At 72.3% G+C, this 54,577-nt stretch carries 16 protein-coding genes and 3 pseudogenes; 11 read left to right on the plus strand and 8 right to left on the minus strand.

Annotation, left to right across the window (positions count from 1 at the left end; translation table 11 throughout):
- Nucleotides 1–611: 611 nt before the first annotated feature.
- From ABT186_RS34985 to ABT186_RS35000, 4 genes are all read left to right on the plus strand, one after another.
- Entirely contained in the window at nt 612–1,685 is a 1,074-nt protein-coding gene (locus ABT186_RS34985; protein WP_351928477.1) for a sensor histidine kinase, read from the plus strand.
- Nucleotides 1,686–2,125: 440 nt separating this feature from the next.
- Entirely contained in the window at nt 2,126–5,155 is a 3,030-nt protein-coding gene (locus ABT186_RS34990; protein ID WP_351928479.1) for a LuxR C-terminal-related transcriptional regulator, read from the plus strand.
- Complete coding sequence (locus ABT186_RS34995; RefSeq protein ID WP_351928481.1) at nt 5,152–7,704, plus strand: AAA family ATPase; 2,553 nt, start codon at nt 5,152–5,154, stop codon at nt 7,702–7,704. Before ABT186_RS34990 ends, ABT186_RS34995 begins: the two co-directional genes overlap by 4 nt.
- Before the next feature lie 65 nt (nt 7,705–7,769).
- Nucleotides 7,770–10,649 (plus strand): ATP-binding protein, encoded by a 2,880-nt coding sequence (locus ABT186_RS35000; RefSeq protein ID WP_351928483.1) that lies wholly within the window; start codon nt 7,770–7,772, stop codon nt 10,647–10,649.
- 44 nt (nt 10,650–10,693) lie between these two features.
- Here ABT186_RS35000 and ABT186_RS35005 read toward each other — a convergent pair whose 3' ends face one another.
- Both ABT186_RS35005 and ABT186_RS35010 read right to left on the minus strand, forming a co-directional pair.
- Entirely contained in the window at nt 10,694–10,909 is a 216-nt protein-coding gene (locus ABT186_RS35005; protein ID WP_351232405.1) for an acyl-CoA carboxylase epsilon subunit, read from the minus strand.
- A 57-nt stretch (nt 10,910–10,966) separates the two neighbouring features.
- On the minus strand, nt 10,967–11,737 hold the full coding sequence (locus ABT186_RS35010; RefSeq protein WP_351232403.1) for a thioesterase II family protein: 771 nt from the start codon (nt 11,735–11,737) through the stop codon (nt 10,967–10,969).
- Nucleotides 11,738–12,028: 291 nt separating this feature from the next.
- Here ABT186_RS35010 and ABT186_RS35015 point away from each other — a divergent pair, with 291 nt between their 5' ends.
- The 7 genes from ABT186_RS35015 (at nt 12,029) to ABT186_RS35045 (ending at nt 18,680) form a co-directional block, all read left to right on the plus strand.
- Nucleotides 12,029–12,880 carry a metallophosphoesterase family protein gene (locus tag ABT186_RS35015; RefSeq protein ID WP_351928485.1) on the plus strand — a complete coding sequence of 284 codons (852 nt, stop codon included), beginning with the start codon at nt 12,029–12,031 and terminating at the stop codon, nt 12,878–12,880.
- Nucleotides 12,881–12,885: 5 nt separating this feature from the next.
- A complete protein-coding gene (locus tag ABT186_RS35020; RefSeq protein WP_502973420.1) occupies nt 12,886–13,668 on the plus strand; it encodes a 4'-phosphopantetheinyl transferase family protein in 783 nt (260 codons plus the stop codon).
- Nucleotides 13,669–13,724: 56 nt separating this feature from the next.
- On the plus strand, nt 13,725–15,209 hold the full coding sequence (locus ABT186_RS35025) for an NDP-hexose 2,3-dehydratase family protein (protein WP_351232397.1): 1,485 nt from the start codon (nt 13,725–13,727) through the stop codon (nt 15,207–15,209).
- On the plus strand, nt 15,193–15,975 hold the full coding sequence (locus tag ABT186_RS35030) for an NAD-dependent epimerase/dehydratase family protein (RefSeq protein ID WP_351232395.1): 783 nt from the start codon (nt 15,193–15,195) through the stop codon (nt 15,973–15,975). The genes ABT186_RS35025 and ABT186_RS35030 overlap by 17 nt, the downstream gene beginning before the upstream one ends.
- A gap of 81 nt (nt 15,976–16,056) precedes the next feature.
- The gene (locus ABT186_RS35035) at nt 16,057–17,025 is read left to right on the plus strand and encodes an ABC transporter ATP-binding protein (RefSeq protein WP_351232393.1); all 969 of its coding nucleotides are present in this window, start codon (nt 16,057–16,059) and stop codon (nt 17,023–17,025) included.
- Nucleotides 17,026–17,028: 3 nt separating this feature from the next.
- Nucleotides 17,029–17,796 (plus strand): ABC transporter permease, encoded by a 768-nt coding sequence (locus tag ABT186_RS35040; RefSeq protein WP_351232391.1) that lies wholly within the window; start codon nt 17,029–17,031, stop codon nt 17,794–17,796.
- Nucleotides 17,797–17,903: 107 nt separating this feature from the next.
- Nucleotides 17,904–18,680 carry an FkbM family methyltransferase gene (locus tag ABT186_RS35045; RefSeq protein WP_351232389.1) on the plus strand — a complete coding sequence of 259 codons (777 nt, stop codon included), beginning with the start codon at nt 17,904–17,906 and terminating at the stop codon, nt 18,678–18,680.
- A gap of 118 nt (nt 18,681–18,798) precedes the next feature.
- On the opposite strand, the gene ABT186_RS35050 is transcribed toward ABT186_RS35045, so the two are convergent.
- The 6 genes and pseudogenes from ABT186_RS35050 to ABT186_RS48110 all read right to left on the minus strand — a co-directional run.
- Complete coding sequence (locus ABT186_RS35050) at nt 18,799–19,857, minus strand: ketoacyl-ACP synthase III family protein (RefSeq protein WP_351232387.1); 1,059 nt, start codon at nt 19,855–19,857, stop codon at nt 18,799–18,801.
- A gap of 93 nt (nt 19,858–19,950) precedes the next feature.
- Nucleotides 19,951–30,303, minus strand: a pseudogene (locus ABT186_RS35055) (type I polyketide synthase); the annotation flags it as partial.
- A gap of 65 nt (nt 30,304–30,368) precedes the next feature.
- Nucleotides 30,369–46,931 carry a type I polyketide synthase gene (locus ABT186_RS35060; protein WP_351928490.1) on the minus strand — a complete coding sequence of 5,521 codons (16,563 nt, stop codon included), beginning with the start codon at nt 46,929–46,931 and terminating at the stop codon, nt 30,369–30,371.
- Nucleotides 46,932–47,008: 77 nt separating this feature from the next.
- A complete protein-coding gene (locus ABT186_RS48100) occupies nt 47,009–50,080 on the minus strand; it encodes an SDR family NAD(P)-dependent oxidoreductase (RefSeq protein WP_502973421.1) in 3,072 nt (1,023 codons plus the stop codon).
- A 75-nt stretch (nt 50,081–50,155) separates the two neighbouring features.
- Nucleotides 50,156–54,085: pseudogene (locus ABT186_RS48105) on the minus strand (type I polyketide synthase); the annotation flags it as partial.
- 321 nt (nt 54,086–54,406) lie between these two features.
- Nucleotides 54,407–54,577 (minus strand): annotated as a pseudogene (locus ABT186_RS48110) (ketoreductase domain-containing protein); the annotation flags it as partial.

Consider the following 54,577-nt stretch of genomic DNA (forward strand, 5'->3'; position numbering starts at 1 on the left):
ACCTCGGCCATCTCCCCAGGTGTCACACCACCACAACGACACCCGAGCCCAACAGACACGCCACTCACGAATGAAGCTGACCAAGCCCTACTAGTTCTCGGTGGACGGGCTCATCGGGCACAGTTCTCGGCGACGTAGCCCGCCGATGAGGCTCGGGCGAGGACAGATCTCGACGTCCAGGAGCGTTCAAGTCGCCGAAGGGTGGCCTTGATCAGCAGTTTCTCCCGAAGGTCGAGGTGCCGGCCAGGGCGGAGCGTGTGTCTGGGCCCGGACACCCAGGCACCGCGGCGCCATGTCCGCAATCTGGGCCCTCGGACCCTTGATTCCACAGCGAACCGAGCAGATACCGCGTTCCACCCCTTCTCACCTGTCCAAACGGAGCCGTCAACTCGGTCACAGTTCGAAACACATCGGTCACCCAGAACCCCCCTCACACAGGCGGACCTTGGGTATCGTGCCGCCAAGTAAGGCTGGTTCTCGTCGGTTTCACGGCACGACCTCGATCGGACGGTGAGGTGTACCACCGATGCACCCGTGGGCAGACCACCGTGTCGGTGTCCTGCCCCTTAGACGCAGCACGGTCCCCGCGCAGACGTGTGGTGTTCGGGGTTGTGTCCCTCGTGGTCGCGTTCTTCTTCCTGCCCGCCGCAGCGGTGCCGGGCGACGCCCTCGTCCAACTCCTGTCGTACCAGCGGTACTCCGGGAGACCGGTGACCGTGCGGTCGGCCGAGGCCGCCCCGCCGTCCGGAAACGCGCCGATGCCGAGCGGTTCGGCCATGGCGTATGCGACCGCCCTCCACACGGTCGTAACGGACCAGGGCGCCCACGGGGTGGCCGTGGTCAGCAGCGACCGCGACCTGGCCTTCATGACGCCGATGTCGGCCCTTGGAGCCCCAGGGCCGGCGATGACTCTCAAAGCTGCGCTGATCCTCCTGCCGCTGCTGACGGCTCTTGGGCTCGGTGCCCAGTTGCGACGGGAGCGCGGCAACCGCCGCAAGTCCGAGCAGCGACTGCTGGAGTTCCTCGCCACCGCGGGACATGAGTTGCGCACTCCGCTCACCGCCATCTCGGGCTATGTCCAGTTGGCCCGGCTGGGAGGTCTGGCAGAGCCGGAGAAGTTCGACCTGGCGATGTCCCGCATGACGGACGAGACCCGTCGTATGTCGGCGCTCATCGAGGAGTTGGTGCTGCTCGCCAGGCTCGACCTGGGACAGCCGATGCGCCGTGAACCGGTCAACCTGGCTCGGCTGTGCCGGGACGCGGTGGCCGACGCCCAGGCCTGTTCCCCGCATCATCCGATCCGGCTGACGATCCTGCCGGGCAACCACACGGTCACCGGTGACAGGGACCGCCTTTACCAGGTTGTGGCCAATCTGCTGGCCAATGTGCGGCATCACACGCCCGAGGGCACGCGCGCCGCACTGGGACTGGGCACCGAGGACGGTCATCGGGTCATCGAGGTGATGGACGACGGGCCTGGCATACCCGCCGAGTTGCGGGACTCGGCCTTCGAGCGGTTCGTCCACGGCGGGAAGGTGTCGGCCCCCGTTCCGGACGATGACGCCGGGGGTGGAAACGGCCTGGGGCTGAGCGTTGCCGCGGCGATCGTCACCGCGCACGGCGGCACGGTGACCCTCGAACCCGGCTCCCGCGGGGCGTGGTTCCGCATCCGGCTGCCGGCCTGAGGGCCCGCTCCGGACATAAAAACCCTGCGGGGCGATACCGGAGATCCACGGAAAATGCCGCGAGTTCACAAACAGTGACCCGCTCCGCCGGAAGGACCCGCCGAACCCGGTTCGGCGGGCCGATCCCGCCGGTCGGCCGGACCGACATCACCAGCGCCGGCCAAATTGACCGTCAGAATTGCCGGGCCGCAGTGATCCCAAACCGGTTCACCCTACAAGGGTCAACTAAAGATCTGAGGGATTCCCTAGTCTTCCCTTTTTCACACACGCTTCACACCCACCCGACGCAACCTCGACACCCTCCGACCGGGCCCCGAGCACCCCCCTACTCCGCAAAACCGGGATGAAATGCATGAACCGGGCGCATTGCGCACCGCAACGGCAGCGCCCACCCTTTCCCTGAGGCCATCGCAACGCCCACCCAGATCATTAACGCGACAATGCTTTTCACAGGACAGGCACAATTGACAAGGGGAACCGGCTACAATCCGGAGCGTTGTGTATGTACCAGCAGTGAACCGAGAACAAGGCGCCGACAGCCGCTTACAAAGCGCTGGGGCGTCGCGCCCTTCACCTACGGGCTTCCGCCGGTTCTCGCCTTCACAAGCCGCCGTGCACGACATGCGGCCGCTCATTCTCCCCATTCTCTCCCCGCACAGAGCCCATCAAGTGTCCGTCCCCACAGAACATTCGGTGGCACCGTGAACCTCGCCTTGGCCTTACCGTCCCCTTGTGCACCGGCCGCGGGTGTGGCCCCGGCCGAACCACTGGCGGGCAGAGACTCCCCGCTCTCCGCACTGATCGGCAGCATCCCCCGGGGCGAGTCCGGAACGCCCCCGGCCGTCATGCTGACGGGACCCATGGGCATAGGCCGCAGCGCACTGCTGCGGACCTTCTGCGACACCGTGGCGTCCTGGGCATCGGTACTGCGTGCCGGCCCGCTCGACGGAACCTGGTACGACGCGGTCGGTGCCGCACGGGCCGACGCAGCTCCCGTGCAAGCGCCGCTGGGCGACGGCCCCCTGACGCCCCATCGACTCCACGAGACGGTTGTGGAACTCTCCCGGCGAGGGCCCGTGGTCCTGGCCGTGGACGACGCACACCTGAGCCGCCCGAGCTCCCTGCGCGGAGTGGACTACGTGCTGCGCAGGTCCGCCGGGCTGCCCCTGCTGCCGGTGATCACCGTGCCGGCCATTCCCGCCGCCGCCGAGCCCCCCGCTCTGACCTCGCTGCTCGCCCACCATGCCTGGAACACACTGGAGTTGAAGCCGCTGACCGTCGGCGACATAGCCGAGATCCTCACCCAGCGGCTGGGACGCCGGCCCGACGCGGCCCTGCTCCACAGGTGCCTGGAGCACTCGGAGGGCATACCCGCCGCCGTCCACGCCTTCGCCGACCGGCATTCCGGCACAGATGTCGCGACCCGCCGGGCGACGGGAGCGGGCCGCACCGCACCAACGGGTCCTGGGCGGCTGCCCCGTACCGCCTCGGCGGTTCTGTCCGCGGTGGCCGTACTGGGCTGCGCCGACGCGGAGTTGGTGAGCGAACTGATCCGGATGCCGCTGTCCACCGTACGGCGCGCCATGGACCATCTCACCGAACGCCGGGCCCTGCCCCTCGACGGCCCGCCGGCCCGGTTCGCCGACGATGTACCGCAGGGCGTGTCGAGCGACGATCTGATTCCGCTGTACGCCCGCGCGGCCCGACTGCTGGAGGATGCGGGGCGCCCGCCGACCCAAGTGGCAGACGCCCTGCTGCGGATTCGGTACGGCGCCGCGCCCTGGATGCTGGAGGCGCTGTACAGCGCGGCGCTGGACGCCGACTCGCCCGGTGCCGCCCTGCGTTACCTCTCGCACGCGCTGGACATCGGTGCCGACCAGGACGCCCGCATGCTGCGCAGGATTCGCGCCCGGCTGGCCGATGTGCTCACCACCACCGCACCCGCCGTCGCCGTCCACCATCTGAGTACCTTGCTCACAACGAGCACCGACGGGCGCGAACTCGCCGACATCGCATTGCGGTACGCCGACACCCTTGTCGTACTCGGCCGTGCCGACGAGGCGGCCCGGCTCCTCGCCCACGTCCTGGACCGCGCGGCCGACTCCGGGGCGGTCACCGTTCCGGAGGAATCCCGGCCTGCCCTGGAATCCGCCCTGCTGCTCAGTGGATCACTGCAGCCGGGAACCGTTCGCTGGGTCAGAGAGCGCTCCCAGACGTTCGCCAGGGCCACCGACAACAGTCCCGGCAACCGTCGACTGCAGCTGGCCCGCGCCGCACTGTCCGTGCTCAGCGGCCGCCCCGCTCCCCTGCCCGACCGCGTCCCCATGGCCGTCGGCACCCCCGGCACCCCGCTGGACAACCTGTCGCTGATCGCCTCTGCCATCATCGCGCACCTCACCGACCACAACACCGCGGCGCTCGACGTCCTCGACGGGATCCTGCGCCGGCCGGTCCGGCGGGGACCGGACCCGAGCCGGGTTCCGGCCCTCATGGTCCGGGCGCTGGTGCTGTGCGGCACGGGCAACCTGCCCACCGCAGAACGCGACAGCCGACGGGCCCTGGAACTCGAACGCCGCCACGGCGACGGCCCGGCCGTCGCCCCCGCCGTCGTCCTCGCCTACGTACTCGCACAGCGGGGAGAGGTCGCCGCCGCCGAGTCCATGCTCGACGAGGTCAGCGGCGCGGAACTGCAGCCGCTGTTCTACGTCCACCCCATGTACTGGTGGACCACGGCAGCCGTCCGACGGGCCCGGGGCGACCTGCGCGGCGCCCTGGTGGCACTGCGCTCGAGCGGACGGGCTCTGGGCCCGGGAGAGTCGGAGTCCCCGGTGGTGCTTCCGTGGTGGCTGGAGGCGGCCGATCTGCTGACCGAACTGGGCCGCCCGGCCGAGGCGCGGAAGGTCGCCGCCCAGGGCGGCGAACTCGTCGCCTGCTGGGGCACTCCGCGCAGCGCCGGACTCGCGTTGCTGGCCCGAGGCCTGGCCACACCTGGCCGTGCCGGACACCGGCTGCTCGACGAGGCCTGCACGCAACTCGCCGAATCCCCCGCACGGCTGCTGCGGGCGCGCGCCGAATACGCACTGGGCGCGGCCCTGCTCGACGACGGCGATCCGCTCGGCGCCCGGCCCCGGCTGCGGACCGCACTGGATCTGATGATCGGGTGCGGCGCAGGCAACGCCGCAGAAGGCGTCCGGCTCCGTCTCGCGGAGGCGGGCGGCCGGCCCCGCCAGCTCACCGACCGCCCCGGCGACGCCCTGACGGAACGCGAGCGCCGGGTCGCGGCCCTGGCGATGGCAGGCCGTTCCAACCGGGAGATTGCGGAGGCGCTCTACATCACCCGGCGCACGGTCGAACTGCACCTGACCCACACCTATCAGAAGCTCGGCGTAAGCCGTCGCGAGGAGCTTCTGACCGTTTTGCGGGACGCACCCGGGGTCTGTGTGTCCCCGCCTGCGGGTGAGCAGCGATGACGACCGCACCTGACCGCCGGCCGACACCCTACAACCGCGTCCTGCTCGAACGGGCCGCCCAGGACGGCTTCGCACCGCTGTACGGCCGGGAAACCGAACAAGCGGCGCTGCTCCACATGATGACCCAGCTCGCCGGCGGCACCTCCGGCGTGACGGTGATCCACGGCACCCCGGGCAGCGGGCGCAGCCGACTGCTGCGGCGCGGCATCGCCTTCGCCCGCGCGGTCGGTGCCCAGGTGCTCAGCGCGCTGGGCTCGGCACCCTCCTCGCACGCCCCTTACGCATTCGTCCAGCAGTTGCGGCCGCCCCGGTCCACGGCCGCAGGTGCGGCCCGTACCGCGGAGCCGCCCACGGAGGGCTCCGTGCAGGGATGGTGCCGCTCTCTGCTGTCAGCCGCCCACCGGCCGACCCTCCTCGCCCTGGACGATGTGCAGTGGTCGGACCCGGAGTCGCTTCGCGTGATCGAGGGGCTGCTGCGGCGGCTTGCCTCGGCGCCGCTGGGAGTGCTGCTGACCGTCACCAGCGCCCGAGGCGAGTTCCCCGATGCCTGCGCCCGGCTCCTCGACCAGGCGGCAACCTTCCAGGAGGGCCGTGGTCTGCTGCTGGAGCTCGGGCCGCTCGGTGCGCCGGAGGTCCGTGCGATGTACACCGCGACGGGACTGCCCGCCCCGGCCGGCTCGGACGACGTCTGGTGGGAGAAGGCCGCCCGGCTCAGCCGTGGCAGTCCCTGGCTGCTGCGGCGGGTCCTGGACGAGCTGCGCCGGGAACCACCGGGCGAGGTGTGCCCCATCGGGGTGAGGACGGCGTTCAGCCGTGGCATCGACTCCGCGTGTGCGGAACTGGCGGCCGAGTCGGCCGCGCAACTGGCCGCGGAACCGCTCGCGCTGCTCCGAGGGCTTGCGGTCTGCCGGGGACTGGTGCCGGTGGACCGGGTGGCCGCCCTTGTGGGCCTGGACGAGTCACAACTGCCGCTTTCCCTGCGGACGTTGCGGGTGCAGGGCCTGATCGACTTCGGGGATCCACCGCAGCTGAGGCTGACGAACCGTTCGGCCGCCGTGCTGGCCGGCATGGACGGCGATGAACGCAAGCGGCTGTATGCGGAGGCGGCCCGCTGGGCGCACCGCTGCGACGCCGACGAGGAAGAGCTGGCAGCGCTGCTGCTGAACACCGTGCCGCTGGGCGAGCCCTGGGTAGCGTGGGTATTACGCCGCACCGCTCGCAGCCTGCTGGCGCAGGGTCACCACGCCGAGGCGGCCGAACTCCTGGAGCGGGCGCTGCGTGAGCCGCTCTCCCCGGCGGAGCGCGCCGAGGTGCTGCTGGAGGCCGCCGAGGCGTACACCATGACCGCGCCCGAGGCGGCGGACCGCAGGATCGCCGAGCTGCTGTCCGCAACGCAGACCCGTCCACGCGTACGTACCGCCGCCACGGACCTCCTGCTCGCCCGCGGCGAACCCGGTCGGGTGCTGAGCGTGGCGCCGGTCTCGTACGGGAACGACGGTGCCCGGTCCACCGCCCTCCCACGGGTGGAGGTCCTGCGCCCGCGGACGGACGTCGTGCGCCGTCCGGGATCCACGGCACATGACTTGGGGACGGCACCCCGGCCTGTGCCGGGCCCGGATGTCGATCCCGCCGTGCTCGCCGCCGCGGCGTGGCGGCAGACGGTGCGCGGCGACGACGCGGCCGCGGTGCGGGAGATGTGCCGGCAGGTGCTGCGGGCACCGCTCGGCGGAGCACTGTTCCCGCGGTTCACCGCCTGCTGCGCGCTGTCCCTCGCTGATGCGCACAACACGGCGCGCACCGAGTTGGACGCCGCGCTCGCCGAGGCCGGGCGCCGCCGCAGCCCCGCGCTGGTGGCGGTGGGACTGCTGCTGCGCGCCCACCTGAGCCTGCGGGCCGGTGACCCGGGCACGGCCGCCCACGACCTCGCCGCCTGCCGGTCCCTGACGCCGTCGGAGGTGTGGCATCCCACCCGGCTCACCTCGCTACGGGCGGTGCAGATCCGGCTGCTGGTGGCGCGGGAGCGCTACAAGGAGGCCGACCGGCTGGCCGGTGAGGAGCTGCCGCCCGGGGTCGAGGAGACCAGCCCCTGGATCCATCTGCTGTACGCGCGCGCCCAGTTGCTGCTCTGCCAGGGGCGCCCCCGGCAGGCGCTGGCCGAGGCCGAGGAATGCGGCCGGCGGCTGGCGGCCCGGGAATGGGGCAATCCGGCGCTGGTGGCCTGGCGTTCACTGGCGGCCTTGGCCCATCTGGGCTGTGGTGACGACGACCGGGCGGCGGAGCTGTTCGCCGAGGAGTCACGGCTGGCTGAGCGTTGGGGAACCGACTCCGCGCTCGCCTGGACCGAGCTGCGCCAGGGTCTCGGCTCTCCGGCGCCGCAGGCGGCCCGGCTGACCGAGCGCGCGCTGCGCCGACTCGGCCGTACATCCGCATGCCGGCAGTTCGCGCAGGCCACCGTGGCCCGGGAGACGGCCGGATTGCGCCATGCAGCACGGACGGACGCCGGGCCGCCCGGATCCGGGGCCCCGGACGGCGGCGCTGCGATGACATAGCCCCAACCGACGCACCTCTCACCCACCCCCCATGCTCAACCACACCGCGCAAGGAGGCCGCTGGCATGCTGCTTGAGCGGCAGAACGAACTGAAAGTGGCGGCCGAGGCCCTCCGGCTCGCCGTGCACGGCAGCGGATCTCTCGTCGTGATCGGCGGACCGCCCGGGATCGGCAAGTCGGCCCTGCTGACGGAGATCGGCGAGCTGGCCGCGCGGCTGGCCACCGGCCCGGCGACCGGACCGACTTCGCCGTCGCGGCCCCTGGTGATGCGGGCCTACGCCGCCCCCGCGGAGCGCGACTTCCCGCTCGGTCTCACCCGGCAGCTGCTGGAGCCGGTTCTCAAGTCCGGCTCCTTCGTGCGCAGATGGTGCTCGGGGCCCGCACGGCCCGCGCTCGCCTTCCTCCAGGGCGACCCCGAATCGCCGCGGCAGCACACCCCGACGACCCTGCGTGCTCTGTTGTCCATGGTGGAGAACATGAGCCGCGACCGTGTGCTGGTGCTCCTCATCGATGATCTGCACTGGGCGGACGAGGGCTCGCTGGACTGGCTCGACCAGCTGGTGAAGCAGGTGACACACCGGGGGATCCTGGTCGCGGTGACCGTGTGCGAGGGAGAACCCGCGGCGGAGCCGCCCGGCATCAGGCCGCTTGCCGCCGCCGAGCACACTCTGCTGCCGGCCCCGCTCGGCACGGCGGCGGTCCACGACCTGATTCTGGACCGCCTGGGCACGCCGGCCGACGCGGAGTTCGCGGCCGAGTGCCACGACGCCACCCGCGGCAATCCGCTGCATCTCGTATCGCTTCTCCAGGAGTGCCAGACCCGTGGTATCACCCCGGTGGCGGCCGAGGCGTCCACGGTTTCCACTCTGGTGCCCCCGCCGCTGCGTCGGCGGCTGCTGCTGTGCCTGAGGGACCAGCCGCCGTCCGTACTCGCCGTGGCCCGTGCGTTGACGGTCCTCGGGGACGACGCCGATCCGCAGGTGGTGGGCGAACTGGCCGGACTCGACCCGGTGGAGCGGGACGACAGCCTTTGGCGGCTGCGCCGGCTGGCGCTGCTCGCCCGGCAGGACACCCTCCGGCTGGCCCACCGAGCCGTCCACGAGGTGGTCGAGGAGGCCACGCCACCGGGCGAGCGCAACCGACTGCACCTGCAGGCCGCCGCACTGATGCGCTATCGGGGCAGCACCCCCGAGCGGGTCGCCGGTCATCTGCTCGCCACCACCGCGCCGTTGGACGAGGACGCGGTGGCGGCGCTGCGGCGCGCCGCCCACGTTGCCGTGCAGCGCGGCGCCCCGGAAACGGCGGCTCGTTATCTGCGCCGGGCACTGCGTGACGTTCTGCCGCAGAGCGCGGCGCGGGCCCGGCTGCTGGTGGAACTGGCGACCGTGGAGCGCAGCTTCGCCCCGTCGGTGGCCGTCCGGCACGTCGCCCAGGCGTTCCCGCTGCTGCCCAGCCCCCTGGCCCGCGCCGAGGCGCTGATGGCGCTCACCCCGGTGACGCCCGGTGCCACACTGCTGTCGCTGGGTGATCTGCTGCACCAGACAGCGGCAGAGCTGACGGCCCCCGGAGCGCTGCCGGCCGATCAGCGCCAGCTGGAGCTGCGTGTGGAGGCCCGCCTGCGCTACCTCTGCGAAAACGCTCCGGCGGCGCTCACGTCGGCCGCGGTCCGGCTGGCCGAGCTGGGCGAGCGGCCGGAGCCGACACGCGGAGGCCAGCGGGAGCTGCTGGCGGCGTTGTTGCATGCGGCGATGGTGTCCGTCGGGCTCCCCGCCGCGCAGGTCGAGGCACTCGCGCGCCGTGTACTGGACCACGAGCCGGCCTCCGCGGCCCATGTGCACACCATGATGCCGCTGGTGGTGCCGGTCCTGGTCACCGCGGACTCGGTGGCGGGGCTGCTGCCCTGGCTGGACACGGCCCTGGCGGACGCGGTGCGTCGGGGCGGGCGGCTGGAGGAGTCGGTGATCCTCAGCGAGCAGGCGTTGGTGCTGCTCGCCCAGGGCCGGCTGACCGCGGCGCGCGAACGGGCGGTGAAGGCCTGCTCGGCGGTCGGTGAGGACGAGGTGAGCACGCTGTCGGCGATCGCCCTGGCCATGGTGGCGCTGCGGGCCCGGGAGCCGGACCTGGTCGGTTCGCTGCCCGACCGGATCCGCGGGCTGCACGAGAACTGCGAACTGGCCGGGCTGCTCACCCTGATCCGGGGGATGAATGCGGAGCGGCGGCACGAGCCGGGCATGGCGGTGGAGTACTTCCTCGACGCCGGGTACGCCCTGGAGCGGGCGGGATGGCGCAATCCGATGGTGGCACCGACAGCGTACTGGGCGGCGCGCACCCTGCACCGGATGGGCGAAACGGACCGGGCCGAAGAGCTGTGCGCGCAGCATCTCGAGCGGGCGAGGGCTTGGGGTGCTCCGTCGGGCCTCGGCCGCGCGCTGGCGCTCCAGGCGTCCGTTTCGGACAAGTCCTCGGCACCGGGGTTGCTGCGTGAGGCCGCCCAGGTGCTGGAGGAGTCCGCCGATCTGCACGCGCGGGCCGCGGTGCTGCTGCGGCTCGGCGAGGCGGTGGCACCCCGTCACGCCGCCGAGGCGGAGACGGCGCTGCGTACGGCGTACAAACTGGCTGTGGAGTGCGGGGCGTCCGGGATAGCAGCCCGTGCGCAGGAGATGCTGGGGTCGGCGGCGGTCAGCGTCCCCGCGCGGGCGCAGCTGACGTCCGCGGAGCGGTTGGTGGCTCAGATGGCCGTGCAGGGCCTGACCAACCAGGCCATCGCCGATGCCCTCGGCGTCTCCCGGCGTGCCGTGGAGAAGCATCTGACGAGTTGCTACCGAAAGATGTCGACGTCCGGCCGTTCAGGGCTCGCCACCGCCCTCAAGGACGCGGGCCTGTTCGACCCGGAGGCCGAGCCGCCTCCGCGGGCCGAGGCGATCCGCCCCCAGGGAGCTGCCTGACGACGGCCGGTGACACCCCGACTTCCGCACCCGCAGGGGGTTGGTCACGCAGCCACCCTCCAGCTGAGCGGCGACTGGTACGAGGGGCGGCGTTCCAGACGGCTCCAGCGGGCGGTGGTGCGGGAGCGATCGGCATGGTCCGGCCCGTGGCCGCGGGCGGCGGCGCGGGCCAGGAGGACCGCGGTCAGCGCCGCGAGTTCCTCCTCACTGGCCTCGCCCCGTTCGACCCGTACCAGGGCGGCGTCGTCGGGCCTGCTCACGTTTATCCTTCCTTGTTCCTGTCAGGGGCCTTGCTCACGGGAGAACGCCGGGGCCGGTCAGGTGCCCTGCGGCGCCGCCTGTGCGGCGAAGTGCTCGTCGAGCAGCTTCAGCACGTCCGCGGCACGGCTGTTGAGGTAGAAGTGTCCGCCGGGCAGGATCCGCAGTTCGAAGTCCGTGGTGGTGTGCTTCACCCAGTCCTCGGCCTCGTCCACCGACGTCTTGGGATCGCTGTCGCCGACCAGCGCGGTGACCGGGCAGCCCACCGCTGCTCCCGGCGCACACCGGTAGGTCTCCACCGCCCGGTAGTCGCCGCGGAGCGCGGGCAGGATCATCCGGATCAGTTCCTCGTCGCCCAGCAGCCGGTCGTCGGTGCCGCTCATCGCCTTGACCTCGGCGATGATGCCGTCGTCGTCGCGCCGGTGGACGTTTTCGTCGCGGTAGCGGGAGGGGGCGCGCCGGCCGGAGGCGAACAACCGGACCGGGCCGCCGCCCTCGCGTTCGAACCGCCTGGCCACCTCGAAGGCCACGAGCGCGCCCATGCTGTGTCCGAAGAAGGTCAGCGGGCGGTCGTCCCAACCGCGCAGCGCCTCGTGCACCTGGTCCGCAAGCGTGCCGATGTCGTCGATCAACGGCTCGTTGCGCCGGTCCTGACGGCCCGGGTACTGCACCGCGACGACATCGACGCGCGGGCTGAGGGCCGCGGAGACCGGAAGGTAGTAGCTGGCCGAGCCACCCGCGTGGGGGAAGCAGACCAGGCGGTGGGCGGCGTCGGGAGCCGGGTTGAACCGCCGGCACCACAGGCCGTCGTCGGCGGGGGAAACGCTCACGCTGCTCGTCCGTCCTCTGTTGGCGGGTTCCAGTGGTCACGAGCACTGGCTTGCTCGTGCGGATGTGCCGCCACTATCCAGCACCGTCGGGCCCGGACGGTCGTACAGGGCCGAAGTCTGGGCGTTTCCCCTGTACTTGGTCCGGTGGTGCGGCAGCGCGTTGTGCGGACGGGCAGGACGGTGGCATAAAGCTGAGCGCCGGACGCGTATCGAGGCGCCGGACGCGCAGCGAGGAGTTCCCATGCCCACCACCACGGATCCCCGGACGGCGACCGGCGAGGCAGCGAAGCGGTGAGCCGTGTCACGGGAGGCAGGCTCTTCGCGGTCAGTGACCTGCACGTCGCCTACGAGCGGAACCGGGCCGTGGTGCGGGACCTGCACCCGTCCGATCCCTCCGACTGGCTGATCGTCGCCGGTGACATCGGCGAGCTGACCTCGGATGTCGAATGGGTGCTGCGGCTGCTCGCGGAGCGGTTCGCGACCGTGCTGTGGGCGCCGGGCAACCACGAGCTGTGGACGCATCCCGACGACCCGGTGACCCTGCGCGGCGACGCCCGCTATCGCAGCCTGGTCGAACTGTGCCGGTCGCTCGGGGTGTTGACCCCCGAGGACCCGTATGTGCAGTGGCCCGGTCCGGACGGGCCCGTGGTGATCGCGCCGCTGTTCCTGCTGTACGACTACTCGTTTCTGCCACCGGGTGCCACGAGCACCGCCGATGCGCTCGCCCGGGCGGAGAAGGCCGGGGTGGTGGCCACCGACGAGTTCCTGCTGCACAGCGACCCCTACCCGGACCGCGCGGCCTGGTGCCGGGCGCGGCTGGCGTACACCCGCGAGCGACTGGACGCCTGTCCGCCGGAACTGCCGACCGTGCTGGTGAACCACTTCCCGCTGGTCCGCGAGCCCACTCGCATCCTGCGGTACCCGGAGTTCGCGCTGTGGTGCGGGACCACCGCCACACACGACTGGCACCGCCGCTACCGGGCGGCCACCGTCATCTACGGCCATCTGCACATCCCCCGTACCACCTGGCACGACGGGGTACCGCACCGCGAGGTGTCGCTGGGCTACCCGCGAGAGTGGCAGGCCCGCGGGATGCCCGACCCGTTGTTGCGCGAGATCCTTCCCCGGCGAGGTGCCCGATGACGTCGCTGATGCGCCGGCTGCTGCCCGACCAGGTCGAAGTGACCGAGGTGCGCGGCGAGTTGGCCGCTCCCCCGCTGTTCCCGGAGGAGGAGGCGGTGGTGGCCCGGGCGGTGGACAAGCGCCGACGGGAGTTCGCCACCGGCCGGCGGTGCGCCCGTCTGTCGCTGGCCGCGCTGGGGCTTCCGGCGATGCCGCTGCTGCCCGGCCCGCGTGGTGAGCCCGGCTGGCCCGAGGGGGTGGTGGGCGCGATCTCCCACTGTGACGGCTACCGGGTGGCGGCGGTCGCTCGTGCCACGGAGCTGGCGGCGCTCGGCATCGACGCCGAGACGGCCGCACCGCTTCCGGACGGCGTCCTGGAAGCGGTCTCGCTGCCCGAGGAGCGCGCCGACCTCGACCGGCTGGCACGGACGATGCCCGGCGTCCCCTGGGACCGGCTGCTGTTCAGCGCCAAGGAGTCGGTGTACAAGGTGTGGTTCCCGCTCGCCCGCAGGCCGCTCGGGTTCGAGGAGGCCCAGCTGCGCTTCACCCACGAGCCGGACGTCTCGGGCGGGGTGCGGGGCACGTTCTCGGTCCGGGTACTGGTCCCGGTGCCGGCCGCCTTCGCGGGTGCGGTCGGCGGCGGTGCCGAACTCACCGGGCGGTGGCTGGTCGACGAGGGCCTGGTGCTGACCGCGCTGGCACCCGCCACGCAGGGTACCGGCCCACACACCGGTGAGCCGGCGGAGCGGGTCGTGGCCCGTGCGTCCGGGGCGTCGGCACGTTCCGGCACCTCCTGCCTGCCGCAGTAGCCCCACGGTCCGCGGCGGGTGCCGTGGGCCGACGTCGATCCGATGGAGAGGCAGCGATGCCCCAGCTCAACGCGACCGGTCCCGAGTCCGACACCGATGCGGTCCTCGCCGCGCGGCTGGCCGTCTCCGCGACGGCCACGGGCGGCGAGGCGATGTCCGACGTCCAGTTCTTCGACTGGCTGGACGAGCGCCGCCGCAGGCACAGCCAGGAAGTGCGCCGCACCACCTTCGCCGAGCTGTCCGGCTGGCACTTCGCCCCGGGCACCGGAGACCTGGAACATCGCAGTGGGCGGTTCTTCGCGGTGCGCGGAATGCGGGTGCGCACCGACTTCGGGCCGGTTCCGGAGTGGAGCCAGCCGATCATCAGGCAGCCGGAGATAGGCATCCTCGGGCTGGCGGTCCGCGAGATCAACGGGGTGCTGCACTGTCTGATGCAGGCGAAGTCCGAGCCCGGCAATGTCAACGGGGTGCAGCTGTCGCCGACGGTGCAGGCCACCAAGAGCAACTACACCCGGGTGCACGGTGGTTCCTCGGTTCCGTACCTGGACTGCTTCCGCGAGCCGCAGGCCCGGGGCCATCGGGTGCTGGCGGATGTGCTCCAGTCCGAGCAGGGCTCGTGGTTCTTCTGCAAGCGCAACCGGAACATGATCGTCGAGGTCGGCCCGGAGGTGGAGGCGGGCGAGGACTTCTGCTGGCTGACGCTTCGTCAGGTCAATGGGCTGCTGCACTACGAGAATCTGGTCAACATGGACGCGCGTACGGTGCTCTCCTGCCTGCCGGACTGGCACCACGGCGCCGGACCGGCCCCTGGCCTCCACTCGGACGTGGCGGTCCGCAGCTGGATCACCACACAGCAGAGCGAGCGGGAGGTCAGCGCCGCACTGTTGCCGCTGCGCGAGGTCGAGGGACGCGGCTGGTACCGCACCGAGGACCGCATCTCCCACGAACGGGGCCTGTTCTTCAGCATCGTGCCCGTGGACGTCGTCTCCAACCGGCGCGAGGTGGCGTCCTGGTCGCAACCGCTGCTCGAACCGCACGGCACCGGGGTGGTGGCACTTCTGGTGCGCCGGATCGACGGCGTACCGCACTGCCTGGTGCACGCCCGCGTCGAGCCGGGCTACCTCGACGTCGTCGAACTCGGCCCCACCGTGCAGTGCACCCCGGAGAACTACGCCCATCTGCCCGCGGAAGCCCGCCCCCGCTTCCTCGACCTGGTGGAGGAGGCACGCCCGGAGCAGGTGCTCTTCGACACGGTGCTGTCGGAGGAGGGCGGCCGGTTCCTGCACGCCCAGAACCGGTACCTGATCGTCGAGGCGGACGACGGCGAGCCCGCCGAAGTGCCCGCCGACTACCGCTGGGTGACGCTCCGCCAGCTGGGTGAGCTGCTGAAGTACAGCCACTACCTCAACGTGCAGGCACGGACCCTCGTCGCGGCCCTGCGCACGGTCGCGGGCATCACACCCGGCCTGCCCGTGGCCGAGGTCCCGGGAATCGGAAGCACCACTGTGAGCAGGGGAGACGGTCGTGCGGATCATCGGTGACGGCTTCCTCGGCCGCAATCTGGCCGCCGCCTTCGGCGATCGCTTCCCCGATGTGACGGCGATCGCCTCCGGCGTCTCCAGCACGTCCACCGCGGCCCTCGCCGAGTACGACCGCGAGGCACAGCTCCTCTACGACGTGCTGGAGGACTGTGTCCGGGAGGGGCGGCGGCTGCTGTTCTTCTCCACGGCCTCCTTCTCCATGTACGGCTTTCCGGACGGCGAGGCGTCCGAGACGGACCCGGTACGGCCGCCGAACGCGTACGGGCGGCACAAGCTGGCGCTGGAAAGCGTGGTGCGTTCCTCGGGTGCCGAGCATCTGATCCTGCGGCTGAGCCATGTGGTGGGCAGCCACCAGCGGTCGCACCAGTTGCTGCCCACCCTCGTCCGGCATGTCACCCAGGGCGAGGTGACGGTCCATCAGGGTGCGCACCGGGACCTGCTGGACGTACGCGACCTGCTGCACGCGATCGGACGGCTCCTGGAGGAGGGGGTCACCGGCGAGGTGCTGAACGTGGCCTCGGGAGTCCCGCAACCGGTGGAGTCGATCGTGACGGCGATCGAGCAGCGCCTGGGCGTCGCGGCCCGGCGCGTCGACCGCCCGGGCTCTCCCGCGATCACTCGTGCTTCCGTAGAACGAGTGCGCGGACTGATACCGGACTTCCGCGCCTCCATCCCGGACCAGGACTACCTGGGGGCGCTGTTGGACGCCTATCTGCCCTACTACACCGCCCTCTCACAGGACTTGGCGGCACTGCCGGTCCGTTGATCGCACCGTCGGCTGCGAGAACCCCTAGACATTTGCCCCGGGCGCGGACTGGAAGTGGTTCCTCCTCCTAGCGTGGGCCGCATGATCGAGCTTGCGGGAGTGACCAAGCGGTACGGCGAGAAAGTGGTCGTCGACGGCCTCACCTTCACGGTCCGGCCCGGCCGCGTCACCGGATTCCTCGGCCCCAACGGAGCGGGCAAGTCCACCACCATGCGGATGATGCTCGGTCTGGACCGCCCCACCTCGGGCCATGTACTCATCGACGGCAAACCCTACGCGCAGCTCAAGGACCCGCTGCGCCAGGTGGGAGCACTGCTGGACGCCAAGTCGATGCACGGCGGGCGCAGCGCGTACCAGAACCTCAGGTGCCTTGCGCTCAGCAACCGCATACCCCTGTCGCGGGTCGACGAGGTGCTGGAGGAGGTCGGACTGGGCTCGGTCGCCAAGAAGCGGCCCAAGGGCTTCTCACTGGGCATGGGGCAACGGCTGGGCATCGCCGCGGCGCTGCTCGGCGACCCGGAGATCGTGATGCTGGACGAGCCGGTCAACGGCCTCGATCCGGAGGGCATCCACTGGATCCGCACCCTGATGAAAGGGCTGGCGGCCCAGGGCCGCACGGTGTTCGTCTCCAGCCATCTGATGAGCGAGATGGCGCTGACCGCCGACCATCTGGTGGTCATCGGCCGTGGCAGGCTGCTCGCCGCCACCGGCATGCAGGAGTTCATCGACAACAACACCCGTTCGGGTGTGCGGATCCGTACGCCCGAACCGGAGAAGCTGCGGGACGCTCTCACCGGGGCCGGTATCACCGCCACCGAGAACTCCTCCGGCGCGTTCGAGGTGACCGACGTCCCTGCGGAGCGGATCGGAGAGCTGGCGTTCGAGCACCACATCCTGCTGCACGAGCTGAGCCCGCAGCACGCCTCCCTGGAAGACGCGTTCATCGCGCTCACCGGTGAGGCGGCCGAGTACCGGACCGGACCGCTCGCCGCCGGCGCCGCGTCGAACGGTGGCCGAACCGCACCGCACACCACCGGAACGGAGTCCTGACCCATGTCCGCACCCACCGCGACCCTCCGCTCCGAGTGGGCCAAGCTCACCACGGTCCGCTCCACCGGTTGGACCCTGTTCGCCGCCTTCGCCGTCACCGTTGCCTTCGGCACGCTGGTGAGTGCGCTGTCCAACGCCAAGTACGACGACCTGTCGCAGCAGCAGAAGCTCACCTTCGACCCCGCCGGAACCAGCTTCACGGGCGGCGTCCTCGGCCAGCTGGCGATGATCGCGTTCGGCGTCATGGTGATCGGCGGCGAGTACAGCACCGGCATGATCCGCAACTCGCTGGCGGCAGTGCCGCGGCGTGGTGTCTTCTACTTCAGCAAACTGGCGGTGGCGACCGCTGCCGCGCTGATCGTCGGAACGGTCACCAGCTTCGTGACCTTCTTCGCCGGGCAGGCCGCGCTCGGTTCGCACAGCACCACGATCGGCGCGCACAACGTGCTGCGGGCGACGCTGGGCGCCGGCCTCTACATGGCGCTGATGGCCGTGTTCTCGATGGGCGTGGCGACCATGCTGCGCAGTTCCATATTGTCCATGGGCGTTCTGATGCCCTTCTTCTTCCTCGTCACGCAGATCCTGGCCTCGGTGCCCGGTGCCAAGAAGGTCGCGCACTATCTGCCCGACCAGGCCGGTGAGGCGATGGCGCGGGTGGTACGCGATTCCGACGTGCCCTACGGGCCGGGCGGCGGCCTCGTCATCATGCTGCTGTGGGTGGCGGCGGCGGTGCTCGGCGGCTATCTGGTGCTGCGCGGTCGGGACGCCTGAACGGCGCCGCGCGGCCCGCCCTGTCCCCCGGGCAGCGCGGAAGTCTAGGAAATTGCTGGATTTCCGCGGGGCACACTGAGCAGCAATCCACGGCTCAGGGAGCAATCATGACCGACATCAGGTCAGTTCAGGTAGCTGACGGCATTTCAGTCTTCGTGCCGCAGACGGAGGGCGCACTGTTCTCCGAAGTCGACTTCATCTACAACGAGATATTCGTCGAACGCACCTACCTCAAGCACGGTATCCAGCTCTCCGATTCCTCGCGGATCGTGGACGCCGGGGCGAATGTGGGTCTGTTCTCCCTCTTCGTCAAGCAGGAGTTCCCCGGCGCGAAGATCCTGGCGTTCGAGCCGATCCCGGCCATCCACCAGGCGCTGCTGGAGAACCTGGACAGCCATGGCGCGAAGGACGTGGAGGTGATGCGCTCGGCGCTGGGCAGCCGGCACGAGGATCAGGTCCGCTTCACGTTCTACCCTGCCCTGCCCGGCAACTCGACGCGGTACCCGGAGCAGAAGAAGGTCGGACAGGAACTGACGGTGGAGCAGATCGGTCAGGAGGCACTGGACCGCATCATGGCCGGTGTGGAGGTCGAGGCCGAGGTGAACCGGCTCTCCGACGTACTGCGTGGGTGGGCGCCCGAAGGCCCGATCGACCTGCTGAAGATCGACGTCGAGGGCGCGGAGCTGGAGGTGATGGAGGGGCTGGACGCGGCCGACTGGCAGCGCGTGCGCCAGACCGTGATCGAGGTGCAGGACCTCGACGGCCGCTTGGAGGCGGTGCGCGACATCCTCGACGCGCAGGGCTTCGCCGTGACGGTGGAGAGCGCGGCGAACCTGCCGGAGGTGTACCGCTACTCGATGGTGTACGCCAGGCGCGAGTCCTGAAGGCTGCCGGGCGCGCCTGCGACGCCCCGGTCCCGCTTCCTTCCGCGAGTCGACCCGGCACCTCTCCCCGGTGCCGGGTCTTTCGTCGTCGGGCACGTCCGTGGCGGGGCGCCGGGGTTCAGGAGACCGGGTTCTCCGCGGCCCAGGCCGGAAGTTCGAGGATGGTCAGGACGGCCGAGGTGGACACCCAGCCGGACGCCGACGTCGTCATCAGGATGTGGTCGCCGGGGGACACGAGACCGTTGAGGAGCAGGTGGTTGAGGGAAACCGCCATGTCGCAGGCGCCCATATGGCCGTACTCCTTGCCGAAGTCCCAGGTGGAACGGGACATCGGCAGGCCCAGCGGCTGCATCTTCATCTGGTCGATCATGCGGGAGTCGCTGTTGGCGGCCACCACCCACCGCAGGTCCGACGCGTTCAGGCCCGCGTCCACCAGCGACCGGTGCACGATGTCCAGCTCGAAGTCGCGGATCATCTCCATGCACTTGTCGAGCGGCACCACGTGCTCGTTGAAGTAGGCCAGTAGTTCCATCGTGCCGGACGCCTTGCGCTCTTCGCCCCGGAACGGCAGCAACGACTCCTCGCCGCGGTGCCACTGCTCCAGCTCCGGCTCCGTCCCGGAGTTCACGGCGCGCAGCGCGGCGAACCCGCCCTCACCGCTGAGCAGGACGGCGGCGCCACCGTCGCTGGCGGTGAACCCGGTGCCGAAGCCCGTCCACCGGTCGATCAGCGGGCTGGTGAAGTTCTCCGCCGCGGTCACCAGCGCGGTTTCGGCCCCGGCGGCCCCCGTCAGCTGCCCCACGGCGACCTCGATGCCGGCCAGCAGACCGTTGGAGTGCTGGCGCACATCCGTGCTGGGCACCCCGCTCGCGCCCAGCTCGCGCAGGATGTAGCCGGGCGGGTAGAAGCCCTCGGGGCCGTGCTGCACGGCGGTGCAGTGGACGTGGAAGTCGAGGTCCTCCACGTCGTTGCCGGACCGGCGGAACGCCTGCCGGGCGGCGTGCACCGCCATGTCCAGCGCGGGCAGGTCACCCGCGATGTAGGCGGCGGTGAGCCCGGTGCCGTACTGGACGGAGTACTCGTCGTAGAGACCCTCCTCGACCGCCTGCTCGACGCTCACCCACCGGTCCGGGATGTACGCCCCGACCGTGTCGACATAGACGCCGTCCGTCTTCATCTGTGGCTGTTCTCCTTGGGTGTCGTGGAACTGCTGGGCGTAGTGGGGTCGTCGGTGTCACGGGCGCAGGAGCTCTTCCTTGAGGTGCGTCGCCAGCCGCGCGAGGGTGTCGACCTCGAACAGCACAGCGGCGGGCAGCCTCAGTCCCGTGGTCTCCCGCAGCCGGTTGCGCAGGGCGAAGGCGGTGAGCGAGTTGAGGCCGATGTCCCGGAAGGAGCGGGTGACGTCGACGGCCTCGGGCGACGGGTATTCGAGCACAGCCGCCACGTCGGTGCGGACGAGGTCCATGAGGACCGCGTTGCGTTCGGCGTCGGCCAGACCGGCGAGACGGCGGCGCAGCGTGCTGAGGGCTCCGGCGCTCCCCGGCTGCCCCGCGCGGCGCCGGGCCGGTGGTCCGGCCAGGCCCCGCAGGGGCGCCGGAAGGTTCTCGTCCTTCGACCTGCCGACCAGGGCGGGGACGTCCGGGCGGAGCAGAAGGACGGTGGGCTCGTCGAGGGCGCAGGCGGCGTCGAACAGGTCCAGGACCGCGGCCCGGGCCAGCCGTACCACACCCGCGGGTGCGCCGCCCGCCGCCTCGTCGTCGAGGTCCCAGGGCCCCCACGCCACCGATGTCCCCGGCAGCCCTGCGGCACGGCGGCGCCGTGCGAGGGCGTCGAGGAAGGCGCCAAGGGCGGCCTCGCCGCCCCGTCCGGCTGCTCCCAGCGTGCCGGCGGCAGTCGAGAGGAGGACCAGGGGGACCGCCGCGGCGGGATCCTCACGTCCCGTCAGATCGCTGAGGTTCAATGCCGCTTGCAGCTCCGCCTCCAGCTGCGCCTCCTCGGCCTCGCCGGACTCCGGTACCTCCGCCGCGTGCACGACGGCGGTCAGCGAGTGCCCGTCCGGTACTGATCCGAGCAGCGTGGCCAGCGCCCGCCGGTCGGTCAGGTCGCATGCGGTCATGGCCACCTCGGCGCCCAGTGCGGTCAGTTCCGCCTCGGACCGGGCAGCCGCGTCGCCGCCCGCGGGGGCCGCGGCGAGCAGCAGGCGGCGTACGCCCCGCTCGGCCACCAGGTGCCGCGCCACCGCGGCGGCGGCCGGCCGGTGGGCGCCGGTGACCAGGACGGTGCCCGCCGGATCGGCCGACAGGACCGCGCCGCCCGCCCCGGCCGGTGCGGCGTGCAGGGCGGCGAGCCGTGGCACGTGCACGGCGCCTCGCACGAGGGCCAGTTGCGGCTCGGACGTGGCCAGCGCGGCCGGCAGGGTGCGCCAGGAGGCGCGTTTGCCGTCCAGATCGGCGAGGACCAGTCGGCCCGGGTCGACCAGCTGTGCGGAGCGGATCAGCCCCCAGACGGCGGCGGTCGCCGGGTCCGGATCCCCGCCTGCGTCCACGGCGGCGAGCGAACCGTGGGTGAGGAACACCAGCCGCGCCTCGGCGAACCGCTCGTCGGACAGCCATTCCCCGGCCAGTTCGGCCGCGTACCTGATGGCACCGCCTGCGGTCGTGTCCGCGGGCCCGGGCACCACGCCGGCCAGCACCGCCTCGGGCACGGCCACGCCGGAGTCCACGGCTTTGGCGAGGGCGCCCAGGGTGTCGTACGCCTCGGTGTAGACACCCGCCTTCATCAGGGTCGCACGTGCGCCGAGCGGATCGGGGCCGACGAGCGCCCAGCGGGGTTTGGCCCCGGGTGTCTCGCACGCGGTCTCGGGCCAGTCCAGGCGCAGCAGCGGGCCGTGCTGGGCGGTGCGGGCGCCGGTGAGCCGAGCGGGGTCGGCGGGGCGGAGCCGGACAGCGCCGATCGACGCGACGGGCAGCCCGGTTTCGTCGGCCGCCTCCACGGCGACGGTGTCGGTGCCGGTCCGGGTGAGCCGTACCCGAAGCGCCGAGGCACCCTCGGCGTGCAGCGCCACCTGGTGCCAGGAGTCGGGCACCGATGTCGTGTCCTGTTCGCGGGGCTCGTCCTGCGTGAGGGCGAGGGTGCGCAGGGCGGTGTCCAGCAGGGCCGGGTGCAGGCCGTAGCGTCCGCCCGCCTGCCGGTGCTCGGCGGTCAGTGCGACCTCCGCGAACACGTCGTCGCCGTGCCGCCACAGGCCCACCAGTCCGTCGGTGGCCGACGTGGGCAGGCCGGTGAGGTCGACCGGCTCCGCCTCGGCGGGCGGCCAGAGTTCCAGGTCGAAGGAGGCCGGGCCGCCGACGGGGCACAGCACCGCGCGTGCGTGGAGGGTCCAGGGAGTGCCGGGCAGGGCGCCGGCGGGCCGGGAGTACACCCGCAGCGCCCGCTCCCCCGACGCACCGGGCTCGCCGACGGTCACCCGCAGCCGGACCTCGTCCCGCTCGGGCAGGACCAGGGGGGCCTCCGTGGTCAGTTCGGCGATACGGTCGCAGCCGGCCCGGTCGCCGGCCCGGACGGCGAGTTCGACGAGGACCGACCCCGGCACCGCGACCGTGCCGGCCACCGCCTGTGCGGCCCACCACGGCTGGGTGGCCCTGGACAGCCCGCCGGTCAGCAGCAGACCGGCCGGTTCGGGCAGTTCCACGACCGAGTCCAGCAGCGGGTGCACGTCCGCCGTCTGGTCCGGTCCGGCGGACGGTGTGTCGCCGGCGGGGCGTGGGGCGGATGTCATCCAGTAGTGGCGGCGGCGGAAGGCGTACGTGGGCAAAGGCACCCGGCGGGCTCCGGTGGGCACGAACAGGGCATCCCAGTCGATCTCGACTCCCCGCACATGCAGCCACGCGAGGAGGGCCGTCAGATCGAGCCCGTCCGGGCCGGCGAGCGGCAGCAGGTCCGCGCCCTCACCGGTCACACCGCCGGGCTGTTCCGTCTCCGACTCGGCCTCACTGCCTGGCAGTTCCGGGCCGAGGACGACGATCGTGCGGTGTCCGCTGTCCAGCAGCGTCCGCAGCGCCTGCTCGGTCCGGCCGGGGGTCTTGGTCAGGTCGGCGGCCCACTGTGCCGGGCCGGTCCCCTCCCCCGCGTCCAGCCAGCCACCGGTCGCGGCCGAGCAGAACGGCACCTCGGCAGGGGCGAACCGGACCGGCGGCACGCTCTCGTCCGTCGTACGGCTGTGGTGCACCGCGAGCCGGGCGCCGGTCTCCAGCGGGAGCAGCCCCGCAGCGCAGGCCGCCGCGATCTCGCCGTACCCCTGCCCGGTCACCGCCGCGGGCTCGATGCCGTACGAACGCAGCAGCGCGGTCAGCGCGACGGCGACCGCCCAGCCGAGGGGTCCGGCGATCTCGGGCCGCCGTTGCCAGTCGGTGGCGGTGCGTCCGGCCAGGATGTCGGCGGCAGTCCAGTCGACGAGTCCGGACAGGGCCCGTGCGCAGGCCGTGAGCGCCTCGGCGAACACCGGGGCGGAGTCGGCCAGAGGGGCGGCGCTCGCCGTCCACCGGGCGTCGGCGGCGGGGAAGGCGAGGACGACGGGCGGCTGTGTCGTGCCGGTCCGGGCGATGCCGCTGACGACGGGGGTGTCGGGCTCGGTGCCGTCGGCGAGGGCCTTCAGGGCGCGCAGCGCCGTGTCGTGGTCGTGGACGCCGAGCACCGCGCGGTGTTCCAGGGCGGAGCGGGTGGTTGCCAGCGACAGGGCCACGTCGTGCAGCCGTGGCACGGGCTCGCCCGCCAGGAAGGCGTGCAGCCGGGCCGCCTGTCCGCGCAGCGCCTCGGGGCTGCGGGCGGACAGCGGCAGCGGGATGCGGCCCGGCAGCGGCGGAGCCCCGGTCCGGGTGCCGTCGGCGGTCTGGGCATCGACAGGGTTGTCGCTACCGCCGAAGGTCTCTGCTCCGTCCCGGGGCGGCTCTTCGATGATCACATGGGCGTTGGTGCCGCTGATGCCGAACGACGACACGCCCGCCCGCCGCGGGCGGTCACCGCGCGTCCAGGCCACGTCCTGGCGCAGCAGCTCCACCGCGCCCGCGGACCAGTCGACGTTCGGGGAGGGCCGGTCCGTGTGCGGGGTGCGGGGCAGGACACCGTGCCGCATCGCCATGATCATTTTAATGACGCCGCCCACGCCGGACGCCGCCTGGGTGTGACCGATGTTGGCCTTCATCGAGCCCAGCCACAGCGGCCGTTCGCGGTTCTGCCCGTAGGTGGCGATGAGCGCCTGCGCCTCGATCGGGTCGCCCAGCGGGGTGCCGGTGCCATGGGCCTCCACGGCGTCCACGTCGGCCGTGGTGAGTCCGGCGGAGGCCAGCACCTGGCGGATCAGCCGTTGCTGGGCCGGCCCGCTGGGCGCGGTGAGCCCGTTGGAGGCACCGTCCTGGTTGATGCCGCTGCCCGCGACCCGGGCGAGGACGGTGTGGCCGCGCCGCCGGGCGTCGGAGAGCCGTTCAAGGAGCAACAGACCTACTCCTTCGGCCCAGTTGGTGCCGTCGGCGTCGGCCGAGAACGGCTTGCACCGGCCGTCCGCGGCGAGGGTCCGCTCCCGGCTGAAGGCCACGTAGGGGTCCGGCTGCGACATGACCGCCACCCCGCCGGCCAGCGCCAGGTCGCACTCCCCGGCGCGCAGGGCCCCCGCCGCCAGGTGCAGGGCGACCAGGGAGGACGAGCAGGCGGTGTCCACCGCCACCGAGGGGCCCTCGAGGCCGAAGGCGTACGACACCCGGCCCGCGGCCACGTTGCCCGCGGTGCCCATCTGCATACCGGAGGCGTAGTCGTGGTATGTCACGCCCGCGAACACGCCGGTGCGGCTCCCCTTGAGGGTGGCGGGGGCGATCCCGGCGCGTTCGAACACCTCCCAGGAGGTCTCCAGCAGCAGCCTCTGCTGTGGGTCCATGGCCAGTGCCTCGCGGGGAGAGATGCCGAAAAGTTCGGCGTCGAACTCGCCGGAGTCGTACAGGAATCCGGCCTCGCGGACATAGGTGGTGCCGGGGCGGTCGGAGTCCGGGTCGTACAGCGCCTCGAGGTCCCAGCCGCGGTCGGCGGGGAACGGTCCCAGCCCCTCGGCCCCTGCGGCGACCAGCCGCCACAGCGCTTCGGGGGTGTCGGCTCCGCCGGGGTAGCGGCAGCCCATGCCGACGATCACCACCGGGTCGTCGTCGGGTACGGCACCGGAACGGACGGGGATGTCGTCGCGCTCACCCCGCTCGGCGTCCAGGCCCAGGGCCGTGGCCAGATGACGGATCAGTGCGGCGGAGGTGGGGTGGTCGTAGACGAGGGTGGCGGGCAGCCGCAGTCCGGTCTCCTGGGTCAGCCGGTTGCGCAGATTGACCGCGGCGAGCGAGTCGAAGCCAAGCTCCTTGAACGGCTTGTCGGAGCCCACCAGTTCGGCGCTGTCGTAGCCGAGGAGTGCGGCCACCTGGCCGGTGACCAGTTCGGCCACCGCCCGGTGACGGCGTGCCCGGGGCAGCGAGGCAAGCCTGCGGGCGAACCCGCCGCCCTGGCCGGTTCCGGTTCCCGCGCCGCGGCGGACGGTCCCCCGCAGCAGTCCGCGCAGCAGCGACGGCAGTTCACCGGCTTCGGCGCGGGATCGCAGGGCACCCGGGTCGAGGCGCATCGCAAGCAGCAGCGCCCGGTCGGCGGCGCTCCCGGCGTCGAACAGGGACAGGCCGTGCTCGGCGGAGAGCGGGATGACGCCCTGGGCGGCCATTCTGGCCGTATGTGTGCGGTCCAGTGTGGCCGTCATACCGCCGAACGTCTCCCAGGGGCCCCATGCCAGTGAGGTCATCGGGAGTCCGGTGGCGCGGCGCTGGTGGGCGAGTGCGTCGAGGAACGTGTTGGCGGCCGCGTAGTTGGCCTGGCCCGGGTTGCCGAGCAGGCCCGCGGCCGAGGAGAACACCACGAATGCGGACAGCTTGTGATGCTGTGTCAGCTCGTGCAGGTGGGCGGCGCCGGCCACCTTGGCGTGGAAGACGGTGGCCAGGCGCTCCGGGGTGAGGGAGGTGAACAGGCCGTCGTCGAGGGCACCTGCGGTGTGAACGACCGCGGTGACCGGGTGTTCGGCCGGCACTTCGGCGAGGAGGGCGGTCAGGGCCGCGTGGTCGGCGACGTCGCACGCCTCGATGGTCACCTCGGCGCCGAGCGCGAGCAGTTCCTCGCGCAGTTCGGCGGCCCCGGGTGCCGCGGGCCCGGACCGGCTGACCAGCAGCAGCCGCCGTGCGCCGTGCCGGGCCACCAGGAGCCGGGCGGCAAGGGCACCCAGTCCGCCGGTGCCGCCGGTGACCAGTACCGTGCCGTCCGGCCCGAACACGACCGGCACCTCCTCGGCGGGACGCAGCGCGCGGACCACCCGGGGCGCCAGCAACGCGTCGCCGCGTACGGCGAGTTGTGGCTCGTCGCCCAGTACGGCCGACGGGGGCAGCGTGTCGGCCGTGTCGCGGTCGACGAGCAGGAAGCGGCCGGGGTGCTCCGACTGGGCCGTCCGCACGAGTCCCCAGACCGGGGCGTGCGTGAGGTCGGGTACGCGGTCGTCGGGGCCGGCCGCCACGGCGTGGTGGGTGAGTACCGCCAGCCGGGCGGCGTCGAGGCGCTCGTCGGCCAGCCAGTCCTGCAGGGTGGTCAGCAGGGCGGCGGTGGCGTCCTGGGCCGCGGCGGCGAGGCTCGCGCTGTCGGCGGGGAGGTCGGGGGAGCCGACCGGCAGCAGCACCGTCGCGGGCGGTGTGGTGCCCTCGTCGAGGGCGGCCCGCAGGGCGGCGAGGTCGGGATGGGTGTGGACGGTGAGGCCCTGGGCGGTGAGCCGGTCGGCGAGGACCGCGCCGTCCGGGCCCAGCACCGCCCAGTCACCGTCGTCGGGGACGGTCCGGCCGGACACCGGCAGCCAGTCCAGGGTGTACAGCCCGTCGACCGGCCCGTCCACGGCGAGGTCACCGACCGGCACGGAGGTCAGGGAGACGGAGTCCACGGCGGCCAGCGGCCGTCCCGCGGTGTCCGTCAGGGTGAGCGAGACCCGGTCCGTGCCTGCTGCCGCGACCCTCAGCCGGGCGGTGCCCGCTCCGGTCGCGTGCACGGTCACCCCGTGCCAGCCGAGCGGCAGCGCGATCCGGCCCTCGCCCGCCTCGGGCGCGGCCGACAGGGCGGTCTGCACGGCGGCGTCGAGCAGCACGGGGTGGAGGCCGAAGGCCTCGGTGTCCTGGCGGCGCAGGTCGTCCGGGACGGCCAGATCGGCGAAGAGGTCGCTGCCGCGGCGCCACAGGGCACGCACGGCGCGGAAGGCGGGACCGTAGGAGTGGCCGTTCAGCGACAACAGGTCGTACAGGCCGTCCACGTCGACCGGTTCGGCCTGCTCGGGCGGCCAGACACCGGTGTCCGGCGCGTCCCCGGCGGGCTGGGCGGCAGTGGTCAGGGTGCCCTCGGCGTGGCAGCGCCAGGGCTGGTCGCCCTCGTCGTCCGGCCGGGAGTGGACGGTCACCGTGCGCCGTCCCGTCTCGTCGGTGGCACCGACCAGGATCTGCATGCGCACCGCGCCCCGCCGGGGCAAAGACAGCGGCTCGCGCACCGTGAGCGTCTCCAGGACGGTGCAGCCGGCCTCGTCGCCGGCCCGGACTGCCAGTTCTACGAGGACGGACTCGGGCAGCAGAACGGTGCCCGCCGTCTCGCGGTCGGCGAGCCAGGGCTGGGAGCCCAGGGAGAGCCTGCCGGTGAGCAGGATGCCGCCGGCGTCGGCAAGTTCGACCGCGGCGCCGAGCAGAGGGTGCCGGGCGGCGCCGAGACCCGCCGCACGGACTCCGGCGGCGCCTGACGGGGCCGCGGGCAGCCAGGCACGGCGCCGCTGGAAGGCGTAGGTCGGCAGCGGCTCGGGCGGCGCGGGCGGGACAGCGGTGCCGGTGCCGGTGCCGGTGCCGGTGCCGGTGAGGCAGGCTGCCCAGTCGACGGCGGCGCCGCGCGTGTGCAGGGCGGCGAGGGCGGCCTCGAAGACCCGCGGTCCGGGCTGGTCCTTCTGCTGGGCCGGGACGGCGAGCACCTCGCCCTCCGACGGCAGGCTCTGCGCCGCCAGCGCGGACAGGGTGCCGTCGGGCCCGAGCTCCAGGCAGCGGGTGACGCCGAGACCGGTCAGGGTGCGGACGCCGTCCCCGAAGCGGACGGCGTGCCGGACGTGCCGTACCCAGTATTCGGGGTCGGTCAGGTCGTCGGGGTCGGCGGGGCGGCCGGTGAGGTCGGAGACGATGGTCAGGCGCGGCGGGTGGAACTCCAGCGATGCTGCGACACGCCGGAAGTCGCGCAGCATGGGTTCCATCAGCGGCGAGTGGAAGGCATGGCTGACGCGGAGCGCGGTGGCCCGGTGGCCCTGCGCCCTCACCTGCTCCGCGATCTCCTCGACGTCTGCGGAGACTCCGGCGATCACGGTGGCGCGTGGTCCGTTGACGGCGGCGATGCCGACCCGGTCGGTCCGGCCCTCCAGCAGGGGCAGCACTTCGGCCTCGGGGAGTTGCAGGGACACCATGGCGCCGCCCTCGGGGAGCGCCTGCATCAGCCGGCCGCGTGCCACCACCAGCCGGCAGGCGTCGGCGAGCGACCACACCCCCGCCACATGCGCGGCCGCCAACTCGCCGACGGAGTGGCCGAGCAGCACATCGGGGCGTACGCCGAAGGACTCGGCGAGCCGGAACAGGGCGACTTCCAGGGCGAACAGGGCGGGCTGGGCGTACTCGGTGCGGTTCAGCAGCTCGGGGTCCGTGCCGAACACGACCTCCTGAAGCGGGCGTTCGAGGGCGGTGTCGACCTGGGCGCACACCTCGTCGAAGGCGTCCGCGAACGTCTCGTACGTCTCGTACAGCTCCCGTCCCATGCCGGGGCGCTGGGATCCCTGTCCGGCGAAGAGGAACGCGGTCCGGCCGGTGCCTGCGGCGGAGCCGGTGACCAGGCCGGGCCGCGCATGGTCGGCGGCGAGGGCGTCCAGGCCGCGCAGCAGTTCGTCGATGCCGGTACCGAGCACCACGGCCCGCTGTTCGAAGACGGACCGGGTGGTGAGCAGCGCGGCGGCCGTACGCGCCGCGTCCGTCCCCGGGCGGGACCGTACGAAGTCGGCGAGTCTCCGGGCCTGTTCACGCAAGGCGGCGGGGGTGCGGCCGGTGACCATCCATGGCACCGCATCGGAGGGCAGGCGGAGGGCCGCCGGTGTGGGGGCGGGCGTGTCGGGGTCCGGTGCCGGTTCGACGGGGGCCTGCTCCAGGACGACGTGGGCGTTGGTGCCGGAAACACCGAACGCGGACACACCGGCCCGTCGCGGCCGGTCCTCGGCCTGCGGCCAGTCGGTGTTCTCGTGCAGCAGTCCGACGGCGCCCGCCGTCCAGTCCACACGGGACGTGGGTGAGTCGGCGTGCAGGGTGCGCGGCAGCATCCCGTGCTGCATGGCCAGGACCATCTTGATGACGCCCGCGACACCCGCAGCCGCCTGAGTGTGCCCGATGTTCGACTTCACCGACCCCAGCCACAGAGGCCGTTCACGGTCCTGGCCATACGTGGCCAGCAACGCCTGCGCCTCGATCGGGTCCCCCAGGGAGGTACCGGTGCCGTGTGCCTCGACCGCGTCCACGTCCCCGGGCGACAGCCCCGCACCCGCCAGCGCCGCCCGGATCACCCGCTGCTGCGAAGGACCGTTCGGCGCCGTCAGACCATTCGACGCACCGTCCTGATTGACCGCGCTCCCCCGCACCACCGCCAGCACCCGATGACCGTTACGGCGGGCATCCGACAGCCGCTCCACGACCAGCACACCGACACCCTCACCCCACCCGGTGCCGTCGGCATCGTCGGAGAACGCCTTGCACCGGCCGTCCGCCGCAAGCCCCCGCTGCCGCGAGAACTCCACAAACGCACCCGGCGTCGACATCACCGTCACACCACCGGCCAACGCCAGATCACACTCACCACTGCGCAACGCCTGCACCGCCAGATGCAACGCAACCAACGACGACGAACACGCCGTGTCCACCGTCACCGCAGGCCCCTCAAGACCCAGCACATACGACACCCGGCCCGACAACACCGACGCGGTGATGCCGGTGGTGAGGTGGCCGTCCGACTCCTCGGGCCGGTTGAGCATCAACGCGAGGTAGTCCTGACCGTTGGTGCCCATGAACACGCCGGTACGGCTGCCGCGCAGCGCGCCCGGTTCGATGCCCGACCGCTCCAGCGCCTCCCACGAGGTCTCCAGCAGCAGCCGCTGCTGGGGGTCCATGGTCATGGCCTCGCGGGGGGATATGTCGAAGAACGTCGAATCGAACAGCGGTGCCTCGTAGAGGAAGGCTCCCTGGCGGGCGTACGTGGTTCCGGTGCCGCCCGCCGCGTCGAAGACGCCGTCTAGGTCCCAGCCACGGTCGGCGGGGAAATCGGCGACGGTGTCACGGCCGTCGGCGAGCAGTCGCCAGAACTCCTCGGGCGTGTCGGCGCCCCCGGGGAAGCGGCAGCCGAGGCCGACGATCGCGACGGGCTCCTGACGGCTCGTCTCGGCGTCATGAAGGCGCTTGCGGGTCTGGCGCAGGTCGGCCGTCACCCTCTTCAGGTAGTCCCGCAGCTTCTCTTCATTGCTCGCCATCGTGCCCCACTTCCTCGCATTCCTCGCAAAAGCCGTGAACGGTCACCGTCGCCGGAGCCGGGTGGTCAGGAGATTCCGAGTTCCTTGTCGATCAGGTCGAACATCTCGTCGTCCGTCGCCCCGTCCAGTTCCGCGGCCGCGTCGTCGGGCTCGTCTGCGGCGTCGGCGCCGGTCCAGATGGCCAGCAGTCCCCGCAGCTTCGTCGTGATCTCCAGGTGGGTCTCGCCCCCGGCCCCGGACTCGGCCGCGAGGGCCCGTGCCAGTCGGTCGATCTCGGCGACGACCCCGGTCCCCCCGGCCGAGTCGCCGTCGGGGCCGACGAGTTCGGCATCCAGGTACCGGGCGATGTCCACCGGCGCGGGGTAGTCGAACACCAAAGTCGCGGGCAGCCGCAGCCCGGTGGCCGCGCCGAGCCGGTTGCGCAGCTCCACCGCGGTCAGCGAGTCGAATCCTGCTTCCCGGAAGGCCCGGGCCGGGTCCACCGCGTCCGCCCTGGCATGTCCCAGGACCACGGCCGCCTGCTCCCGCACCAACTCGACCAGTGCCGTGGACCGTTCGTCGGCGCTGAGCCCGGCCAGCCGCTGCCGCAGCGCGTCGACGTCCACCCCGGACGCGGCGTCCTCCAGCGCGGCGTCCGCCTCCGGTATCTCCCCCAGCAGGGTGGTGCCCCGGCCGGCGGCGAACGCGGGAGCGAAGCGCGTCCAGTCGACCCGCGCCACGACCGCGGCCGGATCGTCTCCGCCCGCCAGCCGCTCCATCGCCACCAGTGCCAGCTCGGGGTCGAGCCCGGTCAGGCCACGGCGCCGCAGATACTCCTCGACGCTGCCGTCGGCGGCCATGCCGTCCTCCGCCCACGGCCCCCATGCCACGGACGTGGCCGGAAGCCCGGCCGCCCTGCGCCGCTCGGCGAGAGTGTCCAAGTAGGCGTTGGCGGCCGCATAGTTGCCCTGGCCCGGGGAGCCGATGGCGCCCGCGAACGAGGAGAACAGTACGAACGCCGACAGCTCCCGGCCGCGGGTCAGCTCGTCGAGGTTGCGCGCGGCAACGGCCTTGGCGCGCAGGACGGTCGTGAAACGCTCCGGGGTGAGCGCCTCGACGAGCCCGTCGTCCAGGACACCCGCCGTGTGCACCACCGCATCCACCGGGTGCTCGGCCAGCAGCGCCGCGAGCGCCTCCCGGTCCGCGGCGTCGCAGGCGGCCACGGTCACCCGTACGCCCAAGGCGCCGATGTCGTCGCGCAGTTGGGCGGCGCCGGGCGCGTCCAGCCCGCGCCGGCTGATCAGCACCAGGTGCTCGGCGCCCTGCGCGGCGGCCCAGCGGGCCACCCGGGCGCCCAGCGCGCCCGTACCGCCCGTGATCAGTACGGTGCCCGACGGACGCCAGCCCGCGCCCAGGGCTCCGGGGGCCACCCGGCCGAGCCGCCGCCCGAAGACACCGGTCGCCCGGATGGCCACCTGGTCCTCTCCCGAGCGGCCGGTGAGCGCGCCGACCAGGCGGCCCACCGTGCGCCGGTCCACGACGGGGGGAAGGTCGACCAGACCACCCCAGCCGTCCGGGTGCTCCAGCGCCGCCACCCGGCCCAGGCCCCACACCGCGCCCTGCGCCGGGTCGGGGGCCCGGTCGGAACGGTTGACGGAGACCGCGCCCCGGGTCAGCGCCCACAGCGGGGCGGCGATCCCGCTGTCGCCCAATGCCTGTACGAGTACGGCCGTTGCGGCGGGGCCGGCCGGCACGGCGTCACCGGAGGTGCTGAGGGCGTTCTCGCCGTCAGCGCCGTCCTCGACATCCCGCTCGGTCAGTGCCAGGAACGACAGAACCCCGGCGACCGGCTCGTCCCCGGCCGCGGTGGTCAGCAGCGCGGCCAGCGCGGACCGGTCGGTACCAGGCTCGTACACGACCGGCACCGGCTCGGCGCCGTTCGCGGCGAGGCCGTCCAGTACGGCTCCGCTCCACGCGTCGTCCCGCAGCCCGCCGGGCAGCACCGCCAGCCAGCGGCCGGGCAGCGCCCCGCCGGAGACCGCGCCCAGCGGCTTCCAGCTCGCACCGTACAGCCAGTCATCCACCCTGGAGTGCTCCTGCTGCCCGCGCCACCACGACGAGAGCGCCGGCAGCAGTCCGTCCAGCGTCTCCTGTGCCACACCGAGCGAGTCGGCCAGCGTACGGGCGTCGCCACGCTCGACAGCTGTCCAGAACCGAGCGTCGGCGCGGTCGGAGGAGGCCGCCGCCGACGGGCCGCCCAGCTTGGCTCCTTCGGGCCAGAAGCGCTCGTGTTCGAAGGCGTAGGTCGGCAGATCCACGATGGTCGCGCCCGCCGGCGCGAATACGGCGTGCCAGTCCACCCGTCCGCCGTGCAGATGCAGGGCCGACGCCGCCGAGAGCAGTGCGTGGGCCTCGGGACGGTCCTTGCGCAGGACGGGAGTCAGCAGATGTCCCTGACCGTCACCGTCGAGGCACCCCTCGGCGAGTGCGGTGAGCGTGCCGTCCGCACCCAGCTCCACAAACCGGCCCGCACCCTGCTCGCCCAGGCAACGCACCGCATCAGCGAAACGCACCGGCCGCCGCACATGCTCCACCCAGTAGTCCGCAGACATCAGCTCCGCGGCGGTCGCGACCTCACCGGTCAGGGTCGACACCACCGGCACCCGCGGCTCCGCGTACTCCAGCCCCTCCGCCACAGTACGGAACTCGGCCAGCATCGGCTCCATCAACGGCGAATGGAACGCGTGGCTGACCCGCAACGCCGTCGTCTTGCGGTCCTGGGCACGGAAGTGGGCGGCCACCTCCTCGACCGCCTCGGCCGCACCGGAAATCACCACCGACCGCGGCCCGTTGACCGCCGCAATACCGACCTCGGCCTCCCGACCGGACAGCAGCGGCAGCACCTCTTCCTCCGTGGCCTGCAACGCGACCATCGCACCGCCGGACGGCAAAGCCTGCATCAGCCGGCCACGGGCCACGACGAGACGGCACGCGTCCGCCAGCGACCACACCCCCGCCACATGCGCCGCCGCGATCTCACCGATCGAGTGACCCGCGAGGACGTCCGGGCGTACGCCCCACGACTCCAGCAGCCGGAACAGAGCCACTTCGAGGGCGAACAGGGCGGGCTGCGCAAACTCGGTCCGATTCAGCCGCTCCGCGTCCTCGCCGAACACCACTTCCCGCAGACTGAACGGGAGTTCCGCGTCCACCGCATCGAAAGCGTCGGCGAAGACGGAATACGTCTCATACAACTCCCGGCCCATGCCGAGGCGTTGCGACCCCTGCCCCGCAAACAGGAACGCGAGACGTCGGCCCGAGCGCCCCGGGGTGCCGGTGAGAACCCTTGTGTCGTGCTCGCCCACTGCCAAGGCGCGCAGGCCACGCAGAAGGTCGTCACGGTCGGCGGCGAGGACCATCGCGCGGTGCTCCAGCCAGGGCCTGAGGGTCGACGAGAGTCCCAGGTCGCTCAGCCGAAGTTCACGGTCGGCGTCGACGCGGGCCCACAGTCGTTCGGCCTGGCCGCGCAGCGCTCCCTCGGACGCGGCGGACAACGCGATCGGCGCCACAGGCAACTCATCGGCTGCCGGGGCCTGTTCGCGGTTGTCGGCGTCCGGCGCGGCGAAGGTGTCCGGGGCCTCCTCGATGATGACGTGGGCGTTGGTGCCGCTGATGCCGAAGGACGACACACCCGCACGACGGGGCCGGTCCTGGGGCTGCGGCCACTCGACGTTCTCCGTCAGCAGGGTGATCTCCCCCGCCGACCAGTCGATGAAGGGAGACGGCTCGTCGGCGTGGAGGGTGCGCGGCAGCACCCCGTGCCGCATCGCCATCACCATCTTGATGACACCACCCACACCGGCCGCCGCCTGAGAGTGGCCCACGTTGGACTTCAACGAGCCCAGCCACAGGGGCTGTTCACGATCCTGACCGTAGGTGGCGAGGAGGGCCTGAGCTTCGATCGGGTCACCGAGCGGCGTACCCGTCCCGTGCGCCTCCACAGCGTCCACGTCGGCCGGCTTCAGCCCCGCACCGGCCAGCGCCTGACGGATGACCCTTTCCTGCGACGGACCGTTGGGGGCGGTCAGGCCATTGCTCGCGCCGTCCTGGTTGACCGCCGAGCCGGCCACCACGGCCAGCACCCGGTGACCGTTGCGGCGCGCGTCCGACATCCGCTCCAGCACCAGCATGCCGATGCCCTCGGACCAGGACGTTCCGTCGGCCCCGGCGCCGAAGGACTTGCAGCGCCCGTCGAAGGCGAGGCCGCGCTGCTGACTGAAGTCGACGAAGGTGTCCGGGGTGGACATCACCATGACACCCCCGGTGAGCGCCAGATCGCACTCCCCCGACCGCAGCGACTGGGCGGCCAGGTGCAGGGTGACCAGGGAGGAGGAGCACGCGGTGTCGACCGTCATCGCCGGGCCCTCCAGGCCGAAGCTGTAGGCGATACGGCCGGAGTGGACGCTGCTGGTGTTGCCGGTCAGCAGGTAGCCGTCGGAGTCGTGCTCGCCCTCGCGCAGGCAGGAGTTGTAGTCCTGGCCCATGACTCCGGCGAACACTCCGGTGCGGCTGCCGCGCAGTGCGGTGGGGTCGATGCCCGCCCTTTCGAAGACCTCCCAGGACACCTCAAGGAGCAGCCGCTGCTGCGGGTCCATCGCGAGCGCCTCACGCGGCGAGATACCGAAGAGTCCGGCGTCGAAGGACGCCGCGTCGTACAGGAACCCGCCCCGGCGGACGTAGGTCTTGCCGAGCCGGCCCGGCTCGGGGTCGTAGAGAGCCTCCAGGTCCCAGCCTCGGTCGGTCGGGAAGTCGCCGATGGCGTCGCCGCCCTCGCTGACCAGCTGCCAGAGGTCCTCGGGTGACTCGACGCCGCCGGGGAACCGGCACGCCATGCCCACGATCACCACCGGATCGTCGTCCACGCCCTTCCAGGCGGGCAGCGCCGCTTGGTGCGGGTCGGTGGCGTCTTCGGCGAGTACGGTCAGCAGGTGCCGGGCGAGCGCGGCGGGCGACGGGTGGTCGAACACCAGTGTGGCGGGCAGCCGCAGCCCGGTCGCGGCGTTGACGCGGTTGCGCAGCTCCACCGAGGTCAGCGAGTCGAAGCCGAGCGTCTTGAACGCCTGACCCGGCTCCACGTCGGCGGCCGAGGCGTGGCCGAGCACCTGGGCCACCAGACCGGCGACCAGGTCCAGCAGGAGCGGTTCACGTTCGCCGGCGGGCAGGGCCAGCAACCGGGTCCGCAGCTCGTCGCCGCCCGTGCCGTGCCCGCCGGTGTGTGCGGCGCGCCGGACCGGACCGCGCACCAGACCACGCAACAGCGGCGGCAGGTCGGGGAGTTCGCGCAGTGCGCCGAGGTCGAGGTTGACCGGGAGGAGGTGGGCGGGCTCGGCGCCCCGCAGGACGGCGTCGAGCACGGCGAGGCCCTGGTCGACCGCGAGCGGCCGTACGCCACCGCGTGCCATACGGCGCAGATCCGCGTCGGTCAGCTCGGCGGTCATGCCGGCGCCGGGTGCCCAGGGACCCCAGGCGAGGGACACCGCGGGCAGGCCGAGGTGACGGCGGCAGCGGGCGATGGCGTCCAAGTAGGCGCTGGCGGCGGCATAGTTGGCCTGTCCGGCGCCACCGAAGGTGCCGGAGACCGAGGAGAACAGCACGAACGCGGCCAGGTCCAGGTCGCGGGTGAGTGTGTCGAGGTGGTCGGCCGCGTCCGCCTTGGGGCGCAGCACCGTGCGCAGCCGTTCCTCGGTCAGCGACGCCACTACGCCGTCGTCCACCACGCCCGCCGTGTGGACGACTCCGGTCAGCGGTCGGTCGGCCGGGACGGACGCCAGCAGGGCCTCCAGTGCCCGGCGGTCGGCCACGTCGCACGCCGCGACGGTGACGTCGGCGCCAAGGTCTGTCAGCTCGGCGGTGAGTTCCGCCGCGCCGGGGGCGTCCGGTCCGCGCCGGCCGGCCAGGAGGAGGTGACGTACGCCGTGCTCGGTGACCAGATGACGGGCGACCAGGGCGCCCAGGCCTCCGGTGCCGCCGGTGACGAGGACGGTGCCGTCCGCGAGGTGCACCGGGTGGGTGGCGCCGGTGTCCTCGCCGGTGCCGGAGGGGGTGGGCAGGGGTGCCGGGGCGAGCCTCGGGACGAGCACCGTGCCGCCGCGCACGGCCAGTTCTGCCTCGACGGCGGGGGTGTCCGGCCGGGCCAGCAGCGCGATCAGCGCGTCCCAGGACTCCGGCGTGCCGTCCAGGTCGGCCAGCGCGAACCGGCCGGGGTTCTCGGTCCGGGCCGAGCGCACCAGACCCCACAGGGCGGCCAGAGCCGGATCCGACTCCTCGTCGGGCGCCACCGCAACCGCGCCCCGCGTGACGACGACGAGCCGGGCTTCCGCGAACTCGTCGGCCGCCAGCCAGTCCTGTACGAAGTCCAGTGCGGCGGCGGTGACGGCGTGGGCCGCGGCGGCGGAGCCGTCGAGCGGGGTGTCCACCGGGCCGCTCCAGGGGAGCAGCACGGTCCCGGGGGCGGGGTCGCCGTCGTGCACGGCCCGGACCAGTTCCGACCAGGTACGGACGGGGACGGCAGGGCGCGCGGTGGTCGCCTGGTCCTCGGTGGCCGGGCGGTCGTCGGGGGTCGCGAAGTCCGGCAGCAGGACCGTATGGGCGTCTGCGGGCGACGCCTCGTCGACAGAGGCCGAGGCCAGAGCCGAAGCCGAAGCCGAGGACGACGACGAGGCTGAGGACGAGGACGACGACGGCAGCGGAGTCCAGTCGATTCGGTACGTTCCGGATGGGGCGACCGCGCCCGTGGCCGTCACCAGTTCGGACGGCACCTCGCGCAGCGCCAACGCCTCGACGGCAGCCACGACCCCACCGGCCGGGTCGGCCAGTTGCAGGGTCACCGCGTCGTCTCCCGCCGGGGCCACCCTCACCCGCAGGGCGCGCGCTCCGGACGCGTACAGCGACAGCCCGTTCCAGGAGAAGGGGAGCCGCCCGGCGCCCGCTTCACCGAGGGGGCCGAAGAGGACCGCGTGCAGGGCCGAGTCGAGCAGCGCCGGATGCACTCCGAACCGGCTCGCGAGCCCTTCGTGCTCCTCCGGCAGCGCGACCTCGGCGAACACCTCGTCCCCGCGCCGCCACACCGTGTGCAGCCCCTGGAACACGGGGCCGTACGCCAGCCCGGCCGCCGCGAGCCGGTCGTACACGTCGGAGACGGGCCGGGGCTCGGCGCCCTTCGGGGGCCACTGCGTGAGGTCGAACGCCGCATCGTCCTGTGCATCGGTCGTCGTGTCCGGCGACAGCAGACCGCCGGCGTGCAGCACCCACGGCGTGTCGTCCGAGGCGTCCTCCGGCCGTGAGTGGACCTCCACGGTGCGGCGCCCGGAGTCGTCGGCGACACCCACGGTGACCTGCAGCCGTACAGTGCCCTGCTCCGGCACCACCAGCGGCACCGCGATCGTCAACTCCTCGACTCTGCCGCAGTTGACCTCGTCGCCTGCGCGCAGCGCCAGTTCGGCGTAGCCCGTGCCCGGGAAGACCGCTGCGCCCAGGACCTGGTGGTCCCGCAGCCACGGGTGCGAACGCAGTGAGATGCGTCCGGTCAACACCGTTCCACCGCCGGCGAGTTCGACGGCGGCACCGAGCAGCGGGTGCCCGGCCGCACCGAGCCCTGCGGCGGCGAGGTCACCGGGCCTGTGCGACGCCATCGGCCAGAACCGCTTCCGCTGGAAGGCGTACGTCGGCAGCTCGACCGTACGGGCTCCGCGCCCTGCGAACGCCTTGGGCCAGTCCACGTCGGCGCCGTGGGTGAACAGCCCGGCAACCGCTGCGAGCAGTGCGGGTGCCTCGGGCCGGTCCTTGCGGAGCGCCGGTACGAGCAACGCCGCGTCGGGGTCGTCGAGGGCTGTCTGGGCGAGGGCGGTGAGGGTGCCGTCCGGGCCGAGTTCGAGGTAACGGGTGACGTTCTGCTCAGCCAGGGCGTGGACGGCATCGGCGTAACGGACCGTCCGGCGCACATGACTGACCCAGTAGTCCGGGGACATGAGCTCGTCGGCGGTGGCCGCCTTGCCGGTGACCGACGAGACGAGAGGAATTTCGGGATGCTCGTACGTCAGGCTCTCGGCGACCTTGCGGAAGTCGTCCAGCATCGGCTCCATCAGCGGCGAGTGGAACGCATGACTGACGCGCAGGGCAGTCGTCTTGCGGTCCTGGGCACGGAAATGCGCGGCCACCTCCTCCACCGCATCGGCAACACCGGCGATCACCACCGCCTGCGGGCCGTTGACTGCGGCGATACCCACCCGGTCGTCGAGGAGAGGCAGTACCTCGTCCTCGGCCGCCTGGAGCGCGACCATCGCCCCGCCGGACGGCAAAGCCTGCATCAACCGGCCGCGGGCCACGACAAGCCGGCACGCGTCCGCCAGCGACCACACCCCCGCCACATGCGCCGCCGCGATCTCACCGATCGAGTGACCCGCGAGCACATCCGGACGCACACCCCACGACTCCAGCAGCCGGAACAGCGCCACTTCGAGGGCGAACAGAGCGGGCTGCGCATACTCGGTCCGATTCAGCCGCTCCGCGTCCTGGCCGAACACCATTTCCCGCAGACTGAACGGCAGCTCCGCGTCCACCGCGTCGAAAGCCTCGGCGAAGACGGGATACGTCTCATACAGCTCACGGCCCATGCTGAGGCGTTGCGACCCCTGACCAGCGAAGAGCAGAGCCGTCTTCCCGGCACGCGTTTCCGTGCCCTGGATCAGCCCCGGTACCTCCGTACCGTCCGCCAGCGCGCGCAGGCCCTGGAGCAGTTCGTCCCGGTCGGCCGCGAGCACAACGGCCCGGTGTTCCAGCACGGTCCGGGTCGTCACGGTCGCCAGAGCCACATCGGCCACCCGGACACCGTCACCGGCCGAGCCCTCCAGCCAGCCGCACAGCCGCTCGGCCTGACCCCGCACCGCAGCAGCACCCGCACCCGACACCACCACCGGCACGACAACCGGATCGCCCTGCGCACCGTCCTCCACCACCAGGACATCCGACGACATCCCGGGAGCCTCTTCGATGATCACGTGAGCGTTGGTGCCACTGATACCGAACGACGACACACCCGCACGCCGGGGCCGATCCCCCTCAGGCCACGCCCGCTCCTCGGTCAGCAACTCGATGTCCCCGACCGACCAGTCCACGTGCGACGACGGCTCCTCGGCGTGCAAAGTGCGCGGCAACACCCCGTGCCGCATCGCCATCACCATCTTGATGACACCACCCACACCGGCCGCCGCCTGCATGTGACCGACGTTCGACTTCAACGAACCCAGCCACAGAGGCCGTTCACGATCCTGACCGTAGGTGGCAAGGAGGGCCTGGGCCTCGATCGGGTCACCCAGCGGCGTACCCGTGCCGTGTGCCTCGACGGCGTCGATGTCGGCGGGCTTGAGCCCCGCACCGGCCAGCGCCTGACGGATCACCCGCTGCTGCGACGGACCGTTCGGCGCGGTCAGACCATTGCTCGCACCATCCTGATTGACCGCGGAACCCGCCACAACCGCCAGCACCCGGTGACCGTTGCGGCGCGCGTCCGACAACCGCTCCACCAACAGCAGACCCACACCCTCGGACCACGCCGTACCGTCCGCGCCGTCCGAGAACGCCTTGCACCGGCCGTCCGACGCCAGCCCCCGCTGCCGCGAGAACTCCACGAACATCTCCGGACCCGCCATGACCGTCACACCACCGGCCAACGCCAGATCACACTCACCCGCCCGCAGCGCCTGCGCCGCCAGATGCAACGCCACCAGCGACGACGAACACGCCGTGTCCACCGTCACCGCAGGACCCTCAAAACCGAACGTGTACGCAATACGACCCGAAGCCACACTGCCCGTCGAACCGGTCAGCAGGTAGCCATCCGAGTCGTGCTCCCCGGCGCGCATGAACGAGCCATAGTCCTGCGTGATCGCGCCGGCGAAGACACCCGTGCGACTACCACGCAGGGTCGCCGGGTCGATACCCGCCCGCTCGAACACCTCCCACGACGTCTCCAGCAGCAGCCGCTGCTGCGGATCCATCGCCAGCGCCTCACGCGGCGAAATCTCGAACAGCCCGGCATCGAACAGCGCAGCGTCGTAGAGGAAACCGCCCTCACGCACATACGTATGACCGACCCTGCCCGGCTCCGGGTCGAAGAGGCCGTCCAGGTCCCAGCCGCGGTCGGCCGGGAACCCACCGATCGCGTCTCCGCCCTCACTGACCAGCCGCCACAAGTCCTCCGGCGAACCGACCCCACCCGGGAACCGGCACGCCATCCCCACGATCACCACCGGATCGTCGCCCACACTCGTCGGCGCAGGCAGAGCCGCCAGGGAGGTGGTGGCCTCAGCTTCGTCCGACAGCTGCGACAGGAGGTGGCGGGCGAGTACGGCGGGGGTCGGGTAGTCGAAGACAAGGGTCGCGGGCAACCGCATACCGGTGGCTGCGTTGACCCGGTTGCGGAGTTCGACCGAGGTGAGGGAGTCGAAGCCGAGCGCCTTGAAAGCCTGGTCGGCTTCCACGTCGGCGGCGGACGCGTAGCCCAGGACGGAGGCAACTTGTCCGCAGACGAGATCCAGAAGGAACTTCTCGCGCTCGACCGCAGGAAGCCCCGTGACACGCTGCCGAAGATCGGCCGTGCCGCCGGCCATGGCCTGTACCGCCACGGCCTGGCGCGCGGGCGTACGGACGAGAGCGCGCAGCAGGCCCGGGACCTCGTGTCCCCGCTTGCGCAGGGCAGCGATGTCGAGGTTGATCGGCAGTACGGCGGCTCGTTCCAGCGCGGGACCGATCTCCAGGGCGGCGTCGAACAGTTCCAGGCCCTGTTCGGGAGCGAGCGGCTGCATGCCCTCGCGTGCCATGCGACGGAGATCGGCTTCGGTCAGCTCGGCGGTCATGCCGGCGCCGGGTGCCCACGGGCCCCAGGCGAGGGCGGTCGCGGGCAGACCGGAGGCTCGCCGCAGGGCGGCGAAGGCGTCGAGGAAGGCGTTGGCGGCTGCGTAGTTGGCCTGCCCCGCACTGCCGAACGTGCCCGCGACGGAGGAGAAGACCACGAAGGCGGACAGGTCCGCGTCGCGGGTCAGCTCGTGCAGGTGGGCCACGGCGTCCACCTTCGGGCGCATGACCTTGGCCAGCCGGTCCGCGGTGAGCGAGGCGACCACACCGTCGTCCAGGACACCGGCCGTGTGCACCACACCGGTCAGCGGATGCCCGGAGGGAATCGCTGCGAGGGCGGTGGCGAGCTGGTCGCGGTCGGCGACATCCAAGGCCGCCACCTCGACCTCGGCACCCAACCCGGCAAGCTCGGCGACGAGTTGCTCAGCACCGGGAGCCTCCAGGCCCCGGCGACTGGCCAGCAGCAGATGCCGGACGCCATGCCCGGTCACCAGATGACGCGCCACCAGCGCACCCAGACCACCCGTACCACCGGTCACCAGCACGGTCCCGTCCGGGTCCAGCGGGGCCGGGACGGTCAGGACCACCTTGCCCACATGCCGCGCCTGGGAGAGGTAGCGGAAGGCTTCCGAAGCCCTGCGCACATCCCAGCACGTCACCGGAAGAGGCTCCAGCACCCCCGCCTCGAACAGGACAACCAGATCGGCCAGCATCTGCCCGATCCGCTCCGGACCGGCATCCCACAGATCAAAGGCCCGATACGTCACACCCGCATGCTCGGCGGCAACAGCCTCCGCATCCCGGATATCGGTCTTGCCCATCTCCAGGAAACGCCCACCCCGCGGCAGCAACCGCAGCGACGCATCCACGAACTCACCCGCCAGCGAGTCCAGCACGACATCCATGCCACGACCACCGGTCACCGCAAGGAAGGCCGCCTCGAACTCCGTATCCCGCGACGAGGCAATATGACGCTCATCCAGGCCCAGGCCCCGCAGCGTGTCCCACTTGCCCGCACTCGCCGTACCGAACACCTCAGCACCCAAATGCCGCGCCAACTGGGTCGCGGCCATACCCACACCACCGGCCGCCGCATGCACCAACACCGACTCCCCGGCCCGCACACCACCCAGATCGGTCAGCGCGTAGTACGCCGTCAGGAACACGATCGGCACGGATGCGGCCTGCGCGAACGACCAGCCCGCCGGAACCCGCACAAGAGTCCGCGCGTCCGCCACCGCCACCGGCCCGAACGAGCCCGGGAACATGCCCATGACCCGGTCACCGACCACCAGCCCCGACACCCCCGGACCGACCTCGGTCACCACACCGGCACCCTCCAGACCGAAGTCCCTCGCATCACCGGGATACATACCAAGCGCATTAAGCACGTCACGGAAGTTGACACCCGCAGCCCGCACCGCAACACGGACCTGACCCTCCACCAACTCAGCCGACGCCTCCGGGACCGGCCGCAGCGCCAGCCCCTCCAGCGTGCCCTTCTCCACGACATCCAGCCGCCACGCCGACTCCCCCACCGGAACCGCCAGCGCCGTACCCGTCGACGCACGCCCCAGACGCGAAGCGAACGCCACACCACCACGCACCGCGAGCTCGGGTTCCCCGGAGGCCAGCCCGGCCCCCACCACCGCCCAGGACTCCTCCGTACCGTCCACATCGATCAGCGCGAACCGCCCAGGGTTCTCCGCCCGAGCCGCCCGCACCAGACCCCACACCGCAGCCAGAGCCGGATCCGGAGCCCCATCATCGAGCGCCAGGGCCCCTTCGGTGACCACCACCAGACGGGCACCCTCGAACCGCTCCTCGGCCAACCACTCCCCGACCAGTTCGAGAGCCCACGCGGTCAGCGCATGGACGGCCTCGGCGGTGTCGTCGGCCGGGCGTTCGACCCGGACGAACACATCGGCGGGGACTGTCTCGTCCGGTTCCGGCAGAGCGGTGCCGGACACCGTCGGCGCGGGGCCCGAGCTCGCGGGGACCTTCACCCAGTCGACCTGGAAGAGACCGTCGGGGCGGCCGGCGTCTGCCGTGGCCAGATCGCCGGACGCCTCCCGCAGTACCAGCGACTCCACCGAGGCGACCGGACCGCCCGCCGGATCGGCCAGCTCCAACGCCACCGCGTCCGACCCCACCGGCACCATCCGCACACGCAGCCCACGCGCACCCGACGCCCACAGCGACACCCCGCCCCAGGCAAACGGCAACCGCGCCCGCCCATCCCCGAACACGGGGGAGAACATCACCGCGTGCAGGGACGCGTCCACCAACGCCGGATGCAGCCCGAACCGGCTTGCGGCCGTCTCCTGCTCCTCCGGCAGCGCGACCTCGGCGAAGACCTCGTCACCGCGCCGCCACACGCCACGCAGGCCCCGGAACACCGGCCCGTACGACAACCCCAGACCGGCGAAACGCTCGTACACGTCCTCGACCGGCTCCGCCACCGCACCCTGCGGCGGCCACACACCGAAGTCGAAACGGTCCGGAGGCGGTACGTCCGCGACGGCGGCCAGCACACCCGTCACATGGAGCGTCCACGGATCGGTGTCGAGGGCGTTCTCGGCGCGGGAGTGGATTTCCAGGGTGCGCCGGCCGGCATCGTCCGCCGCACCAACCCTCACCTGAACCCGAACCCCACCCCGCTCCGGCACCACCAACGGCGCCGCAATCGTCACATCCTCCACCCGGTCACAGCCCGCCTGCTCACCGGCCCGCAACGCCAACTCCAGGAAACCAGTCCCCGGAAACACCACCGCACCCGCCACCACATGATCCCGCAACCACTCCTGCGAAACCAACGACAAACGCCCCGTCAACAGCAGCTCATCACCACCGGCCAACTCCACCGCCGCACCCAGCAACGGATGCCCCGCCGACCCCAGACCCAACGCACCCGGATCACCGAGCGTCGAGCCCGTGTCGCGGGACCAGAAGCGGCGTCGCTGGAACGCGTACGTCGGCAGGTCGACCCGCTCCTGCGCCGGATCGGCGGCCGTGACCTGGGGGAACGCCGTCTCCCAATGCACCGGCAGGCCACTTGCGTAGAGCTCGGCGAGGGCTGCGAGGAGGCTCTCGGGTTCCGGGCGGTCCTTGCGCAGGGCTGTGGCGAAGACGTGGGGGCCGCCGTCCAGGCAGCCCTGGGCCAGGGCCGTCAGCTGGCCGTCGGGGCCCAGCTCCAGAAGCCGGCCGGCCTTGCGCTCCTCCAGGGCCCGTATGCCGTCGGCGAAGCGGACCGGCCGACGGACGTGCCGTACCCAGTAGTCGGGGGAGGTCAGCTCGGCGGGGTCGGCCGGCCCACCGGTGACGTTGGAGATCACCGCGATGCGCGGGGAGTTGTAGGTGAGGCTTTCGGCCACGGCCCGGAAGCCGGCCAGCATCGGCTCCATCAGCGGGGAGTGGAAGGCGTGGCTGACCCGCAGCGCCGTCGTCTTGCGGTCCTGGGCGCGGAAGTGGGCGGCCACCTCCTCGACTGCCTCGGCCGTGCCCGAAATCACCACCGCCTGGGGGCCGTTGACCGCCGCGATGTCCACCTCGGCCTCCCGGCCGGACAGCAGCGGCAGTACCTCTTCTTCCGTGGCCTGGAGAGCGACCATCGCACCCCCTGCCGGGAGTGCCTGCATCAACCGGCCGCGGGCCACGACCAGACGGCAGGCGTCCCCCAGCGACCACACCCCCGCCACATGCGCCGCCGCCAACTCGCCCACCGAGTGCCCCATCAGCACGTCCGGTCGTACGCCCCACGACTCCAGCAGCCGGAACAGGGCCACTTCGAGGGCGAACAGGGCGGGCTGGGCGTACTCAGTGCGGTTCAGGCGCTCGGCGTCCTCGCCGAACACCACTTCCCGCAGACTGAACGGGAGTTCTGCGTCCACCGCGTCGAAGGACGCGGCGAAGACGGGGTACGTGTCGTACAACTCGCGGCCCATGCCGAGCCGTTGCGATCCCTGGCCGGCGAACAGGACCGCGAGCCGTCCGCCGGCCCGGACGGTACCCGTGACGGTGTGGGGGTGGGGCTCGCCGGTGGCCAGGGCTGCGAGGCCGGTGCGCAGGTCGTCCAGGGTGCGGCCGGTGATCACGGCCCGGTGTTCGAAGGCGGAGCGGGTCGTGACCAGGGCGCGGCCGATGCCGGCCCGGTCCGGATCTCGTTCGTCGTCGAGGTGGGTGAGCAGCCGTGCGGCCTGGGCGGTCAGTGCGGCGCGGCTGCGGCCGGAGAGGACCCAGGGCAGGGGGTGTTCGCCCGTGGGCCGCTCGGGGCCGGTCGTGGGAGACGCAGGCTTGTGCGCCACGTCCGCTTCGTTCGCCTCGCCCGTCGGGTCGCCGGGCTCCGGCGCGGGCGCCTCCTCGACGATCATATGGGCGTTGGTGCCGCTGATGCCGAAGGAGGAGACAGCCGCGCGGCGGGGCCGGTCGGCCTGGCCGGGCCACGGCTGCTCGCTGGTGAGCAGGCGGAGGTCGGCCGCCGTCCAGTCGATGTGCTGGGACGGCTCGTCGGCGTGCAGGGTGCGCGGCAGAAGGCCATGGCGCATGGCCAGCACCATCTTGATGATGCCGGCGACGCCTGCGGCGGCCTGGGTGTGGCCGATGTTCGACTTCACCGAGCCGAGCCACAGGGGCCGGTCCTCGGGCCGTGCGGCGCCGTAGGTGGCGAGCAGCGCCTCCGCCTCGATGGGGTCGCCGAGCGGGGTGCCGGTGCCGTGGGCCTCGATGGCGTCGATGTCCCCGGCGGACAGGCCGGCGTTGGCGAGGGCCGCGCGGATGACCCGTTCCTGGGCCGGACCGTTGGGGGCGGTGAGTCCGTTGGAGGCGCCGTCCTGGTTGACGGCGCTGCCGCGGATCACAGCGAGTACGGGATGGCCGTTGCGGCGGGCGTCGGAAAGGCGTTCCAGGAGCAGCATGCCGACGCCCTCGGCGGGTCCGAAGCCGTTGGCGGCGGCGGAGAACGCCTTGCACCGGCCGTCGGCGGCGAGCGCGCGCTGCCGTCCGAAGTCGACGAACATCTCGGGCCCGGACATGACGGTCACTCCGCCGCCGAGCGCCAGGTCGCACTCGCCGGAGCGCAGGGACCGTACCGCAAGGTGAAGGGCCACCAGAGACGACGAGCACGCCGTGTCGACGGTGACCGCGGGGCCCTCAAGGCCGAAGGAGTAGGCGATGCGGCCGGAGGCGACGCTGATGGTGCTGCCCGTGAGCAGATGGCCGCCGAGGTCGGCCTGGGAGTCGTGGGAGCGCGGCTGGTAGTCCTGGGCGATGGCGCCGACGAAGACGCCGGTGCCCGAGCCGCGCAGGGAGGCGGGGACGATGCCCGCGCGTTCGACGGTCTCCCAGGAGGTTTCCAGGAGCAGCCGCTGCTGCGGGTCCATGGCCTGGGCCTCGCGGGGCGAGATCTCGAAGAACTCGGCGTCGAAGAGCGGGGCGTCGTGCAGGAAGCCGCCCTCACGGACGTACGAGGTGCCGGGCCGCTCGGGGTCCGGGTCGTACAGCGCCTCCAGGTCCCAGCCGCGGTCGGCCGGGAACGGGGTGACGGCGTCGGTGCCGGAAGCCAGGAGGCGCCACAGGGCCTCGGGGGTGTCGGCCCGGTCGGGGAAGCGGCAGCCCATCGCCACGATCGCGACGGGTTCCTGCTGCTGTTCCTCGAGGTCCTGCAGACGCTTGCGTGTCTGACGAAGGTCGGCCGTGACCAGTTTGAGGTAGTCCCGCAGCTTCTCTTCGTTGCTCGCCATTCGATGCCACTTCCTAGGAGGAGCCCCCGAGGGGATCCGGAGACGTCGGGTCCTGAGCGGTCCGGGGTCGGTCGGGGTCAGGAAATGCCCAGCTCTTTGTTGATGAGGTCGAACATCTCGTCGTCCGTCGCTGATTCGAGTCCGGTTCCGGCCGTTGTCGTGCCGTCCGCGCCGCCCGTCCACCGGGTCAGCAGTTCCCGCAGTCGTGCGGTCACCTTGTCGTTCAGCCCGTCGTCGTCCGGTGCGCCGTCGGCGGCGGTGTCCACACCGGCCATGACAGCTTCGAGCTTGTCGAGTTCCGCGAGGAGGAGGTCCGCGGGGCGTGCCTCCGGCGGTGCGCACTGCTCCAGCAGGTACCGGGCGAGGACCGCGGGGGTCGGGTAGCTGAAGATCAGCGTGGCCCGCAGGGTGAGCCCGGTGGCCGTGCCGAGCCGGTTGCGCATCTCGACCGCGGTGAGCGAGTCGAAGCCGAGCGACTTGAAAGGCCGGTCGGCGTCGACCGCTTCGGGGTCGGAATGCCCGAGCACGGCCGCGGTGTGGGTGCGGACCAGGTCCAGGGCGGCCCGTTCCCTTTCCTCGGCGGGCAGCAGGCGCAGCTGCTCGGTGAACGGCACCGCCGTACCGCTGCCTCCGTCCTGGGCCCCGCCCGCGGTTGCGGAGGGGTCGGCCGCGGCCCGTCGGACCGGGGTCCGGGCCAGCGCCTTGAGCAGGGCGGGCGGCTCGGTGCCACGGCGTTCCAGACCGGCCAGGTCGAGGCGGGTGGGCAGCAGCAGCGCCTGATCGGCGGCGAGCGCCGCATCGAACAGGGCCAGGCCCTCCTCGGCGGGCAGCGGCGCGAGGCCCATGCGGCCGATCCGCCGGATGTCGGCGGCGCCGAGAGTGCCCGCCATGCCGGCGTCGGTGTCCCACAGGCCCCATGCCAGGGAGAGCGCGGGCAGTCCCTGGGCCCTGCGGTGATGGGCCAGGGTGTCCAGGAAGGCGTTGGCGGCGGCGTAGTTGGCCTGTCCCTGGCTGCCGAAGGTGGCGGCCACGGAGGAGAAGAGGACGAACGCCGACAGATGCAGGTCCCGGGTCAGTTCGTGCAGGTTCCAGGCGGCCTGGGCCTTGGGCCGCAGGACGCGGTCGACGCGGTCGGGCGTCATGGAGTCCAGGATGCCGTCGTCGAGGATGCCGGCCGCGTGGACGACCGCCGTGAGCGGGTGCTCGGCGGGGATCGCGGCCAGCTGCCCGGCAAGGGCGTCCCGGTCGGCGATGTCGCAGGCGGCGACGGTGACGGTGGCACCGAGGGCGCCCAGTTCCGCGGCGAGTTCGGCGGCGCCGGGTGCATCGGGGCCGCTGCGGCTGGTGAGCAGCAGATGCCGGACGCCGTGGCGGGTCACCAGGTGCCGGGCGAACAGTGCGCCGAGGGTGCCGGTGCCGCCGGTGATCAGGACGGTGCCGTGGGTACGGGTGTGCTCGGCGGTACGTCCGTCGCGCGTGCCCTCTGCGGTGCCTCCCTCGTCGGCAGGGGTATGGGCCAGGTCGACCGGCACCTCGGGAACGGTGAGGACGATCTTGCCGGTGTGCCGGGCCTGGCTGAGGTACCGGAACGCCTCCGGGGCCCGCCGCACGTCCCACGTGGTGACGGGCAGCGGGCGCAGCGCACGCTGTTCGAACAGCGCGAGCACGTTCGTGAGCATCTCGGCGGTGTGGTCGGGGTCGACGTCCCTGAGGTCGAACGCCCGGTACACCACCCCGGGGTGCTCGGCGGCGACGGTCTGCGCGTCGCGCAGGTCGGTCTTGCCCATCTCGATGAACCGACCGCCGCGCGGCAGCAGCCGGAACGACGCGTCGATCAGTTCCCGGGCGAGGGAGTTGAGGACGACGTCCATGCCGCGTCCATCGGTCACGCGGAGGAACTTCTGCTCGAAGTCCGTGTCGCGCGAGGAGGCGATGTGGTCGTCGTCCAGGCCCATCGCCCGCAGCGTCTCCCACTTGGCCGGGGAGGCGGTGGCGAAGACCTCGGCTCCCAGGTGCCGGGCGAGCTGGACGGCGGCCATGCCCACGCCGCCGGTGCCCGCGTGGACCAGGACGGACTCACCGGGTTGGAGATGGGCGAGGTCCACCAGGCCGTGGTAGGCGCTGAGGAAGACGATGGGTGCGGCCGCGGCCTCGGTGAAGGACCAGTGGTCGGGCTGCCGGGTCAGCAGACGGTGATCGGTCACCGCGATCGGGCCGTACGCCCCGGAGAACAGTCCGAGCACTCGGTCGCCGGGGGCGAGGCCGGTGACACCTGGACCGGTCTCCAGGACGACGCCCGCGCCCTCACGGCCGGGCACCTCGCGGTCCAGCATGCCCAGGCAGACCAGGACGTCGCGGAAGTTGACGCCGGTGGCCCGCATCGCCACCCGTACCTGGCCGGGGGCGAGTGGTCCGGTGACCTCGGGGCAGCCGACCAGGGCCAGGCTGTCGAGGGTGCCGGGGGTGGTGACGTCCAGCCGCCACACGGGTTCGCCGGGCGGCGGGAGCAGCGCGCCGCCGGTGCCGGCCGGGGCCAGCCGGGGCACCTGGGCTACGCCGCCGCGGAGGGCGATCTGCGGCTCGCCGGAGGCGAGCGCCGGAACCAGGTCGATCGGGGTGTCGATCGGGGTGGGTACGCCGCTGTCTCCCTCGGCGAGGGTGACCTGGTCGGTGCGGGCGGGCGTCTGGGGCGCGAGGTCGAGCAGGACCAGACGTCCGGGGTGCTCCGACTGCGCCGAGCGGACGAGCCCCCAGACGGAGGCGGCCACCGGGTCGGTGAGCGCCCCGTCGCCGTCGGCGGGCACGGCCCCTCGTGTCACCAGTACCAGCCTGGCGGTGCCGAAGCGGGCGTCGGCGAGCCAGCTCTGCACCAGGGAGAGAGCGTCGTGCAGCACCGCCCTGGTGGCTTCCACGGTCGCCGACGCATCGGCGCCGTCCGCGCCGGATAGCGGGTGCCGGTCCTCGGCCGCGGAGGGACCGCAGGCGACGAGCACCGCGCCCGGCAGCGGCTCTCCCGCGTCGACCGCGGCCGCCAGCGCCGCGAGATCGTCGTAGTGACCGGCCGGAGCCTCGCCGAGCCCGGCGACCTCGTCTCCGACGACCGCCCACTGCACGGCCCGGTCGGAGAGGGAACCGGACGGTGCGGGCATGGCGCTCCAGTCCAGCCGGAACAGCGCGTCCCGCTGCCCGGCCGGGCCGCCGGCGACAGAAGCCAGCGCGTCGCTGCTCAACTCCCGCAGCGTGAGGGCGTCGACACGGGCGACGACGCGGCCCTCCGCGTCGGCGACGGTCAGCGTGATCGTGTCCTCGTCCACCGGCGACAGCAGCACCCGTACCGCGGACGCACCCACCGCAGTCAGCGAGGCACCGCTCCACGAGAACGGAAGCCGTACTCCGCCGGAGCCGACGGAGTCACTTGCGTCATCCGCCGACGTCCGCCCGGCGGCGAGCCAGGCGTGCAGTGTCGCGTCGAGCAGGGCCGGGTGGAGGCCATGGCGCCGGGCCTCGCCCTGTGCGTCGGCGGGCAGCCTGACGTCCGCGTAGACGTCGTCACCCTGCCGCCAGACGGCCCGCAGTCCCTGGAACACCGGGCCGTAGGCGTATCCCTCGTCCGCGAGCCGCTCGTAGAAGCCGTGCACTGGGACGGGGACCGCGTCGACCGGCGGCCAGCTCGTCAGGTCACGCGCCCCGCCGACGCCGTACGCCTCGTGGATGCGATCCGCGTCGTCGGTGCGGTCCGCATCGAGGAGGCCGGTGGCGTGACGCACCCAGCCCTGGGCAGCGGCGTCGGCCGCATCGGTCTGGGAGTAGACGGAGACGGTACGCCGTCCCGACTCGTCCGGGCCGCCGACGGCAACCTGGACACGTACACCGGCGTGCTCCGGGAGAACCAGCGGCGTCTCGAGCGTCAGGTCCGCCACACGGCCGCAGCCGACATGGAGGCCGGCCTGTAGTGCCAGTTCCAGGAAGCCCGTTCCCGGGAAGAGAACCGCGCCCGCCACGGTGTGGTCCTGCAGCCAGGGATGGGTCTTGAGGGAAATCCTGCCGGTGAGCAGGGCCCCTTCCCCTTCCGCCAGCGCGACTTGGGCACCGAGCAGCGGATGTCCGGAGGCCATGAGCCCGAGCCCGGCGGCGTCGGCCGTTGTGGTGCTCGGAGCGCCGGGCCAGAAGTACTGCCTCTGGAACGGGTATGTAGGCAGCTCGACCCGGCGTGCGCCGGTGCCGGCGAACACGGCCGGCCAGCGCAGCTCGGTGCCGCGGGCGTACAGGGCGGCCACGGCGTTCAGCAGCGTCCCGGGCCCGTCACGGTCCTTGCGCAGCGTGGGTACGAAGAGGGCCTGATCGGCGGGGTCGGCACCCGCTTCGGCCTGGGCCAGGGCGGTGAGCGTGCCGTCCGGGCCCAACTCCAGCCAGTTGACCGCCCCTTCGGCCCGGACCCGGCGGACACCGTCGGCGAACCGCACGGCGTGGCGGACGTGCCTCACCCAGTAGTCGGGCGTCATGAGGTCGGCGGCTTCGGCGAGGTCGCCGGTGAGCGCCGAGACGATCGTCGACTGCGGCCGGTCGTACGTCAGGCTCTCCGCGACCGTACGGAACTCGGCGAGCATCGGCTCCATCAGCGGGGAGTGGAAGGCGTGACTGACCCGCAGCCGGGTCGCCTTGCGGTCGAGGTCCCGGAAATGTGCGGCGATCTCCTCGACGGCCGCCTCGCTGCCCGCGACCACGGTCGCCTCCGCACCGTTGACGGCCGCGATGCCGACCTCGGACTCCCGGCCGGCCAGCAGCGGCAGCACCTCGTCCTCGGATGCCTGGAACGACACCATCGCACCGCCGGACGGCAGCGCCTGCATCAACCGGCCACGCGCCTCCACCAGTCGGCAGGCGTCGGCCAGCGACCACACTCCGGCGACATGCGCCGCGGCGAGTTCACCGATGGAGTGACCGAGCAGCACGTCCGGGCGCACGCCCCACGACTCCAGCAGCCGGAACAGGGCCACTTCGAGCGCGAAGAGGGCGGGCTGGGCGTACTCGGTACGGTTCAGCCGGTCCGCGTCCTCACCGAAGACGATCTCCCGCAGACTGAAGGGCAGTTCCGCGTCGACGGCGTCGAAGGCTTCGGCGAACGCCGGATACGTCTCGTACAGTTCCCGGCCCATGCCTAGGCGCTGGGAACCCTGTCCCGCGAAGAGGAACGCCGTGCGACCGCCGCCGGTGACCGCGGCGCCGGTGACCACGTGGCCGCCGGGCTCCTGCTGGGCCACCGCCTGGAGGCCATGCAGGGCCTGCTGCCGGTCGGCAGCCAGGACCACGGCGCGGTGCTCCAGTGCGGAACGCGTCGTGGCGAGGGACAGTGCGACATCGCCGTGCGACAGGTCGGGGTCGGCCGACAGGAGGGCCGCCAGCTGCTCGGCCTGGGCGCGCAGCGCTCGTGGCTCCGCGGCGGAGAGAGGAAGAAGGATCGTACGGCCGTCCGTGCCGGGGGGAGGCACGGAGGCGGTTCGGCCGTCGGTAGTGGCAGAGACGGTGCCGGTGGCGCTGTCGGTCTCGTCCGTCGCGGCCTGTTCGAGGATGACGTGGGCGTTGGTGCCGCTGATACCGAACGACGACACACCCGCACGACGGGGCCGGTCCTGGGGCTGCGGCCACTCGACGTTCTCCGTCAGCAGGGTGATCTCCCCCGCCGTCCAGTCGACATGCGACGACGGCTCGTCCACGTGCAGGGTGCGCGGCAGCAGGCCATGGCGCATCGCCATCACCATCTTGATGACACCGCCCACACCGGCCGCCGCCTGCATGTGACCGACGTTCGACTTCAACGAACCCAGCCACAGAGGCCGTTCACGATCCTGACCGTAGGTGGCAAGGAGGGCCTGGGCCTCGATCGGGTCACCCAACGGGGTCCCCGTGCCGTGTGCCTCGACGGCGTCGATGTCGGCGGGCTTGAGCCCCGCCCCCGCCAGAGCCTGACGGATCACCCGCTGCTGCGAGGGACCGTTCGGCGCGGTCAGGCCGTTGCTCGCACCGTCCTGGTTGACCGCGGAACCCGCCACCACGGCCAGCACCCGGTGACCGTTGCGGCGCGCGTCCGACAGCCGCTCCACCAGCAGCAGGCCCACACCCTCGGACCAGGCCGTACCGTCCGCGCCGTCCGAGAACGCCTTGCACCGGCCGTCCGACGCCAGCCCCCGCTGCCGCGAGAACTCAAGGAAGGTTTCCGGGGTCGACATGACGGTCACACCGCCGGCCAGGGCCAGGTCGCATTCGCCGGAGCGCAGCGCCTGCACGGCCAGGTGAAGGGCGACCAGCGAGGACGAACACGCCGTGTCCACCGTCACCGCAGGACCCTCGAAACCGAAGGTGTAGGCGATACGGCCGGAGGCCACACTGCCGGTGTTACCGGTCATGAGGTAGCCGCCGGAGTCGAGCTCGCCCGCGCGCAGGAAGGAGCCGTAGTCCTGCGCCATGGCCCCGGCGAAGACGCCGGTACGGCTGCCACGCAGGGTCGCCGGGTCCATGCCCGCCCGCTCGAACACCTCCCACGACGTCTCCAGCAACAACCGCTGCTGCGGATCCATCGCCAGCGCCTCACGCGGCGAGATACCGAACAGCCCGGCATCGAACTTGGAGGCGTCGTAGAGGAAACCGCCCTCACGGACGTACGTCCGTCCCGGTGTGCCCGGCTCCGCGTCGTACAACCGGTCCAGGTCCCAGCCACGGTCGGTCGGGAAGTCACCGATGGCGTCGCCGCCCTCGCTGACCAGCCGCCAAAGCTCCTCGGGCGACGAGACGCCGCCGGGGAAGCGGCAGGCCATGCCCACGATCACCACCGGGTCGTCGCCCACACTGGTCGGCACGGGCAGCATCGCGTCGGCGGTGGCGAGGGCGGTGACGGCATCGGGCCCGCTGTCCTCCACCAGCTCCACGAGCACGAAGCGGGCCACGTCAGCCGGGGTCGGGTAATCGAAGACCAGGGTCGCGGGCAGACGCATCCCCGTGGCCGCGTTCAGCCGGTTGCGGAGTTCGACCGAGGTGAGGGAGTCGAAGCCGAGGTCCTTGAAGGTCTGTTCAGCCTCTACCTGTTGCGTCGAACCATGCCCCAGGACGGAGGCCGCCTGCGCCGATACGAAGTCCCGGAGGAAGCGCTCGCGGTCCACGGCGGACAGGGCAAGCAGCCGCTCCCGCAGGCCGGCCGTGTCGCTGCCCGATCCGATCTCGGCCTTGCGGCGTCCGCGGGGACGGACCAGGGTGCGCAGCAGCGGAGGAACGTCCTCCGCCGTCCGCCGGCGCAGTGCCGCAATGTCCAGCTCGACCGGCAGCACGGCGGCCCGTTCCATACCCGCGCCGAGCTCCAGCACGGTATCCAGGAGCCCGAGGCCCTGTTCGGGCCCCAGCGGAAGCATCCCGGTCCGCTCCAGGCGCCGCAGATCGGCTTCGGTCAGCTCGGCGGTCATGCCGGCGCCGGGTGCCCACGGGCCCCAGGCGAGGGCGGTCGCGGGCAGACCGGAGGCTCGCCGCAGGGCGGCGAACCCGTCGAGGAAGGCGTTGGCGGCGGCGTAGTTGGCCTGCCCGGCGCCACCGAATGTGCCCGCGACGGAGGAGAAGACCACGAACGTCGAAAGGTCCGCGTCGCGGGTCAGCTCGTGCAG

Source organism: Streptomyces sp. NPDC001634 (assembly GCF_040298185.1).
Classification (GTDB): Bacteria; Actinomycetota; Actinomycetes; order Streptomycetales; family Streptomycetaceae; genus Streptomyces.

What these genes read in the sequence shown, in the direction of transcription:
- ABT186_RS34990 (WP_351928479.1), top strand. Translation starts at nt 2,126, where the DNA reads ATGCTTTTCACAGGACAGGCACAATTGACAAGGGGAACCGGCTACAAT.
- ABT186_RS34995 (WP_351928481.1), top strand. Translation starts at nt 5,152, where the DNA reads ATGACGACCGCACCTGACCGCCGGCCGACACCCTACAACCGCGTCCTG.
- ABT186_RS35000 (WP_351928483.1), top strand. Translation starts at nt 7,770, where the DNA reads ATGCTGCTTGAGCGGCAGAACGAACTGAAAGTGGCGGCCGAGGCCCTC.
- ABT186_RS35025 (WP_351232397.1), top strand. Translation starts at nt 13,725, where the DNA reads ATGCCCCAGCTCAACGCGACCGGTCCCGAGTCCGACACCGATGCGGTC.
- ABT186_RS35035 (WP_351232393.1), top strand. Translation starts at nt 16,057, where the DNA reads ATGATCGAGCTTGCGGGAGTGACCAAGCGGTACGGCGAGAAAGTGGTC.
- ABT186_RS35040 (WP_351232391.1), top strand. Translation starts at nt 17,029, where the DNA reads ATGTCCGCACCCACCGCGACCCTCCGCTCCGAGTGGGCCAAGCTCACC.
- ABT186_RS35045 (WP_351232389.1), top strand. Translation starts at nt 17,904, where the DNA reads ATGACCGACATCAGGTCAGTTCAGGTAGCTGACGGCATTTCAGTCTTC.
- ABT186_RS35050 (WP_351232387.1), bottom strand. Translation starts at nt 19,857, where the DNA reads ATGAAGACGGACGGCGTCTATGTCGACACGGTCGGGGCGTACATCCCG.
- ABT186_RS35060 (WP_351928490.1), bottom strand. Translation starts at nt 46,931, where the DNA reads ATGGCGAGCAACGAAGAGAAGCTGCGGGACTACCTCAAACTGGTCACG.
- ABT186_RS48100 (WP_502973421.1), bottom strand. Translation starts at nt 50,080, where the DNA reads ATGCCCGCACCGTCCGGTTCCCTCTCCGACCGGGCCGTGCAGTGGGCG.